Consider the following 57,671-nt stretch of genomic DNA (forward strand, 5'->3'; position numbering starts at 1 on the left):
CTCGGTGCGATCGACTTCGGCGGGCTCAACGAGTTCGGGATGATCGAGGATTTCCCCGTCATCGTCGCTCCCAGCGTTGCGCTCGGTTTCGATACCAGCTTCGGTGTCAACGGGGAACTCGGCGGTGAGATCACGGTGAGTCTTGCCCCGGGCAGCGTGACCGCCGTGGTGATCGCCGAGGCGGACCTGGACGAGGATTCGACCTTCCCCTTCACCTTCGCGCACAGCAATACCCCGCTGAATGTCAACGGATGTCTCTCCCCGGCCTCGGCCATGCCGTTCATCACCGCGCGCGTCGAGGCCACCAACGGCATCGCGCAAACGACGGGATACGGCCCCCACTTCGTGTTCTGAACGCGCTCGTGGCGTGGGCTTCCCGTCCTACTCCCACGGCCACGAGCGCGTGCGAATGACCCAGCGGCGTCGCGAATTACGTGAATGCGGCGTGTGTTTCACGAATCCAGGGCGACTCGCCGGTCAGCGGATCGGGACCAGGCTCGATTCGCGCCGCCGCAGGACATCGTCCGGGACGTCGATGCCCGGCGCCAGATCGCCGGAGCCGATCGGCGCATCCCACACCTGACGTAGCGGCAGCACACCGGCCCACACGCCGCCCGCCTCGATATCCGCCGCGTCGTCGACGGGGCCGCCGGTGCGGACCTTCACCGACGCTTCGGTGAGATCCAGGGCGAGCACTTTCGTCGCGGCGAGTTCCTTCTTGTTCGGTGGGCGCACGCGCGGCCAAGCGCCCGGCGCGGCGTGCTCGACGATGACGCGCAGTCCGTGCATCCGTTCGTCGTGGTCGGCCACCTCGACGGCGCGACCGAGCACGACGGCCGAGCGATAGTTCATCGAGAAGTGCATGGCCGATCGCGCGTAGACCACACCGTCGACCAGGGTCACCGCCACCGAGACGTCGTGGGTGATCGCCGCGCGCAGGCTGGCGGCGCCGGTCGAACCGTGCAGGTAGAGGCTGTCACCGTCGCGGCCGTAGATGGTCGGGAGCACGACCGGCGTACCGCCGAGCAGGACGCCCAGGTGGCAGACCAGCCCGGCGTCGAGCACCATGTCCAGGTCGGCGCGATCGGCGCGCGCGCGGTCCTTGTACCGGGTCGGCGTGCTGCGCGGTGTCGGCGAGAGTGGAGTCCGTGAGCTGGCTGATTCGGTCATGAACCCAGCATCGGGGCACAAATGGCATTATCAAAGTGCCAATTCAGCCGAATTCTAACAGTCCATTGCGAGGAGGAGCCATGCTGGACGACCTTCCTCTCGGGCTGGATCGTGACCGACCGGAGCCGCTCGCGGTACAGATCGCGGACCAGCTGCGGCACGCGGCGACCGTCGGACCGCTGCGCGGCGGCGACCGGCTACCGTCCACCCGCGTGCTGGCCGACCGACTCGGCGTCAGCCGCACGGTGGTGGCCGCCGCCTACGACCAGCTCCACGCGGAAGGCTGGATCAGCGGCAAACGAGGTTCCGGCACGTATCTGACCACCGCTCCCACCGTCGGACCCGCGCCCGCGGCCGCGGCCCGTCGCACGGACGTCGCACCGGACCTACTCGACCTCGCCCCCGGCGCTCCGTGTATCGAGGCCATTGATCCGGCCGCGTGGCGCCGCGCCTGGCGGGCCGCCGCCGACCACCCGCCGCTGGTACGCAAAGACCGCGCGGGTGAACCGGAATTCCGCACGGCGGTCACCGAGCACCTGCTGCGTCACCGTGGGCTCGGCGCTGGCAGCGCCACCACATTGCTGGCGACCGCCGGAACCAGTTCAGCGGTGGGCGAATTGGCGGCGGCACTGCTGCGACCCGGTGATGCCGTCGCCATGGAGGACCCCGGTTATCAGCGGGCCGCGGGCGCGTTCGCGGCGGCCGGTGTCGATGTGCTGCCGGTTCCGGTGGACGCGCACGGCCTGCGCGTCGATCTGCTGCCGCCAGGGATCAAGGCGGTGTATTGCACTCCGGCACATCAGTTTCCGCTCGGCGCCCGGATGCCCGCGGCCCGCAGGGTCGAGTTGATCGAGTACGCGCGGCGGTCCGGGATCATCGTCATCGAGGACGACTACGACGGTGAACTGCGCTACGACACCGCGCCGCTGCCATTGCTCGCCACCATGGCCCCCGATGTGGTCGTCCACTTGGGCACGACGAGCAAGATCCTGTCGCCCGGCCTCGGCGTTGGCTGGCTGCTGGCCGCACCGGAGATCGCCGAGGCGGTGCTCGCCCACCGGGACCGCACCGGCACCGGCCCAAGCCCGGCGGGTCAGCAGGTGCTGGTGGCATTGGCCGCGCACGGCGATCTGGCCAGGCATCTGCGCAGGTTGCGCCGTGCCGTGCCACCGCGGCGCGCGCTGGTGGTGACCGAGCTGCGCCGGCGCGGGCTCGACGTGATCGGAGACGACGCCGGTTCGCATGTCGTCGTTCCGGTGGCCTCGGCCGACGCCGAGCAGTGCGTCGTCGCGACCGGCCAACGTCGTGGCGTCGCGCTCGACGGGTTGGCCAGGCATCATCTCGGCCCGCGCCGCGACCATTTCGGCATCGCCCTCGGCTACACCGCGCTGCCCTGGCCGGATCTGGTCGCCGCCGTCCCGATCGCCGCCGACTGTCTGGCCCGACCCGTAGCATTGTCCGCATGAGCGAACAGGACATCTTGGCGCGTATCAAAAGTCTGGTCGACCAGGAGCATGAGCTGCGCTCGCAGGCCACCAGGGGCGAGTTGGACCCGAAGACCGAACGCCAGCGCTTGGCCGAACTCGAAGTGATGCTGGATCAGGCGTGGGACCTGCTGCGGCACCGCAGGGCGCGGCTCGGCCTCGGTGAGTCCGCGGACACGGTCGGGCCCAATTCCGTCGCGCAGGTCGAGGGTTACCTGCAGTAGCCGCGGCCATGTCGAGCACACCGACCGAATACGACGTCATCGTGATCGGCGGCGGTCCGGCGGGTGAGAACGCCGCCGCCTACGCCATCGCGGGCAGCGATCGCACGGCCGCCATCGTGGAACGCGAACTCGTCGGCGGCGAATGTTCCTACTGGGCCTGTATCCCGAGCAAGGCCCTGCTGCGGCCGGGCCATGTGCTGACGGCCGCGCGGGCGATGCCGGGTGTCGCGGCGAACGGCCTGGACGTCGCGGCGGTCCTGCGACGACGCGACGCGTTCGTGCACGACCACGACGACTCCTCGCAGGTCGACTGGGCGAAGGACAACCGCGTCGACGTGGTGCGCGGCACCGGGAGCCTGGCCGGGGAGCGCCTGGTCGACGTCGACGGACGACGGCTGCGCGCCAGGCACGCCGTGGTACTGGCCACCGGCACCGTCGCCCATGTCCCCGACGTGCCCGGCCTGCGCGCCGCGCTGCCCTGGACGTCTCGCGACGTCACCAATCTGCACGAGGTCCCGCGCCGGGTCGCCGTCGTCGGCGGTGGCGTGGTGGCCTGTGAAGCGGCGACTTGGCTGGCCGCGCTCGGCGCCGAGGTGACCGTGCTGGTCCGCGGCTCGGCGTTGCTGGCCGCGGCGGAACCGTTCGCGGGCGAGCGGGTGGCCGCGGCACTGACGGCGGCGGGCGCGCGCGTGCTGTTCGGCACGCAGCCGACCGCCGTGGAGCGCCCGGTGGCGAAGGACACCGGCGAAGGGTGGATACACGGCGATCCGGTGACGGTGCGGTTGCGCGGGCCGGAGGGCGAATCGAGCCTCGAGGTGGACGAACTCGTGGTGGCGGCCGGACGCGCGCCCGCCACCGATGGGCTGGGCTTGGCCGCGGTCGGACTGCCCGACGGCTATGTGGCGGTTGACGACCACCTCACCGCCCGCGGTGTCGACGGCGGGTGGTTGTACGCGATCGGCGACGTGAACCATCGCGCCGCGCTCACCCATATGGGCAAGTACCAGGGCAGGGTGTGCGGTGACGTGATCGCGGCGCGTGCAGAGGGCAAGCCGCTGGACGACGCGCGGTTCGTCGCGAGCTCCGACCACGGCAGGGTGCCGCAGGTGGTGTTCACCGCGCCGGAGGTCGCCTCCGTCGGCCTGACCGAAGCCGCGGCCCTGGAGGCGGGCCACGCGGTCGAGACCGTCGAGCTCGACATCGCGGTGGCCGGTTCCGCGCTCTCCCGCGACGACTACGCCGGACACGCGAAGCTGGTGATCGACAGCGCCACCGACACCCTGCTCGGCGCCACCTTCGTCGGCCCCGACGTGGGCGAGCAACTGCACGCGGCCACCATCGCGGTGGTCGGCGGGGTGCCGCTGTCCCGCCTCTGGCACGCGGTGCCCGCTTTCCCCGCGGTCAGCGAGTTCTGGCTGCGCCTGTTGGAGGCGCGGCGCGCGTAGCTACCATCGGTGGATGGTGGCATCAACGGATATCGCGACCGCCGATGGAGTCGTCCGCGGTCGCCGTGGCCGCCGCGTACTCCGCTGGCGGTCCATTCCCTACGCTGCTCCTCCGGTGGGTGACTTGCGATTTCGCGCTCCGCAGCCGGTGCGGCCGTGGTCCGGCGTCCGGGTGGCGACGGAGTTCACCTCCGCCGCGATGCAGCATCGCTCCGGGGCGCGGACCGGACCGCGCGCCTACCAGCCGACCAGCGAGGACGCGCTGACACTCAATGTCACCGCCCCCGCGACCCCGGCCACGCGTCCGCGGCCGGTGCTGGTCTTCATCCACGGTGGTGGCTACCTGATCGGCACCTCCGCGCTGGCGCTGTATTCCGGCGCGCGGCTCGCGGTGCGCGGCGATGTGGTCGTGGTGTCGATGAACTACCGGCTGGGCGCATTCGGCTATGTCGATTTCAGCGAGTTCGGCACGCCGGAGAAGCCGTTCGACTCGAATCTGGGCTTGCGCGACCAGGTCGCCGCACTGGAGTGGGTGCGCACCAATATCGCGGCCTTCGGTGGCGATCCCGGCAACGTGACGATCTTCGGCGAGTCGGCGGGCGCACACGCCGTGCTCGGCCTCATGGCCACACCGGCGGCGAAAGGCTTGTTCCACCGTGCCATCTCGCAGAGCCCGCCCGCCGACTGGGCGGTGACCGCCGAGGAGGCTCGCGCCTTCGCCCGCCGCTGCGTCGCGGCGCTGGGCGCCACGCCCGAGAACGCGGGCGACGCATTGCGCACCGCGGGCGCCAACGACATCCGCCGCGCGGTCGACCGCACCCTGGGCCAGGTGCTGCGCGAACAACCGGGCGTCTTCCCCGCCTGTCCGGTCGTGGACGGAGACTTCCTGCCGCAGTCCCCCATCGACGCGATCGTCGAAGGCTCCGCCCAGCGGGTGCCGCTGATCATCGGCACGAACCGGGACGAGGGAACGCTGTTCGCCAGGTTCGCCGACGAGCTGCCCACCACACCCGGGCGGCTGCGCGCCGCGCTCGCCCGCTCCGGCGAGGGCGTCGAATCCCGGATCGCCGCATCGTATCCCGGCTATCCGCAGCCGAGGGCCGCGATACGCGCCGGCGGCGATTTCACCTTCTGGCGTCCTTCGCTGACCGTCATGGAAGGCCACAGCAGACACGCGCCGACCTACGCCTATCGCTACGACTTCGCCCCGCGCGCATTGCATCTGGCCGGACTCGGCGCCACGCACGCCACCGACCTCATCCCGGTCTTCGGCGCCGCCGACTCCCCCTTCGGCCGAGCGCTGACCGCCGCGGGCGGTCGACGCGGGCTGCGGGCGGTCACCGAGCAGTTCCAGGACAACTGGCTCGCCTTCGCCAACACCGGCGCTCCGCTGCCCTCCTGGCCCGCCTATACCGAGGCGCGCAGGTCGACTCTGATCATCGATTACCCCACGCGCGTGGAACACGATCCGGACCAGGCGAAGAGACTCGCCTGGCAAGGCGTTCAGGTGCCGACACTGACCTGACTCTGCCCATTGGTGCATCAACCGGTGGACACCGCACGCGGCAGCTGCCGAAGCCCGGCAGTCGCCGACGCTCGCGACTACTTCAGGAGCCGGGACATCCGCCGGTCGGCGAGGACCTTGCCGCCGGTCTGACAGGTGGCGCAGTACTGGAAGGACCGCTCGGCGTAGGAGACCTCGCGGACGGTGTCGCCGCAGACCGGGCAGGGCAGCCCGGTGCGGGCGTGCACCCGCATGCCGGAACGCTTTTCGCCCTTGAGGCGGGCGGCGTCCTGGCCGACCGACCGCCGCACCGCGTCGGTGAGCACCTCGCGCGTCGCGGCGTACAACTCGGCCAGCTTGTCGGCGGGCAGGGTCTTCGTGTTCGCGAACGGTGAGATGCGCGCGGTGTGCAGGATCTCGTCGGAGTAGGCGTTGCCGACTCCGGCCAGCAACGCTTGGTCGACGAGCGCGGTCTTGATCCGCTGCGCGGTGCCGTGCAGGATCTCGGCGAACTGCGCCTCGGTCACCTCCAGCGCGTCGGGACCCAGACGCGCTATGCCGGGCACCGCCTTGGGATCTTCCACCACGTACACCGCGAGCCGCTTCTTCGTGCCCGCCTCGGTGAGGTCGAACGCGGGCGTCGCCCCCTCCGGCGTGAAGAAATGCACCCGCAGCGCGAGCGGGCTCTTGCCGCCCGGCTTCGGCGGCGTGGGGCTCGGTTCGTCGATCCAGCGCAGCCACCCGCCCCGCGACAGATGCGTGACCAGCCACAGCCCGTCGCATGCCAGGCCGAGGAACTTGCCCCAGCGCCCCGCCCCGGTCACATCACGTCCGGACAGTGCCGTCACCGGCGGCTCGAACGTCTTCACCGCGCTCAACGCCGCCACGTCGACACGCCCGACCACCGCGCCGACCGCATGCTCCCGCAGGAACTGCGCCAACGCCTCCACTTCTGGCAGCTCGGGCACGCGGTCCAGCGTACCCACCCGCACCGACAGCTCACGGGAGTCGAATGGCGGCTCGAGTCACTGCCGCAGCCACCATTCGACTCCGCTCGATGACGCTCACCCGCCGCGGCGCAGCAGATAGATGTCCATGATCCAGCCCTTGCGGTCGCGCAGCTCGGTCCGGCGGCGGACGATCTCGTCCCGCACCGCGGACAGCGGACCCTCGATCAACGTCTCGTCCGGCATGCCGAGATAGGCGCCCCACCAGATGTGCACGTCCTCGTCCGGAACAGCGGTGAACGAGCAATCGCCGTCCAACATGACCAGCGCGTTCTCGGCGCCGAGTCCTTCCTCGCGCAGGCGGCGTCCGGTGGTGATGCGCAGGGGTTCCCCGATTCCGTGCAGCACGATGCGATGGCGGGCGGCCAACGCCTGCGCGCTGGTGATGCCGGGAATCACCTCGTAATCGAAGCGCGCGACGCCGCGCGCGAGCACCCGCTCGATCATCCGCAGCGTGCTGTCGTACAGCGAGGGATCACCCCAGACCAGGATGCCGCCGACCCCGTCGACCTCGGCGAAGGCCGATTCCAGCAGCGCCGACCTGCGATCGTGCCAGTCCTCGACGACGTCCAGGTAGTCCGCGGGCGTGCGATCGCGCGGCGGGTCGGCGATCGGCACGGTCCGGTACGCCCGGTCCATGTGCTCGTCCAGGATCGCGGTCCGCACGTCGACCAGTTCCCGCTTGGCCTCGCCCTTGCCGATCACGAAGAACACGTCCACCTGCCGCATCGCGTCGACCGCCTGCAAGGTGACCTGGCGGGGATCTCCGGCGCCGATGCCGATCACATAGAGCTTGCGCATGCGGGCGAGCTTGCCAGGACGACTAGAGTTGCCAGGCGTGGCCCCTGACGCGCACGATCCGGCTTCCACCCCCGACACCCAGTACGAGGACCTGCTGCGGCTGGTGCTCACGTCCGGCACGAAAAAGGCCGATCGGACCGGGACCGGAACCCGCAGCGTCTTCGGCCATCAGTTGCGCTACGACCTCTCGGCCGGGTTCCCGCTGATCACCACCAAGAAGGTGCATCTGAAGTCGATCGTCTACGAGCTGCTGTGGTTCCTGCGCGGCGACTCCAACATCGGCTGGCTGCGCGAGCACGGCGTCTCCATCTGGGACGAATGGGCCGACGCCAACGGCGAGCTCGGCCCGGTCTACGGCGTGCAATGGCGGTCGTGGCCGACGCCGGACGGCACCCATATCGACCAGATCGCCCAGGTGCTGCAGACCCTGCGCACCGACCCGGATTCCCGGCGCATCATCGTGTCCGCGTGGAACGTGGCCGATCTGGACAAGATGGCGCTGGCTCCCTGCCACGCGTTCTTCCAGTTCTACGTGGCCGACGGCAAACTGTCCTGCCAGCTGTACCAGCGCAGCGCCGACCTGTTCCTCGGCGTCCCGTTCAATATCGCCAGCTACGCGCTGCTCACCCACATGATCGCGCAGCAGACCGAGCTCACGCCCGGTGATTTCATCTGGACCGGCGGCGACTGCCACATCTACGACAACCACTCCGAGCAGGTGGCAGAGCAGCTGACCCGCGAGCCCTACCCGTTCCCCACGCTGCGGCTGCGTCCCGCGCCGACGCTGTTCGACTACCGCTACGAGGACGTGGAAGTAGTCGGCTATCGGCATCATCCGGCCATCAAGGCCCCGGTGGCCGTGTGAACCGGAGACAGCCGCGGTGCAGGACGGAGCCGAGCGCCGCCGAGGCGGAGTCGTGACCCGCACGATCGGGCTGATCTGGGCGCAGACCCTCGACGGAGTGATCGGCTTCCGCAACACCATTCCCTGGCGCTTGCCCGAGGACATGGCGCACTTCAAGGAGGTCACCTGGGGCCATCCCGTGGTGATGGGCAGGCGGACCTGGGATTCGCTGCCGCCTCGGTTCCGTCCGCTCGACGGCCGCCGCAATATCGTGGTGACCAGGCAGCCCGACTGGGCGGCGGAAGGCGCCGAGCGCGTCGCGTCGGTGCCCGAGGCGCTGTCCCGCTGCGGGTCCCACACCGTGTGGGTCGCCGGAGGCGGCGAGATCTACCGCGCGGCGCTGGATTTCGCGACCGAACTGTGCGTCACCGAGATCGACACCGCGGTCCAGGGCGACGCCTACGCACCCGCGATCGGGCCGGAATGGCGGCCCGACGAGCCGGAGCCCTGGCGGACCTCGACCACGGGACTGCGCTTCCGCATCCGGCACTACACCCGCGCGGGCTCCGCTGCCGAATAACGTGTCCGCAGCAGCTCTGCCCAATCGAGCTATGTCCGCAGGACCATTGGCACCGCCGATCTAAGCCCCTGCACGCCTCCCGGCCGTCCCAACCAATGCCGACGCAGCCGCATCACGAGGCAGCGCCGGACAACGCCCGATCCCCGGCGCGCCGGGGCTGAGCGGGGAAATGGGCCAGCGGCACCGCGGAGGGCAGCCCGCGCAACACACCGTACGGCGTCGGTGCCCGTCAAACCGGACCCGCGCCGCGGCGGTGTCGGGCATACTCCTCGATATGCGGCGGCCGGACCTTCCTCCGTCCGCGCGCCTCGAGCCGTTGCCACCAGCCCGGCATCGGCTGTGGTGATCTGCGAAAGGCGGTCCATGGACAAGAAATCGCTGACTGCGGTCGCGCGCCAACAACTGAAGTTGGCTGCCACCGCCACGAGCGGACGCAGTTCACAAACCATCTACGGCGGTCATACGCACGCGCTGCGGCAAACGGTGGTCGGCTTGACGGCCGGGCAGAGCCTGGCCGAGCACGACAACTACGGCGAGGCCACCCTGCTGGTGCTCAGCGGCACGCTGACGCTGATCAGCGGCGCCAACGAATGGAAGGGGTCGGCGGGCGACCTGATCGTGGTGCCCAAGGCGCGGCACAGCGTCAAGGCGGTCGACGACGTCGCGTTCCTGTTGACGGTGGCCAAGTAGTAGCCACGCGTGTGGGTCAGCCCGGCGGCGGTGCCGGTCGAGCACTAGTGTGTCGATCATGGGAGAGCCGCAGCCGATCCTCGAACCGCTCACACCGGCCGCCATCTTCCTGGTCGCCACGATCGACGACGGTGGCGAGGCGACGGTGCGCGATCTGCTCGCCGACATCAACGGCCTGCGCCGCTCGGTGGGCTTCCGTCTGCCCGGCGCCGGTCTCAGCTGCGTCACGTCGATCGGCTCCGCCGCCTGGGACCGGCTCTTCGCCGGGCCCAAACCCGCTGAGCTGCATGAATTCCCCGGGTTCGCCGGCGAGCGCCACACCGCGCCCGCGACACCGGGCGACCTGCTGTTCCATCTCAGGGCCCAGGTGCACGACGCCTGTTTCGAGCTGGCCATGGCCATCGCCGACCGGCTCGCCGACGCGGCGACCATCGTGGACGAGACCGTCGGCTTCCGCTACTTCGAGCAGCGCGACCTGCTCGGCTTCGTGGACGGCACGGAAAACCCCGAAGGGCGCGCCGCGGTCGCCGCGGCGCTGGTCGGCGACGAGGACCCGCGGTTCGCCGGCGGCAGCTACGTGACCGTGCAGAAGTACACCCACCCGCTGGAGGAGTGGCGGGCCCTGTCGGTCGAGGAGCAGGAGCGCGTGATCGGCCGCACCAAGCTGGACGACTTCGAACTGTCCGATGAGGATCAGCCCGCCGACTCGCACGTCGCGGTCAACACGCTGATCGATCCGGACGGCACCGAGCGGCAGATCGTGCGCGCCAACATGCCGTTCGGCAGCGTGCGTGACGGCGAGTTCGGCACCTACTACATCGCCTACGCGGCCACGCCGAGCGTCATCGAGCGCATGCTCACCCGCATGTTCCTCGGCACCGACGAGGCCGCCTACGACCGGCTCCTGGATTTCTCCGTCGCCGTCACCGGGACCTCGTTCTTCGCCCCCACCGTCGATTTCCTCGAGGATCTGCCGCCGGCGCCGTGGGAGACGCCGGAAGCCGCGGTATCCCTCGATGGCGCCGGTCCGGCAGGTCCGTCCGGCGCCGCCGCGCTTGCGGGGGACGGCTCACTCGGCATCGGCACGTTGAAAAGGAGCACCCGGTCATGAACAACCTCCATCGCGAACTCGCGCCGATCACCTCCGAGGCATGGGCGGCCATCGAGGAGGAGGCGACGCGCACCTTCAAACGGCACATCGCCGGCCGCCGCGTCGTCGACCTGTCCGGTCCACACGGCATCGACTACTCCGGGGTCGGCACCGGGCACACCACCGCGATCGAGGCGCCCGGCGAAGGCGTGCTCGCCCGCAGGCGGGTGGTCGCGCCGCTGGTCGAACTGCGGGTGCCGTTCACGCTGTCCCGCGAGGAACTCGACAATGTCGAGCGCGGCGCCAAGGACACCGACCTCGACCCGGTGAAGGACGCCGCGAAGAAGATCGCCTTCGCCGAGGATCGCGCGATCTTCGAGGGGTACCCGGCCGCGCACATCACCGGCATCCGGGCCAGTTCCTCCAACCAGGCGATCACGGTGCCCAGCGACCCGCGGCAGGTGCCGGAGGCGATCGCCCAGGCGCTGAGCGCATTGCGGCTGGCCGGTGTCGACGGGCCGTACTCGGTGCTGCTCAGCGCCGAGCTGTACACCGCGGTCAGCGAGACCTCCGATCACGGCCATCCGATCCGCACCCACATCGAACGCCTGATCCCGGAGGGCGAGATCATCTGGGCGCCCGCCATCACCGGCGCGATCGTGCTCACCACCCGCGGCGGCGACTTCGATCTGCGCATCGGGCAGGACCTGTCCATCGGCTACCTGTCGCACGACGCCACGTCGGTCCAGCTGTACTTCCAGCAGAGCCTGACGTTCCTCGTGTACACAGCGGAAGCGGCTGTCGCGCTGACCGTGTGAGTCGGTGCCCGCGGGCGGCCACGGGTGGGAATCACCGGGTGTGCCCAGCGGCGGTAGCGTGTGCCGGAAATGCACCAGAGGTGGGTAGATGAGATGACAACGGTGCGGGCAGGTGTGGTCCCGACGCAGCGGGCGGCGCTCTACAGCGTGCTCGGCATCCTGGCGACCGTGACGATCTGCGGCTCGTTCGTCGTCGCGTTCGGTGTGCACCGGGTATTCACCGGACTGCTGGCCGGTGCGGTCGTCGGGGTGGCGGTGCTGGCCGCGCTGTTCACCAGGGACGTGGTCGTGCTCACCGACCATGCCATCTACCGGCGCACACCGTGGGCTGTCTCCAGCATCTCGTGGGATCGGGTGGTGGCCGGACGCTTCACCCTGGACGAACGCGCCCGCTGGTCGCTGGCCTTGGACCTGTCCGGTGGCGACGAACCGCACGGCGAGCTGGTCCTGCTGTCCATCCCACCGGTGGTCCGCCCGATCGCCGGTGCCTACGACATGCGCAAACGCGATCAGGTCACGGAGATCCGGGCGATCCTGCGCCGCAAGCGGATTCCGGTGACCGTGCTTCCGCAGATCGCGGGCGCGTTGCAGGAGCACTGGCAGCTCGCGCCGCCGACGCACTGAGGCCTGAACCGGGTGCGGGGCGAAGGCAAGTCGTGACCGTCACTCGGGCAGCGCCAGGCGGTCGAGCAGTTCGGTCGCCTCGGCACTGATCGTGTCCAGGTCGCCGAGCCAGCCGAGCGTGCGCAGCACCGCCCCCGGGATGGTCTGCTCCGCGTAGGCGGGCGCGGCGCCCTCGTCGGAGCGGATGCTGATCACGGTCTCCACCAAACGGAACGGCAACAGTTCCGCGCCCGGGGTGCTCGCGCCGCCGCCTTCGGCCAGCACCTGGGCGGCCAATGTCTCGTAGTGCCCGCGCAATTCGTCGCGGCGCAGGCGAAACGCGGCGAAGCGCTCGGTGCGCAGCTCCGGCAGCAGGTACAGCGCACCGAGATTCCAGCGCGACGCGCACAGCTGCCGCACGTCGAACCGGGCCAGCGCGTACAGCCGCACGTGCACCTGCTCTGGCTCCTCGCGCAGTCGTTCGGCCAACTCGATCGGCAGCGCGATGGTTTCGGCGAGCAACGCGTCGAGGATGTCGTCCTTGGCGGCGAAGTGGTGATACAGCGAGGCCTGCCGGATGCCGACGGCATCGGCGACCGCACGCGTGGAGGTGTTGGCGTAGCCGTTGGTGGTGAACAGCTCGCCTGCGGCATCGAGGATTTCGGCACGCGGCGTTTGTCCACGGCGTCGTCGCTGGGCGACGCGCGGACGGCCGGGACCGAGGTTAGTCACGCCGCCATTCTGGCAGGTAGCCGCAGGGCCGCCGCGGCGCGGTAGCCGTCCGGTCGGTTTGCGCACGGAACGCGGCGCGATTTCTGTCACTTGATAGAAATACCGGCAACACAGAAGTTACCGCGGGTCCCCGAAGCGATACACGGCGGTCACCGAAAGCGCGATCGCGACCATAAAACTATCGTCTGATAGTTATTGGCCGCACGCCGAAGGACCGCCCATGGCCACCACCCTCGCCCCGACCCCATCCTCCGACCTCAGCGGCGACAGCGCCGACCTCGCCACATTCGGGTATCAGCCCGTCCTGCATCGCAAGCTCGGCCGCTACGCCTCGTTCGCGGCGGGCTTCTCGTTCGTCTCCATCCTCACCACGATCTTCCAGTTCTTCGGCTTCGGCTATTCGTTCGGCGGAGCCGCCTTCTTCTGGACCTGGCCGATCGTGTTCGCCGGACAGTTCCTGGTGGCGCTGAACTTCGCCGAACTCGCCGCGCGCTATCCGATCTCGGGCTGCATTTATCAGTGGTCCCGGCGGCTCGGCGGCGAGCTCGTCGGCTGGTTCGCGGGCTGGATGATGATCATCGCGCAGATCGTCACGGCCGCCGCGGCGGCGATCGCGCTACAGGTGGTGCTGCCCTCGATCTGGAGCGGATTCCAGCTCGTCGGCACCGACACCGCGCTCACCTCGCCGTCCGGCGCGACCAACGCCGTGCTGCTCGGCAGCATTCTGCTGGTGCTCACCACGGTGATCAACGTGATCGGCATCGACCTGATGGCACGGATCAACTCGATCGGCGTCACCGTCGAGATCATCGGCGTCCTCGCGATCATCGCGCTGTTCTTCACCACCACCGAGCGCGGTCCCGGCGTGGTGCTGCACACCGACCAGGCCGCGCCCGGTCCCTACTGGGCCGCGTTCTTGGTCTCGGGGTTGATGGCCGCGTATGTGATGGTCGGATTCGATTCCGCCGGTGAGCTTTCCGAGGAGACGAAGAACCCGCGCCGCGTCGCACCGCGCACCATTCTCACCGCGCTGTCGGTCTCGGCGCTGGGCGGCGGCCTCATGTTGCTCGGTGCGCTGATGGCAGCGCCGAGCCTGTCCGATGGCGCACTGGCCGCCGACGGCCTGGCCTACGTGCTCACCGCCAAGCTGGACAGCCCGGCGGGCAAGGTGCTGCTGGGCTGCGTCGCGGTCGCGATCACCGTGTGCACGTTGGCGATTCAGACCGCGGGTTCGCGGTTGATGTTCTCCATGGCGCGGGACGGGAAACTGCCGTTCGCACGCAGGCTCGCCGCGGTGCACCCGCGCTACGGCACCCCCGTGCTGCCCGCCGTCGTGATCGGCGCGCTCGGCATCGGCCTGCTGCTGCTCAACGTCGGCAACGCCGCCGTTTTCGCGACCCTGGCCAGCGTCTGCATCGTCACGCTGTACCTGGCGTACCTGCTGGTGACGGTGCCGCTGCTGGTCCGGCGGTTCGCCGGGCTGCCCGACCCGGGCACCGACGCGCGGCTGTTCAGCCTGGGCCGCTTCGGCATTCCGGTCAACGCACTCGCCGTGGTCTGGGGCATCGCCATGGTGGTGAACCTCGCCTGGCCGCGCGCGGAGGTCTACACGCCGAATGGCGGCGGCTGGTGGATGCTCTGGGCCGGACCGCTTTTCGTGCTGCTTGTGCTCGGTGTCGGCGTGCTGGCGCATCGCCTCGTGGTCGGCGGACCGCGTCGCGCCGAAAGCCTGGAACCGGCACCGCAACCCGCCTGATCGCCCCGGTGCGGCGGTGGACCAAAGGACACCGCCGCACCTAGCCCTCAGTCATGCGGCTCCGGTGAGGCACCGCAGCACGAATTCGTCAGTGCCCGACCATCCCGCGACTCGTGGGACTCCGGTCGAACGCCCACGAATGCGATCCCTCGAGGACAGCAGCCGCAAGTGGTCGAGAGCACGGACGGAATATGCCTCTCGATGACCTGTCACCCCGCCGGGCGCGCGTCTGCCTCGACGCGAGATCGCATCCAGCACAAACAGCGCACGAAAGGAAACACCGTGACAAGCACCGCCGACACATCCGGCGCACGGGCGCACGCACGATCGCAAGCCGCGGCGGCGACCATCGCGGGCCCCGATCTGCCCGCCACGATCGCACCATCGAGAATCACCTTTGCCCACCGTATTCCGGCGGGTAGCTACGCGAACGTCGCGCTCGGCCGCGGCACCCGCATTCGCCTGTCCGACCCGGCGGGCGCGGCCTGCGCGCACCTGCTGCTGGTGCGCACCGACGCGCCGTGGGAGCGCCTGAACGTCGCCGACACGGTCAAGGTGCCGTGGCAGGCGTACCTGGGCGACGGCCACCCGCTGCTGTCGGATCAGGGACGCGTCCTGGCGACCGTGCTCGCCGACACGTCCGGCCACCACGACACGCTCTGCGGCCCCACCGCCCAGGCCCGCGCCCAACTGCGGCTGGCAGGCGCCAAACACGGACTCGAACCACGCGACATCGGGCCGACGGTCTCGTTCTTCCGTGGTGTCCGGGTGCGGCCGGACGGAACACTCACCGCCACCGGCAGCGCCGCACCCGGTGCTTCGGTGGATCTGCTGGTGCACCTCCCGGTCACCGTGCTCGTCGCCAACGCCGCGCACCCGCTGGACGAGCGGCCCGCGACGGATCTCGACGTCGTGGCGTGGGCCGCCCCGGAAGACCTCGCCGCGACCGTCAACGAGGACCCGGAATACCGACGGGCCGTGCACAACACCGAACAGGCATGGACGGCCGCACTGACTCTGGAGGCAACCGCATGACCACGGCTCGCACCGTCGTGCTCGACGAGACCGTCCCCGCCCGCTCCCCGTGGTCCACCGTGGTCCGCGCGGGCGACCATTGGGAGATCATCGATCTGCACGGCAACCAGGCGGTGGACTGCCTGCTGTACTCGGCGGCCGACCACACCGAGCGCTATAGCGCGCAGGCCACGGTCGCCGCGCAGCGCACCATCTTCCTCACCACCGGCAGCGTGCTGCGCACCGACGCGGGAACCGCGCTGATGACCGTCGTGGCCGACGAGGTCGGCAATCACGACACCATCGCGGGCGCCTGCTCACAGGAGTCCAACACGCTGCGCTACGGCCACCACACCCGCCACCAGCACGCCTGTGTGGAGAACTTCCTCGCCGAAGGGTTGCGCTGGGGACTCGGCAAAAGAGACCTGGTGTCGAACATCAACTGGTTCATGAACGTCCCGGTCGAGGCGGACGGCACATTGGGGATCGTGGACGGCCTGTCCGCGCCGGGCAAGCGGGTCACGCTGCGCGCCGAGATCGACACGCTGGTGCTGGTCTCCAATTGCCCGCAGATCAACAACCCGTGCAATGGCTTCGATCCGACCCCGGTGCGCATGGTGGTGTCGCGATGACCGTCGCCCACCTCGCGGTGGGGAGCGAATCGCTTCCCACCGAAACGGAGTCGACGGTGGAGGTCGTTCGTCCCGGGATGCTGACCACCGTGCAGGACTGGCCCGGACGGGTCGGTTACTGGCATGTCGGCGTCCCGCCGTCGGGACCGATGGACGACCTGTCGTTCCGGCTGGGCAATCGAGCGCTCGGCAACGACGAGGGCGCAGCCGGTCTGGAATGCACCCTGGACGGTCCGGCGCTCCGGTTCACCGCGGCGACCTGGGTGTGCGTCACCGGCGCTCCGACCGAGGTAACCGTGGACGGCATCCGTGCGCCGCAGTGGCGCACGGTACGGGTGCCCGCGGGCGGCATGCTGGACGTGGGGGCCGTGCGCGGGCCGGGCATGCGCTGCTACGTGCTGATCGCGGGCGGCATCGACCTGCCCGAATACCTCGGCAGCGCGGCGACGTTCACGCTCGGCCGGTTCGGCGGCAGTACCGGCGCGGCGCTACGCGCCGGTGAAGCGCTTCCGCTGGGCCCGCACCACGGCCGGGTCGCCGCGGCCGTCCCGATGGACGAACAGCCCGTGCTGACTCGGAGCTGGGAACTCGCGGTCACCGAAGGGCCGCACGGCGCACCGGAATTCTTCACCCGCGCCGACTTCGCCACCGTGGTCGGAACCGATTACGAGGTGCACTTCAATTCCGATCGCACCGGCGTCCGGCTGATCGGCCCGAAGCCGGAATGGGCTCGCACGGATGGCGGCGAAGCGGGGCTGCACCCGTCCAATATCCACGACACGCCGTATTCGGTGGGCGCGCTGGATTTCACCGGCGACACCCCCATCCTGCTCGGCCCCGACGGGCCGAGCCTGGGCGGTTTCGTCTGCCCGGTCACCGTCGTCGCGGCCGACCGCTGGAAGCTCGGCCAGCTGTCCCCCGGCGACACCGTGCGTTTCGTGCTCGTCCGCGGCGACCGCGCCGCCTCGATCCGGGAATTGGGGACCGCACGCCGGGCCGTGTGGCCGACCGTGCTGTCGGCGGGCGGCGACGCTGACGACGGCGTGCTGCGCCGCGCCGACGTGGATGACGAGACCGCCGTGACCTACCGCCGCGCGGGCGACGACGGGGTGCTCGTCGAATACGGCGCCATGACCTTGGATCTGGGCCTGCGAGCCCGCGTGCACGCCCTGCACCAGCATTTGCTGGCGGCTCGCGTGCGCGGGGTGACCGAACTGACGCCCGGCATCCGCTCGTTGCAGATCCGGGTCGATCCGCACGTCCTGCCGGTGCCCGCGCTGCTCGACCTGCTCGCCGAGGCCGAGGCGCTGCTTCCCGCTTCCGACCAGCTCGTGGTGCCGAGCCGCGTCGTCCACCTGCCGCTGTCCTGGGACGACCCGTCCACGCGCGAGGCGATCACCCGCTACATGCACGGCGTTCGCGCCGACGCGCCGTGGTGTCCGTGGAACATCGAGTTCATTCGTCGCATGAACGGTTTGGACACCGTCTCCGATGTCTACGACACCGTATTCGGGGCCGAGTACCTGGTGCTCGGACTCGGCGACGTCTACCTCGGCGCGCCGGTCGCCACCCCCACCGACCCCCGCCACCGGCTGGTCACCACGAAGTACAACCCGGCCCGCACCTGGACCCCGGAGAACGCGGTCGGCATCGGCGGCGCCTACCTGTGCGTGTACGGCATGGAAGGACCGGGCGGCTACCAGTTCGTCGGGCGCACCACCCAGGTGTGGAATCACCGCGCCGCGCCGCCCGCGCTGCCGCCAGGTGCCGATCGGGCCGCCTCCGGAACCGAAACACCCTGGTTGCTGCGATATTTCGACCGCATCCGCTGGTACCAGGTCGAGGCGGAAGAACTCCTCGACCTGCGCGCCGACTTCGCCGCGGGCAACGTCCGGGTCCGGGCCGAGGACGGGGAATTCCGCCTGGCGGACTACCGGAAGTTCCTCGCCGACAACGCTGAATCCATCGGACTCTTCCGCGCGCGGCAAGCGGAAGCCTTTACCGCCGAACGCAACTCCTGGCGATCGGCGGGCGAGCTCACCGTCTAGTTGACTGCTGGCCCTCGGACATGGCGCTCCCGTCCAAGGGAGCCATGCCCGAGACTGTGGTCCACCTTGCAGGAGTTGAACTTCCCGCTCGCACCGTCCGAGTACGCCTCCGCCGCACGCGAATTCCTGCCTCGTATCCCGGCTGCCCAGTATCCCCACATGAGCGCGCTGGCCCAGTTGGTGATCGATCGGAAGCACACCGGAATCGCCGATTTCTCGTTCCGTCTCGAGCTCGTTCTCGACGGCTTGGAACGGTTGCTCGCCGAATCCGCGGACTGACGATCAACTCACACCGAAGGTGGCCTCCGGATTGGACGCGTCACGAACGATCCGCAGCGCCTCGACCAACGCCTCCAGCTGCGCGGGCGACAGCAACCCGACGAACCAGCGGTCTATGGCGGCGAGATAGTCCGGTAGCACCTGCGCGAGCCGTGCCGCGCCCGCCTCGGTGAGCACCGCGTAGGCGCTGCGCCGATCCTCCGGATCGAGCTCGCGTTCGACCAGACCGGCGTTGGCCAGCCGATCGACCAATCGGGTGACACCGCTGGTGGACAGCGAGGTCTGCACCGCCAGCGCCGACATGCGCAGCCGTCGCCCCGGCGAACGACTCAACCGCGTAAGCGCGTTCAAGTCCAGACCGGACAACCCGTGTGCTTTCCAGACCGGTTCCAGCTTGGCCACCACACCGGCGTGCGCCTCGAACAGCAGGCCCATGGTGGTCAGGCGTGGATCCTCGAACAGGTCGGTGGCGTCCATACCGGGCAGAGTACCCGGGATGCTTGCCACGCGGATAGTTGACAAGAGGAATAAATCGCAGTAGAAATTTGCCTACGCAATATTCCTCACGTCAATTAATGGAGGTCACCATGTCGCAGAACGCCTGGATCGCCGGATTCCGCTCCGGCGTGATCAATCCGGACGAGCAGATCAAACTCGCGGAGTCGCGCGCGTTCACCGACCAGACCGTGCGGCAAGTGCTGCGCTTGGCGGGCGGCGGCACGCAGCTGCGGATCACGCTCACCAACCGCTATGGGAAGACTCCGCTGGTCGTCGACGCGGCCCGGGTGGCGATACACAAGACGGGCAGCGAGATCGTCGCCGAGACCGACACGGCGCTGCGCTTCGACGGCGCCGAGCGGGTGGTCGTCCCGACGGGTGGCGAGGCCGTCAGCGATCCGGTCGAGTTCACCGCGTCGGCGGGCACGGACCTGGCGTTGAGCCTGTACCTGCCCGGCCCCACCGGTCTCGCGACCTTCTCCCAGCAGCCCGGCGAAATCGCCTACGTCGCCGCCGGAAACGTCGTATCGGACGCCGCGCTCTCCGCCGAGGAGGAGGTCTCGACGCGGTTCTACGTCGCCGGTGTCGACGTGCTCGCGTCAGCGGCAACGCCGGTGGCCGTCGCGTTCGGCGACTCCTGGTTCGAAGGCTTCGGCACCACGATCGGCGCCAACCACCGCTCGGTGGACTACCTCAACGCGCGGCTGGACCACGGCTGGGCGGTCAACCAGGGCATCTCCGGAAATCGGCTGCTGACCCCGGAGATCGGCGAGCCCGGCCTGGAGCGCTTCGACCGCGACGCCCTCACCGTGCCCGGCGTGACGAGCGTCCTGGTGAACTTCGGCATCAACGACCTGATTCTCGGCGGCATGGCGGGCCAGCCGCCCGCGACCGCCGACGAACTGATCGCGGGCTTCTCCGCCCTCGCGCACCGCGCCCACGCGGCCGGACTCCCCATTCACGCCGCGACGATCGGACCTTATGCCGGGTGCATCTACGAGGGTGTGACCATCGCCGAGACGCTGCCCACTCGCCGCCGCGTGAACGAATGGCTGCGCGGTACCGACATTTTCGACTCGGTATTCGACGTGGCGCGGGCAGTCGAAGACCCGGAGCGACCCGATTTCATCCGGCCCGAATTCGACAGCGGTGACGGCATGCACCTCAATGACGCGGGCGCCCGCGCGATGGCCGAGACCATCGATATTGCAGCACTTTTCGGTTGATACCAGAGCTCGGTACGCGCCGCTGCGACCTATCGTCCACTAAGAACTCAGTTCAGAATGAGTAGGCGCGTCGGTTCGGTGTGCCGTGCAAGGTGTTTGAGGCTGTTGCTGTGGCTGATGAAGTGGTGACTGATGCGTTGTGGACGAGGCTGGAGCCATTGATTCCGGTGCGGCAGCGGCGGTTTCGCTATCCCGGCCGTCGGCGGAGCGGCGACCGAGCGGCGTTGGAAGGCATCCTGTTCGTTGCCCGCACCGGCATCGGCTGGAACCAGTTGCCGACCGGACTGTTGGGAGCCTCCGGCGCGACCTGCTGGCGGCGGCTGGCCGAATGGCACCAAGCGGGCGTGTGGCAGCGGCTGCATGAACAGCTGCTGAGCGAACTGCGTGCCACTGGGTAGCTGGAGCTGTCGAACGCGCTTGTCGACTCCTCGCACCTGCGGGCTCTCAAAGGGGGGATCACACCGACCCCAGCCCGGTCGACCGCGGCAAGCCCGGCTCGCCCGCCGCACTCCGCCCACGGTTCCGGACTCGGCACGGTCCGCTGGCCGGTGGAACGGACCTCCGCGTGGCTACACGCGTTCAAACGCCTCAGGACCCGCTACGAACGCCGCGCCGACATCCACCACGCCCCACTCAGCCTTGCCTGCTCGGTCATCTGCCTCCGCAAACTCATTCTGAACTGAGTTCTTAGACCGGTCCTAACAGGTTGACCTTGCGCCAGCGGGATGGGGCGGCCTCGATCAGCTTGTAGGCCATGGCGATTCCGGCCGCGCGGGAGCCTGGTCCCTTGGTGACTTTCGTGCGCAGCCGGAGGGTGGCGAAAAATGCATTGATCCACAGAACAACACGTTGATACTTTACGGCTTCTGTGCCACCAGCAGCGCTGTTCCCGCGTCTCGGGGAATACTTCCCGCACCGCCTTCCAGAACCCCAGCGCCCCATCACCGACCGCGAGCACCGGCGCGCGCATGCCGCGGCGGCGGCAATCGCGCAGCAGATCCGCCCACGACTCGTGCGATTCGCGGAACCCGTCGCTGATAGCGACAAGTTCCTTGCGGCCGTCGGTCCGCACGCCGATCATCACCAGCAGGCACAGTTTCTCCTGCTCCAGACGCACCGTGGTGTGGATGCCGTCGACCCACAAACACACGTAATCGGTGCCCGAGAGGTCCCGGCCGGCGAACGCGCGGGCCTCGTCGGTCCACTGGCCGGTCAACCGGGTGATCGACGCCGCCGAGAGCCCGGCACCGAAGCCAAGGAACTGCTCCAATGCCGGGCCGAAGTCCCCGGTGGATAGCCCGTGCAGATACAGCAGCGGCAGCACCTTGGTGACCTGCGGCGACTTCCGCGCCCAAGCGGGCAGGATCGCCGAGGAAAACCGCTACCGCTCACCGGTTACCGGATCCACACGCTTGTCGTTCACCCGGGGCGCTTTCACCCGCACCGCGCCCGCCGCGGTGAGGACTTCCCGCTCGGCGTGGTAGCCGTTGCGGACCACCAGACGGTGGCCGTTCTCGTCGAGCTGGTCGGCGAACTGGGCGACATAGGCGGCGACCTCGCCCTTCTACGCGGCGGCCAGCATCTGCCGGGCACCGTCGCGGACGATCTCATCAAGCAACGACCGGGTCGACCCGGCCTCCTCGTCGGCGACGGAGATGCTCTGAACTGCCGTGAACACGGACGTACCTTCCCGACCGGCGTTGGCGCGCCGGCATGATCAAGAATTCGGACTGATAGATCATCCGGGAAGGTGCGTCCTTCCCGTCATCCACAGGTCCTGATCATTGCTCGCGATCACCGCGTCGAGGTCGTTGTCCGGGTCAGCGGCGTTGTTGTACACGGCGGCGCCGTTGAGCAGCACCACACCATCACCCCGCTGCGCTGGCACTCGCCCCCCAGCTGAACCCAACCGGCGAAGCCGGCAGACCATGGCCGCTTGACAGAGAAGCGAAGGACACTCCCCCGGCATAGGCCATCCTGAGCTCTGAGCAAACGTAAGAATGGTGAAACTCTGGCATGAAGGTCAGAAAGTGTTTGAATTTTCAACTAGATTCCTCTAGGATAAGAATCATCCTGCTCTACTAAGGACAACAACTCCGAGTTCGTACATCGCCCGCCCGAGACGGCATGAGAGGAACAGTTGGTATGCGCGGATGCCCCGTGCCAGAAAAGTACAACTAGTCGCGACAACCGTCGATACGGATCGCGATCCATGGCTCGAGTCCACAACACACGTTTGCGATAGATACTCGACAGACAGAGCGATGTGCACCTGGCTGGTGGCGCAGCCGTGCAGCGTCGGCCGCTCGCAAGCTGACCTCGATGGCCTCCTTGGCCAGGGCCAGCTCGGGGCCGGGGTGCCCGCGGCCGTTCACCGACCCTCCGGATCTCATCGGGCCCCTTCCGGCTTTCTCCTGGTGATCGGCTTGGGCACCATCCGTGTCAGGCAGTTAACGAAATGGCGCGCTACGGTGTTTCATCACCTTGCCGGACATAGAGCAATAAGACAAGGAGAAAGCCGCTGTGTCGTGCCAGACCGACTCCGCAACCGAATATCGGCTGCTGGTTGTCGACGACGACCGCAATGTGCGTGATTCGCTGCAACGCGCCCTGGAGCTGTCCGGATTTGCAGTGGTCACCGCTTCCGACGGAGTGCAGGCGATCCGGTCGTGTGCCGAATACGAGCCCGACGCGGTCGTACTCGATATCGAGATTCCGCGCGTCAACGGCATGGGCGTGATCGCGGCACTGCGCGCCGCGGACAATGATGTCCCTATCTGCGTACTCAGCGCCCACAACACCCCCAACGACCGCATCGTGGGGCTAGAGGCCGGGGCCGATGACTATCTGATCAAGCCGTTCGTCTTCGGCGAACTCACCGCCCGGCTCCGCGCCCTGCTCCGCCGCCGCGCCGACCGGCCCAATGCGGACCGCGTCAAGTCGATCACCATCGGCTCTCTCCATATCGACCTTGTCGGCTGGCGCGTATATCTCGCGGGCCGCGAAATAAGGCTGACTCGCCGTGAACACGAATTGCTGACCGCGCTGGCCACCCACCACGGCGTCGTGCAGTCTCGTGAGCAACTGCTCGACGCCGTGTGGGGCTACAGCTTCGTCACCGACACGAACGTGGTCGACGTTTTCGTCAGCTACCTGCGCCGCAAACTCGAGACCGAGGGTGGACCACGCATCATCCACACTGTCCGCGGCATCGGATACGTGCTACGCGCCGATTGAGCCACTCACCATGCGCATGCTGTCCCTCCGCACTCGCGTCGCGCTGGCCACCGCTCTCGGCGCGGTTATCACCGTCACCGCGCTGGCCGGTTTTCTCTCGGTAGCGGTCGCGCGCTCCAATGTGCGCCAACTCGACGGGCAACTCGATACTGCTGCCCGGCTTCTCGAACTCAACGCCGACACGGCCCGGCAATTCCTCGGCCACGTCGACGACGCCGGGGCGGCCGCCGTCACCATCCGCGAGAACGGCATCGTCACCTCTTCCACCACACGACTGCCCGAGCTGCCCGACGGCTACGCATTGATAGATATCGACGGCGCAAGGTACCGCGTCAAAACCGTCACCGTCCCCAGGGAAGGACACTCGGTTTCGATCTCTGTGGCCCTGCCTATCAAACGCGCCCAAGCCGTCACCCGCAGGCAGCAACGCCGCGTACTCGTCACCGGCGCGGTGGCGGTTCTCATCGCCAGCAGCCTCGGCTGGTACCTGGGTGGGCGTGCCGTGCTCCCCCTCGTCGATCTCACCCACCGGATCAGTCAAGGGGCACCGACACCTGACCTCACGGGCACGGACAACACGGTCCGCGAAGCGAGCGAACTGTCCGCTGCCATTGCCCACCTGCTCACATGCATCACCGATGCACAGGGCCGAACACACGATGCCCTGGAGACTGCCCGGACCTTCGCCGCCACCGCCGGCCACGAACTGCGTGGCCCGCTCACCGCGATGCGCACCGATCTCGAAGTCATGCGCGGCCTCGACCTGCCACGCGAACAGCGCACGCACATCATCGACGATATCCTCCGCAAGCAATCCGGCATCGAATCCACCCTCACCGCACTCGAACAACTGGCCTCCGGTGAACTCGATCGCCACAATGGCAACCGCATCACGGTCGATCTTGTCGACATCGCCGACGAGGCCGCCCGCGACGCCCGCCGCCACCACCCCGACCTCGTGATCGACGTCTGCAGCGAACCACCACTGCCTTTCACCTGCCTGCCCTCCGGTATCCGGCTCGCCCTCGACAACGCCATCACCAATGCCGTCAGACACGGTCGCGCCACCACCGTCCACCTCACCGCCCGCCGCAACTCGGACCGAGTGACCATCATCATCGACGACAACGGAGTCGGAATCCCCGACGACGAACGCGACGCGGTATTCGCACGCTTCTACCGCGGCAGCAACGCCGAACACGACGGCTCCGGACTGGGGCTGGCCCTCATCGCCCAGCAAGCCGAACTCCACCATGGTCACACCCATTTCACCGATAGCCCACTCGGCGGCGCCAGACTGGTCATGGACATCACCGACCGACACATCGGACCGACCGGCAAATTCGTTGAAGATCCGGCGCAATGACGGTCCCGGTCGGTGGGTCGGCTGCCGAGTTTTCCCACGGGGCCGGTTCGCCGACAAGACCATCCCCCGACTCGTAGCGGTGGGTGCGATGCGGCCCTGAGCTACTACTTCGTAGCCAGCTGGCGTCGCCGCTGCGATAGGCGACGAATCAAGCCGGACTCATTGCCCCACCACCGAACTCGGATCCGATGAGGTCGCACGATCGACGGACCGCGTTCGCGGAGTCATCCGAATCAGGTGATACTTCGAGCAAACGAATGCCGCGCCGGGTCGACTGCGGCGATCGGTCGATACCGAACGGCAACGTCGATGAAGGCACGGACGGTGTCGGTCTCGAACTCGCTATGCCAGATGGGAACTAGGACACACGGCGGCAGATCCGACACCGGAACCAAGGTCAAGCCAGCGTATGGATGGCAGCTCAGCAGAGTCGCAACCGTAAAATATGGGACGCAGGAGCGCTGGACCACGGTCATTACGTCCAGGACACTCGTCGGACCATGCCCGAACACCGCCATTGGATCGGACTCGATGCGGCGCAATTGTCGTCCCGACGGGGCATACGATGGTGTCCACACCATAGCGAAATCATCGGGCGCGTCCGCATGCACGTCCAGAATCTCATAATCGGCGAGCTGCTCGACACTCACCTCGGTGCGAGCGGCCAGCGGATGATCGCCGGACACCAGCACTGCTCGGGGGACAGTCGCCAGCACCGGACCGGCAACCCGGCCCTCTCCGGTCACAGCCTGTTCGTCGCCGCCGGGAGACCAGACCAGCAGGACATCGATAGCGCGTTGACGCAATGGCTCGAATCCTGTGCTGGTGAACTGCGCGACTGTGACTACGTGAACACCAGGGTGTCGGGATTGACATCCGGTCGCCAATGCCGTGGCCAGTGGTCCCTCGACGGCGGCGGCGTAGCCGACCCGCAACACGCCATTGTGCCGGTCCGCCGAGGCCCGGGCCCGTGCGACGGCACTGCGCAACTGATGCAGCCCACGAGCCGCATCGACACGAAACTGCTCGCCCAGCGAGGTCAGCTGAACGTGGCGGGAGCTTCGGGTGAACAGCAATCCACCGAGCTCCTTTTCCAGCGCATGCACCGTCTGACTTACCCGACCGGTGCTCAAGTACAGTCGCCGGGCCGCCCGGCGGAAGTGCAGTTCCTCTGCCACGGCCAGGAATACCTCGATATCCCGCATTTCCATGTGCTTTTCGTACCGTTCCATCGTCGTATCGGCGGCGTGGACCACGACCGGCCGACACCGGTCGGAGACGCGGAAGCGGCGGCCGATCACCGCCTTGATCGGACGAGGTCCATCGCTGGTCCGCCCGCCGTGTGCGGGCGAGTTCGTCTGGCAGACAATGGCGTTCACCCGTATCACCGATTGCCAGCGATGGATTGCCGCCGCCAGCTCGTTACCGGAGTTCGTGAAACGCAAATGCCTGCCCGACATTCGCCCAGTGCAAGCAAAACCTGCTACTTACGCTCTCATTACCGGTCCAGCCACACCAGCACCGCCCACGTCCAGGCCGCAGCGCCCGCGAACGTCGACACCGCAGCCGTTGTGTGTGAGCGACATTCGAACGGCGAATGTTCATCGATAACTCCCGCATTACGTTGCCAGCAGCCGGAACACCCATGAGAGTGCGCCACTGCGTCAACGTTAATTCGACTCGGACACATCCGAAGTTGTACGAGAAGGATTTCTCACCGGTTCCTCATCTTTCTCAGATGGTCCCGGGTTCGAGTTCGATCTCGTGCGCCGTGAAATCGTCACGGGTTCACTGCGGTTCGGCCGGCGGCCGGTCTGCTCGTCGCTTTCGCGACAAACCTGCGTGCCAACGGTCGGTTCGCTATCGTGGTCCGGTGAGCATCGGCGCCGCTCGACACGGCAGATTTTGCGAAAGCCGCGCCGGGATCATCGCCGCCAAAACTGAATCCGTTCGAAAGAGGTACCGCCAATGCGCTTCGGCATCGTTCTGTTCAGCGACGACCGGGGTATCACGCCCGCCGCGGCGACCGAAGCCGTTGAAGAGCGGAATTTCGACTCGTTCTTCGTTCCGGAGCATACTGGTCCGTCCCCCGTGAATGAGGCCGCTTGGCATTAGACTCCTGTTGGCCCTGATCAAGGGCTGGAAGGGACTGTGGGAGACGGCTGGACGGAAGCGGCACTCCGCGGAGGAGATCATGCGGAAGCTGCGCCGGGCAGACGAGCTGGCCGCGGAGGGCCGCTCGGGTGGCTCTGGCGCAGAATCCGTGAAATGTGTTGATGCTCGGGTGATGTGGGTGTCGGCGATTTCGGTGGCCGGGGTGTCGGTGAGTTTCGCCCAGGTGGTGATGGTGCCGGTGAGCGCGAGCGCGACGCCGTAGAGCACGTGCAGGCCGCCCTGGCTGGCGATGACGGCGTCTTGTTTGGCGAAGGCACGGTGTTTTCGGGCCAGGGCGAGCAAGTCGGTGGCGGCGCGTTCGCCGATCCAATGCCCGCGGGGCAGGCGCACGGCGGCGGCCAGTCCTTTCGGTGCGTGGAGGTTGCGGCCGGAGAGCCAGTCGTCGAGCAGGCCGGTGCCGACGCCGATGCTGCCGGAGACGGTGGCGGCGTCCCGGCTGGTGGCGGTGGGTGGTATCGCGTCGAGTAACTCGGTCGCTGCCGGATCGTCGCCGTTGATCAGGGCGAAGATGACCCCGCGCAGGGTGGTGAGGGTGTTGTCACGGGCGGCGCCGACCGGGGTGGATTGGATCATGTTGTGCCGTTCGACCGCGCGGGCGAACGCTGCGTTCAACGTCTCCAGGTCCGGGATGTCGATGTTGTCGACGTCGATGCCTTCCTCGGCCAGGAACGGCGCGAGCTCGCGCATCATCTCATTCGCCATGCCTGGGGTGTGCTGTATCCGCATCGGGCCGGGTTCGGGCTCGGGTGTGCGTCGTCGCATGTTCGCCACCCGGCCCGTCCTGCCAGCCCCGCCCGGCCGGTGGAATCAGCCGGGGTGCAGGGTCCGGACGCGCAGCAGGTCGAATTTGGCACGGTCGGCCAGGCGGGCACCGGCCCGCCCCGCCAACGCCAACGCGATCCTGGTCAGCGTCGATGCCAGCTGATTCGTCCGACGCGCCCACTTCACCGTCAAACCAGCAACCTGCTCAGCGAAAGTCCTTGCCGCACCACCGGTATTCGGACAGAAGAACCGACGAACCGCAACCGAAGTACCACCGCGCTGCCCGCGATCGACACATCCGCCAGCTGCCGCCAATACCAGGAATGCACCCGTACCGAGTCGCTTCCACATCGCGGGCAGCTCCCTGATCCCGCCGCAACGGCGGCTTCGATCGTCACGACATTCCGGTCCCGCCGAACGTCTACGATGACCAGATCAACCAAGTGCCGCAACGACATTCGAGCCGCATCACCAAAACACGCACTGCAGCTTCACTCCCCCGAGCCCCGATCAGGTGGCAACACGCCGAACTGCGCCATCACAGAATTCGCGCCGGAGCCATTTCAGCGAGCGCCGTCACCTGAACATCGTGTTCGCCGCCCTCGCCGTCAGCCACTGGATCGAACATCAAACCGACTGGGGCATAAGAAAATTCGTCCAGACCGCACGCCGCTACCGCACCGTGACGATCCGCGCCGGGAACCAAACCTCAACGCCGCGGACCCTCTACCCACCGATCTCGCCGAGGCCCTCGCCAAGATCCACACGCCCTACGGGCGTGCGCACTAAATTGACCGAAGTCAGGACCGCATCGCCAGTGTGCCCCGCGCCGCCACGACCGTCAGCGACGGATCTACGGCTGGCCCAGGCCGCCCAGTCACCCGGCGACGGTGACGAGCCTGTTCGGTGGCTCCAGCGCGGATCGGGGCCGGTCAGCTACCAGCTGTGCGCACAAGACCCCAGGCGTCGTTGGTGATCAGGTCGGTCATGCGACCATGACCGGTGTTTCCCTTTCGTCTTCGCGGTCGAGGGTGAGTGCCGCGATCGAGGTAGAGAAAACCAGGACGAGGGCGGCGACTTTACCCAGGTCCTTAAGGAGATATTCCACCTGTGCATCGCGCGGCGCCTCGGGGTCGAGGAAGTAGTTGTGGTACTGATCCGGCCGAACACCATAGCTACGCAACAACTCCCACAGGTTGTCCTGTTGTGGGCGCAGGTGCGAACCCAGCGTCACCACCATCACCGGGTCGCCCTTTGCCTTGGTGTCATTTTTGAGTTGCTCGAGTAACGTAACCACCTTGGCGAAATCGAGCGCCTCGCATGTAAACGTTCCATCCGCCTTTTTCAGGCTGAATGTGAAGTGCCGTGCGTTTTCCGGACGGTAGTTGACGTAGAAGACCTCTTTGCCCTCGCGTCGGATCAGCCTACGACCCTCCTCCATCCTGATCGCCTCTTCTATCTTTTTCTCCCGCTGGCGGATCTTCGAATTCGGATCATCCCTGTACTTGGCATCGACACCCTCCAACTCCTCCCGCACGTCGCTCAGATCCTTCCGGAATGCCTCCAATTTACGTTTGTCCGGCCCACCCTTGTCCGGCCCACGGTTCTCCAATTCTGCGATCAGTTCCTCGGCTTTAGCAACCAGCTTACTCTCCTGGAATAGGGAGTATTTGTCGCCGAGGAGCCCCATGTCACTCAGTATCTTCTTGAAATCCTTTTCAAATTGCGCCACGTCATTATCATCGAAGGGCTGCTCCCGAGTGTTCCCGGTGCCCGGATTTTGCAAGTTATAATCGTCCCATAGTGCAACGATGCGGATGTCGGCATCACGATAATTCCCGCGCAAATATTTCACCATGGCAGCGGTAGACTCCAGCACAGCCCTGTCCGCCTTGATAAGATTTTCAATTTTGATACCGTCCGAATAATCCACCATATTACCGTCCGAATAATAATCCACCATGTATGGGCCGACAACTTCAATCGCCGCGGGCCTACCGGATTCAATCGCGGCGATTATCACGTCCCGCTGGGCCCGGACAGGGTTTACACCGTCTTCCCAATATTCCGCAGAATCATATTCTGCATCGTAACTGCCAATGGGATTTCTGGTTCCATTTCTCCACCTTGTATCGAGGGCCTCTCCAGGTTCTCCAAGCCAGTCTGTCATTGGTTTGAGGTGCTCTCCGTGGGTACCAGGGAGACGTTCATTCGGATTGAGGTGATCGGTCCGATCGGCCGGCATCTGGTGCCGATTCGGATTGGGTGGCCCTTCATGCTCTGGCGTCCCCTCCCCAGTTCTCGCCTTGACACCGGCCAGCGCGACCTCCACTTCATCGAACAGTTTCTCGTAACCCAATTGGCGTAATTCGGGTCCCACTTCTTTGATCCCTTTCTTTAAATCTTCCAATTTATCGGAGGGGTATTTGTTCGTCTTGAGATGGTTCAGCGCGCCCTCGGCCGTCATCCCCGAAACATCCTTTACTTTTCTGACCTGCGAGGTCATCATGTATACCGCGTCCTTACTGATATACACGTCGAAATATTTTGCGTTGGGCATGCCCACCGCCTTGGCGAGCCTTGACGCCGCCGCCATCGCGAAGGCATTCTTCAGGTCCTGCGGACTGGTCAGGTCCCAGCGGTACATCCTTATTTTTTCGACAGCAACCTCCGTGACCGCCAACTCCAACTCCCCCCACTTCAGGGTGGCCGGCTTCCCGCCATCGTCATTGCCCTGGCTCCGCTGCTGCTCGTAATCTCGGGCAGTCTGCGCCAGACGGGTCTGGCTCCTGTCCTGATACGCCTGGGCCACGGGCCCGCCATCAGCTACCAGCGACTTCCCGGCGGCTATATCAGCGGAGGGTGGGGTTCCGTCGGCCGCAGGTGCGGCAACGCCGACAAAAGGCGTGATTGGCCGTGATTCCTGCAATCCTGTGTCGGCAGACGGCTCTGGAACGCTCGGGGGTCGCCCAAGCTGTTCCGGTGGATCGCCGGCATCTCGCGGCGGTCGTTCGCCATGTTCCCCAGCCCGCGGCCGTGTGCCGTTCCCATCGTGATCGGTATCGGGCTTCAGGCGAGCTGCATCTGACGTGTCATCGGTACGGGTGTTATCCGGCTCCTTCTGGTGTCGCGGGTCCCTCCCGGCACTGGACTCGGTCTCCCCATCACCGGCAGCGCCGTCCTCGTCCGGCTGGGCTCGCTTCGGATGGTCGGGCGACCTGGCGTCCGTCCGATCCGTCTGGGCCGAGGAGTGCTCGGTGGTCCGGGAGTCCGGAGACGGGTGCTGCCTGCCAACCTCTCCTTCCGCGTCTGCCGGGATCTCGTCATCGGGGCCGCGCTCCGGCGGGTGTGCGTTCCCATCGCCGGCAGGCTCGACGTCGATAGGAGGCCCTGCGTTGGCAGGCGCTCCGTCAGCGGACTGGCCGTCAGCAGGCCCTCGGTCGGCGGGCTCTCTCCTTATGTGGAGCGGAGGCGCGCCGGTAGGCGCTTGCGGCGCAACCATGATCGGAGCCGCGGGACCGCGCTGGACCGCCGGAACAATGGCACCAAGGGCGCCACCAACCAGCCCGGGCACCACCGCGTCCCAGCCGAAGTCGAACTCGCCAGTGAAGGGGATCAGGATACCCGCGCCTGCGACGCCGCCTGCGACGCCACCGACCGCTGCGCCACCGAGCCGAATGGCGCCCCGGCCCCATGTCGACGAAGCCAAGTCTCGACCGGCTTTTTTGCCGAGGCGATCGATCCCTGTCATGGCCTTGGCGCCGATGATTTCACCCACGCCACCACCCACGCCACCGGCTAGGGCGTTCATCGCGATGTAGTGCCAGTCGTAATCCCCCACTGGCGATGCCTCTCGCCCATTTGCCAGGACGCGGCGACGACCGGAATGAGAGCGCCCTCCAACGCACCCGCCATCGCGCCCAGCACCACACTGTGGCGGCCCAGTTTGGTGATCAGCGCACGCACCGCCGCCCATACCGCCGCGCGCGTTTCCGCTGTCGCCGCGGCGGCGCGCAGCTGACCCACTCCTGGGAGGAACGCAGCGAAGGCCAGCTCCGCCGCCAACACCACCAACGAACAGATAATGACGTACTTGCAGAACTCGGCATCCAAAGCGCTGCGGTAGCACTGCTCGCCGATGCTGTAGCAATTCTTTGCCGCCATCTGCAGATCGCCATCGAGATCCACACCGTGCTCGGCCAATGCCTTCGCGGTCTCCCCGGAAATCGCCGCCAACGCCGCGCCGCGCGCCGCACCGGTCAGCTGGGACACCGCGATGAGCGCGTCGCCCGTCTCGATCCATGCTGCGCCCAATCGGCGCATTGCGTCCTCATCGGATTCGGGCCAGGGACCGCCCACCACCTCGACCAACGGCCGGACTTCGTGCGGAATCTCCAATGTCATCGGACGCCAAGACAGTATCGGCCGTCGACGCCATCAATCAGTGCTCGACACCCTCCGGTCTCGACTATCCACTCGTGCTCACTATTCGGTGAAAGCCCCCATGCCGTTGTCGACACCCCGATATACCCCATTCAGATTTCTCGCTCGAGTCCACTGTTCGTATGGACGGCCGACGTGTCGGTCCGGACAGCCGCGCCGATGACGTCGCGGATCTCACGCAGGCTCGATGCGCCGGGGAACAGATCGGGCAAATCCGGCAGGTCATAGGCTTCGGAGAGGGGAGCAACAATCTCCGCCAGCTGTTCCCGGGCCGATGCGGCCGCCGCTCGGGCCGCCTCCGTCATGGATCGGGCCAATCGTTCCGGGGTGCTGGTCCCGCACGCGTTGGCCGCCAATTGTACGGCGACGACAACTCCGTAGACATCGACGGTCACCTCGACCAGGTGATCGGATGACCACGCGGACGAGCGTGATGCGGTCAGACGCTCGCAGACACCTGGCAAATCCGCTCGCAGACGGTCCAGCCCGTCCAGCAACGAATTGACCCGGCTCTTCATTTCGTTGGTCGCGGAATACAACTCTTCCAGGTTGGGCCGGTTCATCTGGCGTCCTTTCCTCGAGCGGTACCTGCTGTGCGGGCGGAATCAGCGGCCCCGCGCTTCGACCACGGAGTAGGTCCCGGCTTCCGGTCGACCGGCGGAGCCGTTGAGACTGACTGGCCGGGCATCGCGCTGTGTATGACAGGCGGCCGATCGGTGACGTCGGGGCCGACGACCGCCGCCCGGCGTCTCCGGTCCTTTTCGCGCTCGCCGCGTCGTGGCCCGACCTGGCCCGGCCTGGCCCAAGGGTGCCGCATAATCTCCTCGTCACCAGCGGCGCCCCGCTCAGGTCGCGCTGTCACGACCGCTGGCCGGTGCCCGGATGCATCCGCGCCGCCGACCCGATACCGGCCACTCGTTTGTCCGCTCATTCGCGCCAGGCCGAGCGGGTTCGTGATCGGGTTCGTCTGGGGTTTGACGCTGACGCTGGGCTGCGCACCGCCCGCCTGCCTGTGGGGGGCCGCCGGAGCGCCCGAGGTGATCGCGCCTGGCTCGGCCGGAATCCCGGAATCTAGTGCGGCCGCACCGGTTCGGCTGTTCAGCGGGGCGTCAGTAGATTCTCCTGGTGCCTGCGAACCGGCCGCTGAGCCCGAAATGGCCGGCCGATCGGCGGGATGTGCCGACAGCGGCTGCCCTGACCCCGTGCCGGTTGGCAGTTGCTGTAACGCATCATGGTAGAGGTCCGGCGGGCGATGCCCCAGCAACGCACTATCCCCGACCGCTGCCCCCGGCCTGGCCCCCGCCACATGGCGAGCATTGTCGAAGTCCCGGTGATCGAATTCGTTCGCGGATTGATTTATGGCCGCTCCGGTATAATGCAGGATCGCTGCCAGATTTTGCAGGCTCCGCGCCATTCTCTCCGCATTGGGTTGGTACGCTTTCTCGAATTCCCGACCGGGTTCATCGGCACCCCAGCACCGGCCTTCACACTCCATCACCATCCGCAGACGGTGAACTGCCGCCGCCAGATCATCACCTGCATTCGTGAAGGCAGACGCCTGCCCGGCGAACTCGCCGGTCTCGAGCGAAAAGACGGTACTCACGCTGACGCTCTCACCGCTCGTCCAACCACATCCCGACCGCCACATCGTGTGCGTACACCACAGCCATAGTCGTCGCGGAAGACCGTTATGACGTTCGGCCACTCTCTGTCATTGCCGAACTGCGGATTGATCGAGATGCCAGTCATCACTACATCCTTTCGGAGAGATATATCAGGGCATACGAACTGCCCCTCGCGCACTGATCTCCAGCGAGCAACATTGGGACGACAGATTCTCCCGACCTGGATTACGACCGCCAGCCTAGAGGAGTGGCGATGAAAGCTTCAATCACCTCTCATGCTTTCTCATCAAAGTTTCACAATTTTCACGATTGATTCATCTTCGGGATCGAGCATCCGTGGTCGGTGATTCGATACAGACCGTGTCGACTGAGACCATATACCCACTGTTGAGAATATCCGAAACTGTCCCTATGAACTCTTCGTTTACCGTCCGTCAGGTGACGGCGAGGATTGTGGAACTCGGCCTCGTCGCCGAATCGACTGTTGAGCAGGGAATCCAGGCGGATCTCCTCGACGAGAAACTGGACTACTTCGGTGATTCCGAGTCTGAAGCCGTGCTATACCTGCTCGATGAACTTGGAATTCGGTACACCACCGACTACAAGACCTTCCGTGACGCATGCGGCGGAAGCGAGGTCTACCGAGAAGAGCTCGAGTGTGTCGCGGCTTGCACGCGTGGGCTGCTGAGCATCACCGATATCGAGTTGGTCGACGATACCGTCGGTAACCACGTGCTGCGGTTCCTATGCAATGGCCAGCCGCATGAATGGAACATTGCGCATAACGATGAGGAAGACATAGAAACTCAAATGGTATTCTCTTACGGCCTGGAGGATCTCTTGCCGCGAGATTCATCCGCACGATGGTGTGGTGTTGATTCCGACGACATCAACTTCGGCATGCAGGCGGTATTCGGAGACCCGCAGGCGCTGAGCGTGCTCGCGGCAGAGTTCGGAATCAAATTCTACCTGCCTGAGTAATTCCCGAGACCAGCATAAGCGATTCGCGAGTAGGTGAGCTTGATCGACCCGATCGAAAACCTACAAGTCGATGATGGCGAGATTCGACATGGGACTGGGCTTCACAGCGGGATCACCTGACCGCTGTGAAGGCTTGTCGGCGATGGCTTCATCGAAGACTGTACTGATCGACGAAGTCACCGCCCACGTCGATCGCACTGATCAGGACATCTGGTCGGCACGAGACGCTCCGTAGCCCACAATCCGGGCTGATCGAATCGGTGCCGACTGTGGTGTGCCCACAGGCGCCTTCCTCTTGCTGTTCCTCGCGGATCGCCCCGGATAACGACGTATGCCCGATATGAACAGGTTTTCGCGATTCCAGGTTCTGGGCCACGACATCGCCGCGCTGATCCCGTCGTATCCGATGACGGCGCCCGCACTGGCGGATCCGCTCCGACGAGGCTCATATCCCAACCCCGACATCGGATCACTCGTACCGACCGCCGCGATGACGATATCCTTCTTCGGGGAGCCACCGCTCCTGGCCGTTCAGATCTGCGGTGGTGAGATGGGTGGCGGGCCGCCGGGCTGTGCCGTCCTCACGGTCGCCGGAGGCGGCGCCGTCGGGGAGGCATTGCCGACATCCAAGCCAGTCGGGTGGAAGTAGCCCCTGAAATTGCCGTACTTCTCCCCCAGCGGAGGGTTATTGGGATCAAAGGGAACCAGACGACCGTTATCCAGGATATTCAGCTGGCCATTCTGGTCCTTGACGATCAGCGCGCTGAATCTCTCCCACTCCACGTAATCGCCCGTCTGCAGCTCGGTGAGATCATCGACGATCGATGGCGGATGATCTGCGGTCAACTCACCCGCAGTTCCCGCGTATGCGGCTTTCGCGTCGAAGGCGACATTCTGCACCTGCTTCTGCAAAGCCTCCGCCACCGGACCCTGCGGCGCCTTCACCGTTGAGTCGCCGATTTGGACATCCACCGCCGCGCCCGGTGTCGTTATCGACGGCGGAGTACCCGCATAGGTCGGGGCCGTCACAACGGGAGAAGTTGTGTGAACAGCGGGATCGGCAGTGGCCGCAGGCGCCTGGCGGTTCCAGTCGCGTTGCCGGTCGTCGCGCGAATCCCGGTCGCCATAGCCTCTGTCGTCGCCGAACTGAGGACGGTTTCCTTGGTTACCCATATTCCCCAAAGCGTTCAACATCGCGATTTTCTCGGCAGCACCATCGGCAATCCCGGTCGCCATACCGGCACCCAGCCCGGTTCCGGGGCCCTGCCCCGCCGCCTCGATCAGAGAACTGAGGTCCATGCCCGACGACATGCCACCACTACTGCCATCCTGAATGGGCTGAGTACTGTCTGCAGAATCCGCGGTGTCCGAAGTACCCAGGCCCAAATCGTCGAACGTGGGGCCGAAATCCTCCTGAAGTCCAGCTTGTTGCGTAAAAGTATCCGGAGCACCATTGTATCCACCGCTGTACCCGGTGCTATTGTTGCCCCCGTTACTCCCGCCTTCATCCCCTTCATCCCTCTTGCCCCCTTCATCCCTCTTGCCCCCTTCATCCCCCTTGCCCCCTTCATCCCCCTTGCCGTCATCATCCCCCTTGCCCTCATCCCCCTCCTTCTCTTCGGGCTCTATCCCATGCGTTTTCGCAAAGTCAGTGGTTCTATTCACGTATTTGATGACTTGATCCCTGCATTCGACGACCGCATCACGCATTATCCGATAGATAGCGTGTTCTTCGACCAGGTCTTGAATACCAGCTTTTCCCCAGTAATCCTTGAATTGATAATCTTCCTTTTTCTGCACCTCCTCCTCCGACCCCTCCCTCTTCCAGTCGTCCCAACGTTGCTTTTCTATTGCGGTCGGCTCCCCAGTCAAGCTTGCCGCAATCGCATCGTTGGCATCAGCAACGGCGGTGTGCATCCGCTGGATGCAATCCAGGTTCATAACCGAAACCGCGCCAGCCGCTTCGAAGAGTTTATTCATATCTTCGTTTTGCCAATAGGAATTCATATACCCGATTTCCAAGACGGTCTCATTGAAGGCATCCGCCGTAGCACCTTCGAGGTTCTCGAGACGACTGTCATCGAGGTGCCAACTCAAACCTTTGTTGTTCTTCGTGTCCATCAATAACTTCGGCAACATCGAATCCTTCGGCATCCTAGGATTTATCTTACCCATTTGAGCCCTGAGATATGCCAGGTTACCGTTCATTAAGTCCCGCCATGCCATCAGAGCCGCCGAAGGTTTAATTCCATCTTCCGGAATCACGAACTCGAGCGTGACGCCCTTGAGTTCCTGACCCGTCTCCGGCCGGCCCCTATTCGGACTCGCATCGGGGTTTCCCCAATGCGTGACGTAACCAGGAGTCCCCGGGCCGACATTGCCATTCGAATCCGCGGGCGGATTGCCCCGTAGGGCCACCACCGTACCATCATTGGAGACGACAATCCTATCCGGCATCTCGTCGTCGTCATCATCCCAATCTTTTTCGCCGTCTTTCGGACCAAACGTCTCGGCGGCATGAGGTCCGTCAAAAAATCCCAGGTCATATTTCAGCTTGAGGTTACGTTGTCCATCATGAGCCCAATTCTCATCGTCGAACTCGAGAGTGGTATTCTCCGCTGGTGCGTTCTCAGGTACTTTCCCGATCGTGTTGACGACTACGTTCTTTGATTCGTCGCCGCTGGGATCGACCCACTCGACGACGAGCGCATTATCCTTGATCCCCATGCGATATCTGAGGTCCTCGGAGTACACCCAATCGCCGACGCCGAGTTCCTCACCCGGCTTGAACTCCTTTTTCTCATCGCTCACCGGTACAACCCCGATCACACGTGTAGTAATGCAACGCCCGCCGCTAAGGAACAGTGACGGAAATACTCCCGCCAGACAAGTTCCCACGGGCCACAACCGATAATGTTCGATGCGGCTGCACATTGCCGGGCATTTCCGCATATCCCTCAGCAATATCGGCGATCGCGGCTGATCTGCTGCCTTGCAGGAGATATGGGACGAGATTACTCCAGCCATTCAGATAAAGACAGGCCGGTCCGTTCACTATGTCGTAGGATTATTTAATACAGCGAAACGGTTGAGCAGGCCGGTCGGCGCGCACCGAACACCCTCAGGGTTTACGGTATTCGTGCAATCGGCGATCGGAGCGATCGCATCGACAACGGTCGGGTGATCAGAACGAACAGCAGTCTCGCAATGATCTTTCGAGCCAGCGGATATGCCGGGCGCCACGATCTTCACCGCGTTGTCTGCGCCGACGCGGATCGGGACATCCATCGCGCCCGGTGTCGTCACCGGCGGCGGAACACCAGCATAGGTCGGCGCCACCGCGCCGAGGAGCTGTCTGGGTAGTGGGATTCGCTGTGGCCTTCTGAGCTGTGCGGTTCGGCTTCCGTTCTCGTTGTCGGTCCTCACGCGAATTGTTAGCCTTCGCAGCCCTGTCATTGCCGGTAAGCCGGTTCTGATTGCTCAGCTAGCTCAGAGCGTTCTTGGCCATCATCGGTTGCGGCCTCCGGTCCAGGCACTCCGACCTCCGCTGCGACCTTGGGAGTATTTCAGCTCAAGGTCGCGCGATCCAGCATGAAAAATCACGACTCGTCGTCGAACCGGAGTTCGACGTTCGACGCGCCCTCAGGCGCTTTCCTGAGCGTGTTGACGACTTCATTCTTCCCGTGATGCAACGCCCGCGCAGGTGAGGAACAGTCATCGAATACAGTACTCTCACCAGAACACCAGTGAGCCTTACACGTCAAGCATGCGTTTTGCACGGCGCACGCTCCCGGCGCCCTCGACATCCGCATTATCGAGTTCCATCGCACTCGAATACGCCTGGTTCTCCACAGCGACTCGCTTGTCGCCGACCTCGGTGTAAGCGGCGCTACTGTCTTTCAGATACCGCTTGATACCCAGGTTGAAGTAGTGGGCGGCCTTGCCGAACATTTCCTCGATGTCGGCTTCCCAAGGCGGGTCACCTTCTGCCCGCCGGTACGACTCCGTGCTTGCGGCGCCCTGGTCGGCGCCCTTCCTGCACATCTCGCCCGAATCGTGCACCAGCTTGTCGGTCATATCGGCAAACACTCCTTCCAACCGTTCTTCCGATTCTCCCGCATCCCCATTTCTGGGTGGGCAGTTCCAACGCATCGGCGACGACTGGCGAAGCACCGCGGCTCAGCAGTTCCGCGCGCCAACCAGCCCGAGCGTTCAGGTGAGCCGATCTAACGACTCTCCGAATTTCGCAAGCAAGCCAACTGTCGGTGTTCTCCCGCACTTGGTCGCCGAGGTGCAGGCCGACGATCCTGCCGTTCTGGTCACACCCCAGCCCTACCGAGTAGTCGGGATTGAACACCTTGCAGATCCGGCCGGACCCACCCGAAGGAACTTCACTGCCATCCCCCGGTGCTCCCCAAGTCTCCAGTGCCGTCACCGCGGTTGCGAGTAGCGTGTCCCGGTAACCGACAACGAGGCCACAGGCGAGTACAAGCCATGAACCATACAGCGGTGCTTGCCAATACGGCCAGAAGTGCGTGCCGATCGGTAGTATTTCACCGTAACCGGGCACAATCTCGATCACATGCGTGACACCGAACTGTTCGGGAAAATAACGTCGCGATACCGCTGTTCATTCTGATCACCCGACCGTTGTCAATGCGATCGCTCCGATCGCCGATTACGCGAAAATCATACCCCCACAGCGGCATGCAGCGCGAGCTGAAACGACCCGCTCGGCTGTTTCGTTGAATTAAACAGTCTTACGAAATTGTAGACGGACCATCGTATCGTTGTCCGAATAGATGAAGTAGTCTCATCCCACATTTCCTGCAGCGCAGCTCGGTGTCCCGGCCGTCGGTGCGCTGCGGGCGCCGATGGCCGAGTCTCGCCACCGCAAAGCCGAGAACCTGTGCCGTTGCATCAGATCTTATCGGTGGCCATGCACGCATCATCAGCCTGTTCGGCCCCGACCTAGTGCCGCATCAGTAAACCTTTGCCTTGTTCGGGACACTCCGGGTGAGTTTCACCAGTACCGACCGGGTGCGGGATGTGCTGCACAACTTCAACACCGACGGGTTCGCGTCGCTGTATCCGAAATATGCAGGGGGACGACCGAAAAGGTTCACATTGCCCGAGCGGCGCGAGATCAAGAAGATCGCCAAGTCCACCCCGACCGAGCACGGTCTGCCGTTCTCGACCTGGAGTCTGGCCACCCCATCTGAGCACCCGAACCGACCGCCGCGCCGGCGATTGGGCCGAGGCCAACAACGTCGAAATCGCCTAAACCCCAACGAATTCCTCGTGGCGGAACCGCATCGAAGCCCAATTCACCCTGCGGTACTTCGCCCTCGACGGCACCGACCACCCTAGGGCTAGCCCTGTCGGTAGCTGCCGCATCAGGGAAGATCGTCGGCCAGCGGGTGACCCCGCACATTCGATATCGCCGATCGCGCGGAACCGCGTTTGATGGAGGTGATCGGTGAGGTCCTCGATGCCGAGACCGGGCAGTCGACGGGGACCAGGTCGCGGCTGACTCGCCGGGTCACCAAGTGGTGGAAGAGATCCACGGTCCCGGGGTGGTGCCACTGCCGGGAACGACAGCGTTCTACGCGTTGATCGACCGGTTGTCCATCGGAAGGCACATCTTCGGGTCGGCGGTTTCGCACCGCCAGCTCGCCAACCGGCCGGAGGGGATGTTCACACCGACGTTCGCGATGCGCCCGGGTGAGCAGGTCCAGGTCAATTCCACACCGATCGATGTGATGGTGCCGGCCGAGGACGGGGTTCCGGTCCGCGCCGACCTCACGATCGCCGTCGATGTCGCGACCCGCCGTATCTGCGCGCCCTGGGCCGACCAGCCGCAGGTAGACCGTTTCCGTGTCGACCGGTCTCGGCGCATCCTGAGTCCACCGTCCGCCGAGGCCCTGCCGGAACACCTCGCCCACGTGCCAGACCGCGTCGGCGAACAGCTCCCGGTCGTCCGGGCCTGTCACGCGGAAGGCCTCCTCGACGAGGTCCAGCGACTCCGGCGTGGCCTCCCCGAAGCGCGCGGCCCGCGCGCCGATCCAGGCCGCGAGGTGGGCGGCGTCCTCCACCGGGGTGAAGTCATCGGTTCAGGCCCTGTGCTCGCGCAGCAGTTGGGTCGCCAGGACCGCGGCCTGGTCCACCGTTCCACCGCATCATCAGCGGCACCGCATCGCGGATATAGCCACACCCAGCCGCTCAGGTCGCGTCCGCCACCCGCACCAGCGATCAGAATCCGCTCGCAGTCCCGCGGTACCGGTGTGTCGAACAAGGTCGGTGCAGACATCTGTCGGAGTATTCTGCACCCCTCGTCATCGTTTGAGCGCTCGATTTCCCTGGTCTGGTGAAGTTTCCGCAGGACGAATCATCGGATTGCCTCGAGCACACCGGTGGTGAGTTCTCGGAAACCAAAGGGCGCCTCCTTAGGCGGCTTCGGCCCCAGTCGGACGGCCACTACGCCCGCCTCTGGCAGCACGGCCAGCGTCTGGTTGTTGAAACCCAGGGCCCAAAACGTATTTCGCGCAGCAGCCGGGACGAACGGCCCCATCAAAGTCTCCTGATCGCCTCGCCCGGTGGTGGCGAGTGTGGGTGCCGCAACGGCACCCTCCGCGTTTACCCACCATAAGCGCCCGTAGCCGCGGTTGAGGTCGGTGCTCGGGGTAACCGAGGCCCGCGCGTAGTCGACGTCCACGATCTGGCTGCCCTTCCACTTGCCATCGTGGAGCATCAGGACCCCGAGGCGAGCGAGGTCCAGGCAGGTCGTGTTCAAGCCTATGAAGGTGAGCGCGCCACCGGAGCGGTCCCGGCCGAGGTGGGAGGCGTTCATGCCGAGCGGGCCGAAGATGTGCTCCTTGGCGTAGTCGGATGGATGCACTCCCGTTGCCGTCTCGAGGACCTTCGAAAGCACCTGCACCGCCGAGTTGTTGTAAACCCACGTCGTGCCTGGCTCAGCCTCCTGGCCGAGCCCGATGGCGAACGCCGACTTGTCCGCCGCTCTCATCGCCATCGCCCCGTAATCGGTGGCAGGGTCCCACTCCCGCCCCGACGTGTTGGTGAGAAGGTGCTCTACCGTCACCCACTCCGAGGGTGTCCCACGCCACTGCGGTATGTAGTCCGCGACCTTGTCGGACAAAGTCAGCTCGCCACGCCTCACCGCCACGCCCACCAAAAGCCCAGTGAACGACTTGGTCACCGAGAAAACTTCCCGAGGGGTCATGTCCGGGCCCGGTCCGTGGTCATCAACCACGACCTTGCCGTCACGCACGACAGCCAGGCAGGACGACTCAGCCGCGGCAGCCTCGGAAACAAGGGCATTCAGCGCCACGGCATCGAAGGCGGCGTCCGCTGGGGCCACCCGCTCCCACGCCGAACTGGGGAAGATCAACTCGGCACCGGGCGCCGCTCGAGGCGAATCGGGTAGTACAGCAGGTGCTTCGCTGGAGCAAGCTGCCACAACGACGGTCGCGGCAGCCGCGATCGCACGCCGCCACCGCCCAGACGACGACATGTAGGTGGACTCGGCGGATGGGCTACTACTCCGGAAAGTCTTGTGTCCCATGAAATCCATAGCTCAGCTCTCGGTCTTTTGTTTCGTATCTATCTGTCGCACGCAACATCTCCAACCAGCGGCCGAGTCGGAGGCGCGCAGCGTCCCCGGGTTACGCAGGAAGCCGTGGAGGGCATGCCCTGCGCAGGTTCGATAGCTGTCGTCGAGACATCGCGTCGTGAGCCGTCGGTTCTCGTTCGTGCTCGGGATGCCGACCCGACGACGCTCATCGAAGGCATCCTCGGACCGCCAGAAGGCCGATGATTACCTGCATGCTGTGGACCGATCGTATCCGCCCGCCGAGCCGATTTCTGTAAGCTACGCAAGGTTCTTGTCTATAATTCCACCACAATGTTGGTGCAACAACCACATTCTGAAGGAGATTGAATCGTTGATGTTCAAGACGCTTGTCGATTGGCAAGGCCGGCGCAGCGGCGGGTCGGCATCGCGGTCGCGCGCGATCGGCGACGTTCGGGGTGATCCTGGGATGCGCCCTGCCCGCTCCGGTCGTGCGCGATCAGTGGCATTCGCGGTGGTCCTCGGATGCGCGACGGCCGCACCGGCCACGATAGGATCGGCCGATGTAGGAGCCGTCCCCGCCGACAGCATGACGGCCGATCTTGCTTGCGGGTGGAGTCCACGAATCGGTGCTGGTACGCTCAACGTCGCCTATCCGGACACATTCGCCAACTACTGGGAGACATTCCTGCCGGCGATCCCCGGCGCGAGCCTGACCATCCACGGAAACTTCCCGCATGCGCGATACATGTCATTCACCACCTATACCGGACACGGGGAAGTATCGAGCTCGCTCAACGATCAGGTCATCGCCGCAGACGCCGGTAGTGTCAATCCGTTCGGCAACGGCGCCGACCGGGAAGGCTCAGCGCGCGACTATACCGTTCGTATCGTGGTGGGCGTACCGCCGACACAGCCCGAGGCCAATACCCTCTACACTGGTGATGCCATCGGGCTCGTCCCGATTATCTACCGCGTCTATCGTCCCGACGCCGGACTCGACGCCACCGGCGGCACGGGACTTCCCCAACTTACCTTGGCCCTGCCTGACGGCACGAACCATAAGCTGTCCCACTGTGCAGCAGCGAACACCGTCCACGACCCGCATGCGGCGTATCCGCCGAGCCAAGTGCGGCTGCCCGCCCGCGTGACACCACAGCAGTGGACTGGCTGGAAGCCGACCGCAGGCGGCGCCTACTACCCCAACCCGGACAATAAATATCTCGCCACCATGCTCGAACCGGGCCGGGTAGCGGTGATCCGGGGAAAGCTACCGGCCACCCCGGCCACATACCGAAGGCAGCCGACGATGGGCTCTGGGCAGATGCGGTACTGGTCGCTGTGCAGCAATAATCCGGTTTCGACCGCCGTAACAGCGTGTGTCGTGGACGACGAGACATCCGTGGATGCCGATGGCTTTTATACTATCGTTGTGTCGGCATCGGAAGGCCGTCCGGCGAACGCCATCGGTGGCTGCGGAATCGGTTGGCTGCCCAGCGATTCCGGTTCGGACCTGCTGATCATGCGGAACATGCTGCCGGCCAGTGATTTCGGTCAGTCGATCCAGAACGCCGACCCTGCCGACCCGAAGCAGAGCATGGGACCCTACTATCCCGAGATTCGTTACGTGTCAACAGCTGAAGTCGAGGCCGTCGGCTGCCGGTCCCGGTAGGCGGCATAGCCTCGGCGCAGGATCCGCAGGTTGATATACATCATGATAACGAACAACGGGACACCCATGAGCAGGTGTGCGATTCCCAAGGCGACAACGTTGTTCGCGAAGTAGAGCAGTATGTGCACCGCTGTCCGGAAGCCGACTACGGCTGCCCAGACAGCGGTGCACTGCCGGTAGGCCCGCAGCAGGATCCGATCCCGCCGCCAGGCCGTCCCCCCTATCACCGGCCCGACGAGCACACCAACGAGCGGGCGCCGCCCCAGTAGAGAAAGCAGCAGGAGCACCCCCCAGACCATGCCCCGCACCATGTGCGGCAGATAGAAATCAACCCCGCGGCCGGTAGCGATGGCCAGCACACCCGACAGCACGACCAAGACCAGCCCGCCGACCGCTTGCCGCCAGGGCTGTCCCATCGCTACCCGGGCCAACACCAGCCCACCACCCCAGACCAGCGCCGACCACACCGCGTTCGGCACGTCTCGCGTCAGGACATAAACCACGACATACAGCAGATGCGGCGACGCCATATCCACCAGGCCGCGTCCACCCCCGAGAACGTCCGACAGCGGCACATCCGGCGACGTGATCACCGCGGCGAACCGGTTGCGCAGCCCAGCCGAACGAACCGCCCATGAGCATTTCTTGAAACACATCGTCGGTCTTCCCTCTGCTAGGGGTCTTATCGAAGGTCGGAGTACGTGCCGCCATAGTTGGGTCGATCCGCCAATCATCAGCCACGTTTATACAAGGAACTTGCCAAATGGCAAGGTGGCAGAATTCAGAGAATGACTGAGCACTCTGCTATCCCCTCCTCGCCTGCGCCGCCGGCCTTGGTCTACTACCTTGCCCGATTGAACAGCGTCAGGCTGACCGAAGCCTTCACCAAGAAGGGCATGGCCGACCTACTCCCACGTCATGCGCTGCAGCTGTTTCCGCTTCTACTGGGCGGCGGGTTGCGGGCATCGGATCTGGCATCCCGGCTCGGAGTGACGCGTCAAGCTGCCGCGCAGGTCATCGGAACACTCGAACGCGCAGGCTACCTCACCCGCATCGACGACCCCGGAGACGGCCGCGCCAAGCTGGTCTGTCTCACCCCGCGCGGTCGCACCGCGACCCGCGTGCTGCGTGACAGCATGGAAGCTCTGGAACGCGACTGGGAAAGAATTCTCGGACCAGAGCGCATGACCCAATTGCGCGATACCTTGACCACTCTCCTGAACAAATGGGACTGAACCAGTCGATCGACACACCCCACGAATGCTCCGCGCGGTCATCGGCGGCTGGGTTGATCTTCCGCGATCACGGTCTGGCGCCGGTGTCCGAAATGGGATTGTGGACGGCTCGCCCAGCTCGATCACCTGAACTCAACGAGCAGAGCTGCCAAAGGGTTTCGGTTCACTCTATCGATGGTCAACCCGCGTGCACTTGGCTGTACCAGTCGATATCACGTATTACGTCACGTAGCCGGTCGGCTGCTGCGCGAACCTCATCCGCCACAGTTCCAACCGTCTTGAATATGGCGTCGATGAGTTCGGCCTCGGTGTGGAGAGCAATCCTGTTTCCACTGCCCGTGGTCGCGGATTCAAGCCCCTCGTTGAGAGATCGAACGGCATCTTCGATGCGTCCGAGCGCCTGAGTGAGGAAGGTTGCCACCTCTCCTTCCTTGCCGTTCACCGCTCTGGAAGAATTTATAATAGAGGTCCTCAAATTTACAATATTTTCAACTCTTTGTGCATATTTCTCGTATATTTTTGAGTCTCCAGCAATTTCGCTCAGCCTGTCCAGTCTCAGCTCGCGTCTCAGCTCGGGTATGGTCTGGGAAGGATTCTCAGGGGTTCCAGTGCGTAACAAGTCCGCCAGCCTGTCGATTGCCAACTCGCCCATATCGATGGTGTGTTCGAGTACTTCCGACCCGCCTGGACGATATAGGGGGAATTCGATTTCGTAAGTAATGTACCTGGGAAAAGATTGAGTATCGTCGGACATGGTCGTTGATCTCACTTGCCTCGGGACGGCTGAATGTGGCGATTGCCGGGGGGAACCGCCCCCAGGAGGGCGTGTATAGGTCAGGGTGGGCGACGTTGAGCGTGCCCAGAATGATCCGGTAACTCCAGTCACACGCAAGGCTGGATGTAATGCAACCGTTCGGGGCGGTGGCTGACTCTACCGCGACCGGGGCGCAACCCTGCATTGCTGCGAAGGTTATCGATCGCGCCCCACTGGGGTGTCGGCCCATCGCACCCTACCTTTCTTCCTGGGTCGTTCGGGGCTGTAGCGTCCCGGCGGCCCATGCTGCTGTCGGGCTACCAGACCCCCACCGCGCTGCGCCGCGTCGGCGCTGCCCGGCTCGAATCCTGGTTGCGGGCAAGGAAAGTCAGAATCCCCGGCAAGTTCGCCGCCGCAGCGGTCGAAGCCGCCCACCGCCAGCACACCCGCCTGCCGGGCGAGCAGTTGACCGCGTCGATGATCGCGACGCTGGCCGAGGAGGTGATGGCCCTCAACGAGCGGATCAAAGACACCGACACGCTCATCGAGGGCCGACTTCTCCGCCACGAACTGGCCGAGGTGATCACCAGCCTGCCCGGCATCGGCACCCTGCTCGGCGCGGAATTCCTCGCCGCCACCGGCGGCGACACGGCCTTCTTCACCACCCCGGACCGGCTGGCCGGGTTCGCCGGACTCGCCCCAGCACCGTGGGATTCCGGACGAATACGCGCAAACCCGCACCGCCCCAAGCGCTACCACCGCGGCCTCAACCGCGTCTTCTACTACTCGGCCATGGTCTCCATCAGACGCTGCCCCGAATCGCGGCGGTTCTACGACCGCAAAGCCTCCAACTGTATGTTCGACAAGCCTCTTGCGCATCATCGGCATTGAACCTCCTTTACCTACAGATTATGACAGTGTGCCTCAGAAGTATAGACAAGATCCTTGCTTACATTCTCGAGGGTCGATGGCCGGAACACCCGCCCACCACTGGAGCGACAAAACGCGGCCAGCCCTGATCGCGGCATGTCAGCGTGTAGGGGCCAAGAAGGTGATGACTGAGGGCTGGTCATCCATGCTGCGCAGGTGTTTTGATGGGCTATGCTCGATGAAGAAGCCTTGATCGCTGCCGCGCGTCGATTCGCCGATGGGGACCTGTCCGCGGTCGCCGATGTGGGTGGCTGGCGTGCCTTGGACGTCGATGTGCAGGCGAAGCTCCGACACCTGTTGCGGGGCATGAGCGCCTATGAGACTCCGCGGCCGCTCGGCGAGGAAAACGGTGATGTCCTCTTCGATTGGTTGGCCGTGCCTACTGGAGATCACGACGCGTTGCTCGATGAACTTCGTCTCACCTGCGCGATCCCCGCGCCTCAGCAACTCGGCCTGAGTGTGTGGGCTCGCGGCGGTGTGTACGTGACGCCGCGATGGGATGACTGGACGGTGGTCTGCGGCTACGACCTTCCGTACGATTCCGGCGACGCCATGCGCTCGTTTCTGGAGCGGCTGAGTCGACGATTCGGCGCGGCCCATTGGTACGGCGCGGACTACGGCTACGCGGGGTGGGCGTTGGCCGAGAATGGTGAGCTGGTGCGGCTATATATGTACGGCGACTCCCCGGATCAGGATGAGGTCTTCGGTGAGCCACATCGGGCTGAAGTGGACGCGACATTGATGTGGTATGCGGATATCGATGACGACAAAGAGGACGGCCGCCCGCGCTGTGGCCCCGCGGCTGTCGCAGCGTACGGATCGGTGGATCCGACGGCAGTCGGACCGCACACCCGCGTCGAAGGGCATGCCCTGATCGCCGTCCAAGACCCCGCGTCGGTACCACCCGGCGTGTTCCCTCTCGGCACTGGCCTCGGCGGGTAAGAGTCTGTCTCTGTCGCACTTTCGGCCCCGGGAGACGGTCACGCCGTCGGGACCTCAACCGCAAGCTGATGAGCCTGGCCCGTGTGCGACGCCAGGGCCCGGTCGACAGCGGCGTGATAGCCGAGGACGTGACGCCGAGCGTGCGCATCGACTATGCACATACTCGGTGTGACGCATTACCGCAAGGAGGGTAAAGCCTTACAGCCCGAACGGAGGGCTTGGGGCCCTGCGCGATGAACCTTGGTACCGATCAGCGTGGTTTCTGAATTACGGCCAGAATTCTTTCGGGATGGGCAAGAGTGGATGAAGTACGGTGTCCGGCTGCGGGAGTGAGGTATTGCCCGTTATATTACGGCCATTTTGCCATTGGTCTGTCTGGGCGGCCTTGTCGACCTCCGAACGAAGCCTCCGGATCCGTTCGAATTCGGTTGGATTTTCGGCTACCCAATTGGCGGCCGCTTGGACGCGGCGCGGGTGTTCGTACGCCATCCAGTCCCTCAACCGGTCTGCGGCGGTCTGGCTCAAGCTCCAACCGTCGACCAATACATCCGGAACGCCGTCCGCAGCTTTCTGCAGATTGTCGATAAATTCCTTGGTAGGTCTGTCCAGGTAGCTTTTGCCGAGACTTTCCAGACGCTTCGAAATCGTGACAGGGTTGGAATATTCGTATCGATACCGATTGACGTTGGCCATCAATGCGGACAACCTGGCGTCCGCCAATTCCGGAACCAGATAATCCCTCTCGAAATACTTGGTAGCAGCGAGAACGCGTCCGATGTGCTTCGAGGCCAGCGCCTCTTTATCCACATGCCGTTCTATGTCCACTTGTGCCATCTTGGCCGGCGCCCTGCGCTTCACGGGCACTCCAGCCATCTTGAGAGCATAATCCACGCCAGCCGTCCCGCCAGCATCGTGCGTTACATACTCCGCGGCGAAGGCTGCGGCTAATTGGCTACCGCGGCGAGCCCCAGATTCTGCTATGCCCTTCCTGGCGACCTCGGCCAGGGAAACGCGGTCATACAGCACACCGTGCACAGCCTCTCTCAGGTCTCGAGTCGCCAGGCCCTTCGCTTTGTTCTTCTTATCGAGGTGGTCCAGCCAGGACAAACGACTGAGCGGGTTGTTGCGGCCGGCGAGCCAGCCGGTGATCGGCGAGTTGTTGATGGTGCTGGCGGCGGCGAGTACTCCTAGTGGGGACATCGAGTTGCCCGCACCTGCGTTACCCATTCCCAGTGCCATTCCGCCACCCGAACCCTGATTCATACCGCCGCTCTGTATCGCCAGTGCGAATCGGTTGGCGATCCATTCATTGCCGCGGACCAGGCCAGCGCTGAGCCGACGTAGTTGCAGGAGGGCGATGATCTCCACGAAGGCACCGAGGACGAGCACGACCCCGACTTGGTCTTGGGCTTGGTGGAAAAGGTTGCCCAGGAACAGCACGTAGACGCCGAGGAAGATGGTGTAGACGGCCATGCGCGCGGCCGCGATGAAGCTGTCGACAAGGTTGCGGACGAGGAATGTCTGGGTGGGGCCGTAGACGAATCCGCCCGCGGCGAAGCCGAAGATGGTCATGAATCCGTGGTAGACGGCATCCAATGCGGCCCACATGATCTTGATTGCGAGGTATATCCCGAACAGCAGCAGGATCGTCCCGCACAGCAGCAGTACCAGCCCGGATCCGATCTGGGCCATGCTCGGGTTGTCGGCCTCGTCGTAGGCCGCGGTGTCACCGCAGGCGCGCATGCTGTTGATGACCCGGTCGTCGTCGCCGGTCCGGACGGCTGCCGACCATGCTGCGGCGCAGCGTGGCGACTGGTCGATCACGTGCCCGAAGTTCCATACCTGCACCGGGCGGCGGGCGAAGTTGTCGGCCAGATCCTCTTGCATGGTCGCGACCAGCTGCGCCGGATTCGGGTTGTTGTTGCCGTTCAACCCGGCCGCGACCGAGATACCCAGATCACGACCTTGGGCCAGCAGTCCGTGTGCGGACAGGACGTCGCCGAGTGGCTCGGCGAGAAAGATCGGACCGAATAGCGCGACCCCGATCATGGTCACCACTTGCGTGGTCGCCTTGGCGGATTGGCCGCGCACGATGAACCAGGCGACGAAGAACGCCCCGATCGCCACCGCGGTCATCAGGATGAGAGGGGTGGCGATCTGCCCGGTCAGCGCGTCGGCTACACCGGTCAACGCACGCCCGAACGGATCCAGCCAGCCGAAGCTGAGCGCGTAGCCGATTACCCAGACCGCGCTGGTCACCAAGACCAGATAGCCAACGAACTCCAGGCCGAGCACCATCGACACCACCGTAACCAGCGGATCGGACAACCCGCCGTGCCTGGTTGCGAAAATGTAGTCGGTCAACCGGACCCCGGACGAGTCCCGCACATCCATAAAGCCCAAAACCGCGACCCCCGACCGGCCCGCCGTGCTCGTTCCGGATTGCGCCACCCCCACCGCACCTAGCAAACCCGGAAATACCACCAGCACGAACCCGGCGGCCAGAAACCACACTGCCCTGGCCCGCCTGCGCGAAGCAGTTACCCAGCTGATGAGCCGCCGCGGGAGTGCGCTCGGCCGCCACCGCCTGGAATCTGCCGCCAACACCAAATCCCCCCAAGGCCGCCGAACCCCAGTCCGGGAACGCCCGGATATCACCGGGACTCCATCGCGTTACCTACCGCGGCTCCTGCATTCAGTACCATCGTAGCATTTCTTCTCGTTCCTTCCGCGCGGAATCGGGCGGGTTGGTTGCTCTTATGACAGAGGCAAGTGGCAAACACAAATGTCCATGGCTATAGTCGGCTGAAACTCATCGATACTCCTATATGTGCCGTAGACATCTGCCGTTGACGAATTCACGAGACGTAGCGTGAACACTAGTTCAACCGATCACTCGGCTACGACACATGAATCGGACTTCTCACCATTTCCTCATATCTCACATTTATTTCAACCTCGGTCCGGCGATACAGAACGCCTCGCCGCTGTAAGGGGCGAGGTCCCCCTGGGGGCGTGTCATCGGTTCTGCCGAATCGTTGTGGCACAGTGGTGTTGGTGCCGCAACCTACTTCGTACGGCACTGCATGTTGCGTGCAACACCGCCGGTTTTCTGGCATTCCTGCGCATTCCTTCGGGGATTGACAGAGTGCGCCCATTGCGATTCTGAGAAAAATGAAGGTCTGATGAAAGTGCGCGGGCTGCGATTGATGCTGCCTGTTCGGGTCGCGATACCGTCGCGGGCGTTACGGACGAGGAAGGTTTGGGTGGGGCCGTAGACGAATCCGCCCGCGGCGACCTTCCATCACTTTCGTGAGTCGAGCGGTGTGCGTGAACGGAACGGTTCGAATGAGAAGAGACCGCTGGCAGTGGCGGAGCAGGTCCCGACGGACAGCCACGCCGTTGATGAAGCATCCGCGACTCCAGTGGCGCGCTTCCGCGCATGCGGCCGGAGTCCGCGGTCGCCGGCACTTTACTGTTAAGGCCGCAAGCCCCGCAGCACGATCTCGAGACCACCTCGGAATTCGTCATCGGCAGTCATGTCCTTGGCCTGGCTCGCGGTCTGCGCCAGATGCGGGTAGTCCTCAGGGGAGAGTTCGGCGATCGCGAGCGTCCCTCGGCCCGGCAGCGGCGCGTAGAGCTTGTTCTGTAGGTAGCCGATCAGGAAGGCGATCAGCGTGCGCTGGGCGATCACGCGTGCGCGTCCGGTGAAACCGCCCTCGGTGAGCACGGCGAGCATCGCTTCCATCACGCGCAGCGATTCCACCGACGACTGCCGATGCCGCAGCACCAGCGGCACAGCAGCCGGATGGGCGGCGAACCCGGCCCGGATGTGTTCGAGCAGCAGCGCCGCGCGTGCTTTCCAGTCGATCCCGGCGGGCAGCGTCGTGTCGATCGAGGCGAACACGTGATCGGCGACCAATACCTCGAGTTCGTCGCGGTCGCGGACGTAGCGGTACAGCGCCATGGTGGCCACGCCGAGCTCCTTGGCCACCGCACGCATGGTGAGCGCGGCCAAGCCGTCGCGGTCGAGCACGGCCAGGGCCGCCGAGGCGAGATCGGCGGTGGTCAGCGAGCGAGGACGGGGCATGGGTTGACAGCGTACAAGCTACGCGCATACTGGTCGTAGGCGTACAAAGTACACCTACGAGAGGAGCTTCCATGCCGCTACCGACCGCTGTCCCCGAGCGCACGCTGGTCACCGTCTCCGGTGCGCAAGTCCAGGTGCCGGACCCGGATTGCCTGATCCACCTGCAGTTCCGTCGATTCGCCGGATGCCCGGTGTGCAACTTGCACCTGCGCTCGATCGTGGCCCGCAGGCAGGAAATCGCCGCGGCGGACATTCGCGAGGTGGTCGTCTTCCATTCCAGCGCCGAGGAATTGCGCAAGTACACCGCCGAGCTGCCGCTGGACTTGATCGCCGATCCGAGCCGGAAGCTCTACCGCGAGTTCGGTGTCGAGACCTCGCCTCGCGCACTGCTCGACCCGCGCGGCTGGCCCGCGATCCTGCGCGGCGTGGCCCACGACGCCTGGGCGACGCTCCGGGGCAAGCAGGCCGCCCCGCCCACCAAGCCCGAAGGCGGCAGCCTCGGCTTGCCCGCGGACTTCCTGATCGCGCCCGACGGACGTGTGCTCGCCGCGAAGCTCGGCGCGCACGTCTACGACCAATGGTCGGTAGACGAATTGCTCGCGCTGGTACCGGCGGTGGAGCGCCGAGCGTGAGAATCATCGAAAGACCGCACTTGGCAAGGGCATTCGCGTTGGTCTTCGGTGGATTGCTTGCCGGTGCGTTCGGATATGGAGCGGTCAACGTCCTGTACGCCTTTCGCCGAGTGCCGCTGGAAGTGCGCTTCACCTTCCACACGGCATTGATGAGCGTGAACGGCCTGGTCATGCAGTCGCTGATGGGTCTGACCATCCTCAGCACACTGGTGCTCGCCGTCCGCTCCACCGGCCGGTCCCGCCTGCTCCCGGGCGGCGCGGCCGCGCTCGCCGTAGCGGCGTTTCTGATCACCCGCCTGGGCAACGTCCCGATCAACCAGGACATCAAGGTGTGGGCCGTCAGCGGCCCGCCCGCCGACTACGCCGAAATCCTCAGCCGCTGGGAGGCATTCCACTTCGCGCGCACAGCCTGTGCGCTCGTGGCCTTCGTGCTCGTCGTTCTGACCACCCTGCGCTACGCGAAAGAGGCACGCCCATGATGACCGTCGAACTGTTCGTCTCCGATGACACGTTGACTGCGGACCGCAAACGTGAGCTGGCCGAACGGATCTTGCGCGACCTGACCACCGAGCCAGGCGCACCGGAATCGGTGCTGGCGAAAGCCCGTGAGCTGACCCACGTTCTGGTGCGCAGCCCCGAAGTCTGGGCGACCGGCGGGACCGACCCGAAGACCGCACCTCGCTATCTGGCGCGACTCACAGTCCCCGGAGCATGGGCGGGCAACAGCGAATTCGGTAATCATGTGATCCCCCTGATCACCGACGCCATCGCCGAGTTCGAATCTGATCCGCACCGACTGACCCGCGACCCGCACTGCGTTGTCCAGATCGTCGGCCTCCGCGAACACAACGTCGGCACTTTCGGCCGACCGCTCACTATCACCGAGATCACCAAACTGATGACCGACGAATACCGCGCCTCCGGCGAGCACGCGCAAGCTCCGGAGGGCTACGCCATCGACCCGGTCTGCGGCATGACCGTCGAACTGTCCACCGCCCGCTTCACCCTCACCCACGACGGCACCGACTACGCCTTCTGCGCACCAGTCTGCCGGAAGGTCTTCGCCGAGGAACACGCCGTCCCGCTCTGAGGTGTGTCAGCGAAAGCTGTCCACAGCGCTCAGGGCAGCAATGATCCGGGATCGATCGTGAATTCGAACGGACTGCGCAGGGTGACCGCATCACCAGCGGCCACCCTGTGCGTCAGCTCGTACGTGTGGTCGGCCCCGAGTTCGTATGCGAACAGAACCGGCAGGGACTCGCCTGGTAGCTGGCCTTTGAACGGGTTGGGCTCGAACCGCCAGTAGTTCGGGATACCCGCCTCTGCATAGACCACGGGTTTGACCATGCGGTCTTGCAACGTCGTAGATGTGGACACCACCTCTACCACGACTTCTACCTGATGAGCAGGAACTCCTCTGGTATCCAATTCGATGGGGTCGGACACCACGATGAGATCGGGAATCGGCTCGTCGTCATCGATGAGCACGCCAACGCCTGCCAGCATGAGGCGATTCGATGGCAACACCGCCTCTAGCACACGCCCTAGCGATCCGATCAGCCACTGATGCCGAGGCGTCGGCACGGCATTCACGACGAGCTGGCCGTTCAGCACCTCGTAACGCAGTCCATTTTCGGGCATGTGGTCGAGGTCGGCGGCCGTCCAGGTCTCGGCACGAGGAACCGGCATCGCCAGGAATCACCTCCAACCTCGTCGAACGATGGCGAATGATCGCCGCCGAGTCCGGCCTGACTGTAACCGACTCACCGAAACCAACTCGATGGCCGAAACCCGGCCACGCTGGCCGCGTGCTCTCGCAGTGCTGCGCGATCGGCAAGAGTGCGCGGCCACCATGAGCGGATATCGCCGACCTGCGGTGGACGGACGGAGCGTGATCGTACGGGCGCCGTCCGTCGGCACATCCGGGAGCGGACTCCGCATCACCCAATAGGCCCGAGAGCTGCGGATATGGGTGCGCGAGTGGGTGACATCACGCATGTCGGCGCAGTGCGGGGTCTGTGATGCTCAGGCAGTCAGGTAACGAGAGGAGGTCGACGTGACGGTGTGGAACAGAGTCCGGGCGGAACGCGGCCCGATCGCGCCCGATCGTCAGCCGACCTGGGCGCGTCACCGCTCGCCCCGGGCCGCCGATGGCCGCACTGAGCTGGGCGTAAGGCGCAGGTGATCGGCGATGACGGAGGTGCGTCGTATCGAAGTCGACGGGCTGCGCGTCTCGTGGCGTTTGTCTCAGGGGCATTTGATTTCCATCGTCGCGGTGCACAACGCGGCCGATGCCGCGCCGGTCGTGTCCTTCGGCCCCCACATTTATCCGGATCTCGCGCAAGCACGTGAACTCCTTCCGGGATTCACGAAGCTGTGGGACGCGGTGCGCCGCGAATTCTGGAACGAACTCATTCCGACACGCCAGCAGTCGGTGGACCGAGGGGACCGAAGTGACCGCGGAATTCGCCTGGGACGCTGGTGTCTCTGGCGAGGCCGCACAGATAAAGACTTTCCCCGGACCTGAGGACATGAAAATGCTCGGTCTGTCCCGAGGTGCGGGGGTTCGACCCCGCGCTGCCCGGCAACGGCGCCGACCGCGGTTCACAACGGCGTGAACCTCCAGACAGATGATGAATTCTCCTCGACGTGGGCGGGCGCAGCTGGCCGTGAATAATCCCACCGGCACTTTCGGCGCGGCTAGATTTGTCTCATGGCGCGACGCAAGCCCGCTCGCGTGGTCGGTAACCTGCCGTTCCCGCTCACCAGCTTCGTCGGACGGCAGCGGGACATCCGCAAAGTCCGGGAGCTGCTCGGGACCGCGCGACTGGTCACGCTCACCGGTGTGGGCGGGGTCGGGAAAACACGGCTGGCCACCGAGGTCGCGGCCGCGTTCGGCCAGTCGTTCCCGGACGGGGTCTGGCTGGTGGACTTGGCCGCGGTAGGAGACGCGGATCTGGTGGCGCGTGCGGTGATGACCAGCCTAGGCATCGTCGACATGTCCAACCGCGGCGCCGACGAGCAGCTCGTCGACCACCTGGCCGACCTGCACGCGTTGCTCGTGCTGGACAACTGCGAGCATCTGGTGCAAGCGTGCGGTGCGCTGTGTGACCGGCTGCTGAGGTCCTGTGCCGAGCTGCGGATTCTGACCACCAGCCGGGAAGCGCTCGGGATCGTGGGCGAGCACGTGTACCCGGTGGCGCCGCTATCGATGCCCGCCTCGGACACGCCGATCACGCCGACGGCGCTGGCTGCCTTCGAAGCGCCGACACTGCTGCTGGAACGCGCGCGAGCGGTGCGTCCGGAACTCACCCCGGCCGAATGCGACACGGACGCGGTCGTCCGGGTGTGCGACCGGCTCGACGGAATCCCGCTCGCCATCGAGCTCGCCGCGTCGCGGCTCCGGTCACTGTCGTTGCAGGCGCTCCTGGACCGGCTCGAAGATCGGTTCACTCTGCTGGCCACCGACACGCGGGCCGCGGCGCCGCGGCAGCGGACACTGCGAGCGCTGATCGACTGGAGCTACGGGCTGTGCCGACCGGCGGAGCAGCTGCTGTGGGCGCGCCTGTCGGTGTTCGCCGGAGGATTCAGCCTGGCCGCGGCCGAGGGCGTGTGCAGTGGTCCAGACCTGCCGCGCGAGCGGATTCTGGACCTGATCGACCACTTGGTCGCGCAGTCGATCCTGGCGCTCACCCCGACCGACGGCCTGCCGCGGTACCGGATGCTGGAGACGATCCGTGACTACGGATCGCACCGGCTGACCGAGCTGGGTGAGACCGACGCCTTGCGCAAGCGGCATTGCGACTACTACCTCGCACTCGCCGAGCGGGTTGCCGGGGAGTGGAACGGGCCTCATCAGGCGGCCGGTCTGGCCGAGCTGCGCGCCGAGCACGGCAACCTCCAGGTGGCACTCGACTGGGCCACTCATGAGCCGTCCGCTGCCCGCGAGGCCCTGTCTCTGGTCACCGCGCTGCGCTATCACTGGTGCGCCGATGGATTCCTCGGCGACGGACGGAGTTGGACAGATCGAGCGCTGCGCCGCGCCGACCGATACAGCCCCGAACGGATCCCGGCGCTGTGGGTCGCGGCATGGGTGATGCTGCTGCAAGGCGACCACGACAAGGCCGACGGGGCGCTCGACGAGTGCGTCACGCTCGCCGCCGCGGTGGCGGACCACCGCGCCATAGCCTGGGCGAACAGCCTTCGTGGCACGTCAGAGCTGTTCCGTGGCCGCCTCGCGGAGTCCATCGCGACCTTCGAACGCGTCGTCGCGGAGTTCCCCGACGATGACGATCTCGTCCGGCTGACCCTGTTCCAGCTGGCTATGTCCCAGGCGCACGCCGGTGACGACAGAGCGCACGCGACGGCCCGGCAGGCGATTCGTTCGGCCGACGAATGCGGCGAACAGTGGAGCAAGTCGTACGCTCTGTGGGCTCTCGCCTTCGACCGGTATGTCCACGGCGAGCTCGACGAGGCGGCCGTCTCGACCTGCGCAGCGCTCGAGATCCAGAGCGGTTTCAACGACCGTGTCGGCACGGCGCTGATGATCGAACTGCTGGCCTGGATCGCCTCCGCTCGCGGCGAACACCGGCGTGCGGCGCGGCTGCTGGGCGCGGTCGGATCGGAATGGCGGCGGATCAGCACTTCGATCACTGCGTTCGGACCACACGTGGGAGACCGACACGCGGATTGCGAGCGCACCGTCGCCGCGTCCCTGCCCCAGGCGGTGTTGCGTGCCGAACGCGCACGGGGCGAAGGTCTCGACCACGACCAGGCGATCGCCTACGCGCTTGG

52 protein-coding genes and 4 pseudogenes (1 of these 56 running past the window's edge) are annotated in these 57,671 nt (G+C 65.4%); 33 read left to right on the forward strand and 23 right to left on the reverse strand.

What is annotated here, in order from left to right; translation table 11 throughout:
• Nucleotides 1-354 (forward strand): MspA family porin (locus tag ON34_RS23165; protein WP_040782941.1); only part of this gene is annotated, 354 nt, incomplete at its 5' end.
• Nucleotides 355-477: 123 nt separating this feature from the next.
• On the opposite strand, the gene ON34_RS23175 is transcribed toward ON34_RS23165, so the two are convergent.
• Complete coding sequence (locus ON34_RS23175) at nt 478-1,170, reverse strand: pyridoxamine 5'-phosphate oxidase family protein (protein ID WP_040782946.1); 693 nt, start codon at nt 1,168-1,170, stop codon at nt 478-480.
• 80 nt (nt 1,171-1,250) lie between these two features.
• Between ON34_RS23175 and pdxR the strand changes: the two genes are divergently transcribed.
• Genes pdxR through ON34_RS23195 form a run of 4 tightly spaced genes read left to right on the forward strand, consistent with a single transcriptional unit; the run spans nt 1,251 to nt 5,848 of the window.
• On the forward strand, nt 1,251-2,636 hold the full coding sequence (gene pdxR / locus ON34_RS23180; protein ID WP_040782948.1) for a MocR-like pyridoxine biosynthesis transcription factor PdxR: 1,386 nt from the start codon (nt 1,251-1,253) through the stop codon (nt 2,634-2,636).
• Nucleotides 2,633-2,878, forward strand: coding sequence for a DUF2630 family protein (locus tag ON34_RS23185; protein ID WP_040782950.1), 246 nt, complete (start codon nt 2,633-2,635; stop codon nt 2,876-2,878). Before pdxR ends, ON34_RS23185 begins: the two co-directional genes overlap by 4 nt.
• Nucleotides 2,879-2,886: 8 nt before the next feature.
• On the forward strand, nt 2,887-4,323 hold the full coding sequence (locus ON34_RS23190) for a dihydrolipoyl dehydrogenase family protein (protein WP_040782951.1): 1,437 nt from the start codon (nt 2,887-2,889) through the stop codon (nt 4,321-4,323).
• 13 nt (nt 4,324-4,336) lie between these two features.
• Nucleotides 4,337-5,848, forward strand: a complete 1,512-nt coding sequence (locus ON34_RS23195; RefSeq protein ID WP_040782954.1) for a carboxylesterase/lipase family protein — start codon at nt 4,337-4,339, stop codon at nt 5,846-5,848.
• 77 nt (nt 5,849-5,925) lie between these two features.
• Here the strand turns inward: ON34_RS23195 and ON34_RS23200 are convergent, their stop codons facing one another.
• Together ON34_RS23200 and cobF are read right to left on the reverse strand one after the other, a co-directional pair.
• Nucleotides 5,926-6,795: an Fpg/Nei family DNA glycosylase gene (locus tag ON34_RS23200; protein ID WP_040783037.1), complete on the reverse strand. Its 870-nt coding sequence runs from the start codon at nt 6,793-6,795 to the stop codon at nt 5,926-5,928.
• Nucleotides 6,796-6,891: 96 nt separating this feature from the next.
• Nucleotides 6,892-7,635: a precorrin-6A synthase (deacetylating) gene (gene cobF / locus ON34_RS23205; protein ID WP_040782957.1), complete on the reverse strand. Its 744-nt coding sequence runs from the start codon at nt 7,633-7,635 to the stop codon at nt 6,892-6,894.
• A 37-nt stretch (nt 7,636-7,672) separates the two neighbouring features.
• On the opposite strand from cobF, the gene ON34_RS23210 reads away from it, so the two are divergent.
• From ON34_RS23210 to ON34_RS23235, 6 genes are all read left to right on the forward strand, one after another.
• A complete protein-coding gene (locus ON34_RS23210) occupies nt 7,673-8,500 on the forward strand; it encodes a thymidylate synthase (RefSeq protein WP_051023008.1) in 828 nt (275 codons plus the stop codon).
• 52 nt (nt 8,501-8,552) lie between these two features.
• Entirely contained in the window at nt 8,553-9,059 is a 507-nt protein-coding gene (locus ON34_RS23215) for a dihydrofolate reductase (RefSeq protein WP_040783042.1), read from the forward strand.
• A gap of 363 nt (nt 9,060-9,422) precedes the next feature.
• Complete coding sequence (locus ON34_RS23220) at nt 9,423-9,749, forward strand: cupin domain-containing protein (protein WP_040782960.1); 327 nt, start codon at nt 9,423-9,425, stop codon at nt 9,747-9,749.
• A gap of 58 nt (nt 9,750-9,807) precedes the next feature.
• Nucleotides 9,808-10,860, forward strand: a complete 1,053-nt coding sequence (locus ON34_RS23225; protein ID WP_040782963.1) for a Dyp-type peroxidase — start codon at nt 9,808-9,810, stop codon at nt 10,858-10,860.
• A complete protein-coding gene (locus tag ON34_RS23230) occupies nt 10,857-11,657 on the forward strand; it encodes a family 1 encapsulin nanocompartment shell protein (RefSeq protein ID WP_040782966.1) in 801 nt (266 codons plus the stop codon). Before ON34_RS23225 ends, ON34_RS23230 begins: the two co-directional genes overlap by 4 nt.
• A gap of 93 nt (nt 11,658-11,750) precedes the next feature.
• Nucleotides 11,751-12,281 (forward strand): hypothetical protein, encoded by a 531-nt coding sequence (locus ON34_RS23235; RefSeq protein WP_040782968.1) that lies wholly within the window; start codon nt 11,751-11,753, stop codon nt 12,279-12,281.
• 39 nt (nt 12,282-12,320) lie between these two features.
• Here the strand turns inward: ON34_RS23235 and ON34_RS23240 are convergent, their stop codons facing one another.
• Complete coding sequence (locus tag ON34_RS23240) at nt 12,321-12,992, reverse strand: TetR/AcrR family transcriptional regulator (protein WP_040782971.1); 672 nt, start codon at nt 12,990-12,992, stop codon at nt 12,321-12,323.
• Nucleotides 12,993-13,212: 220 nt separating this feature from the next.
• On the opposite strand from ON34_RS23240, the gene ON34_RS23245 reads away from it, so the two are divergent.
• From ON34_RS23245 to ON34_RS23265, 5 genes are all read left to right on the forward strand, one after another.
• A complete protein-coding gene (locus ON34_RS23245) occupies nt 13,213-14,748 on the forward strand; it encodes an amino acid permease (protein WP_040782972.1) in 1,536 nt (511 codons plus the stop codon).
• Nucleotides 14,749-15,030: 282 nt separating this feature from the next.
• Complete coding sequence (locus ON34_RS23250; RefSeq protein WP_040782975.1) at nt 15,031-15,783, forward strand: DUF1989 domain-containing protein; 753 nt, start codon at nt 15,031-15,033, stop codon at nt 15,781-15,783.
• Nucleotides 15,780-16,394, forward strand: coding sequence for an urea amidolyase associated protein UAAP2 (locus ON34_RS23255; protein ID WP_040782978.1), 615 nt, complete (start codon nt 15,780-15,782; stop codon nt 16,392-16,394). Before ON34_RS23250 ends, ON34_RS23255 begins: the two co-directional genes overlap by 4 nt.
• A 77-nt stretch (nt 16,395-16,471) precedes the next feature.
• A complete protein-coding gene (locus tag ON34_RS23260; protein ID WP_040783043.1) occupies nt 16,472-18,442 on the forward strand; it encodes a 5-oxoprolinase/urea amidolyase family protein in 1,971 nt (656 codons plus the stop codon).
• A 66-nt stretch (nt 18,443-18,508) separates the two neighbouring features.
• On the forward strand, nt 18,509-18,721 hold the full coding sequence (locus ON34_RS23265; protein ID WP_051023009.1) for a hypothetical protein: 213 nt from the start codon (nt 18,509-18,511) through the stop codon (nt 18,719-18,721).
• Between the two features lie 3 nt (nt 18,722-18,724).
• Here ON34_RS23265 and ON34_RS23270 read toward each other — a convergent pair whose 3' ends face one another.
• A complete protein-coding gene (locus tag ON34_RS23270; protein WP_040782981.1) occupies nt 18,725-19,198 on the reverse strand; it encodes a MarR family winged helix-turn-helix transcriptional regulator in 474 nt (157 codons plus the stop codon).
• A 110-nt stretch (nt 19,199-19,308) separates the two neighbouring features.
• Here ON34_RS23270 and ON34_RS23275 point away from each other — a divergent pair, with 110 nt between their 5' ends.
• The 3 genes and pseudogenes from ON34_RS23275 to ON34_RS38800 form a co-directional block, all read left to right on the forward strand.
• Nucleotides 19,309-20,445 (forward strand): GDSL-type esterase/lipase family protein, encoded by a 1,137-nt coding sequence (locus ON34_RS23275; protein WP_040783048.1) that lies wholly within the window; start codon nt 19,309-19,311, stop codon nt 20,443-20,445.
• Between the two features lie 110 nt (nt 20,446-20,555).
• Nucleotides 20,556-20,840: pseudogene (locus ON34_RS38795) on the forward strand (IS5/IS1182 family transposase); the annotation flags it as partial.
• 114 nt (nt 20,841-20,954) lie between these two features.
• Nucleotides 20,955-21,128 (forward strand): annotated as a pseudogene (locus ON34_RS38800) (IS5/IS1182 family transposase); the annotation flags it as partial.
• 22 nt (nt 21,129-21,150) lie between these two features.
• On the opposite strand, the pseudogene ON34_RS34890 reads toward ON34_RS38800, so the two are convergent.
• A pseudogene (locus ON34_RS34890) lies at nt 21,151-22,123 on the reverse strand (IS256 family transposase); the annotation flags it as partial.
• 60 nt (nt 22,124-22,183) lie between these two features.
• Complete coding sequence (locus tag ON34_RS36240) at nt 22,184-22,333, reverse strand: hypothetical protein (RefSeq protein WP_157172381.1); 150 nt, start codon at nt 22,331-22,333, stop codon at nt 22,184-22,186.
• A gap of 635 nt (nt 22,334-22,968) precedes the next feature.
• Here ON34_RS36240 and ON34_RS23290 point away from each other — a divergent pair.
• Nucleotides 22,969-23,682: a response regulator transcription factor gene (locus tag ON34_RS23290; protein ID WP_040782983.1), complete on the forward strand. Its 714-nt coding sequence runs from the start codon at nt 22,969-22,971 to the stop codon at nt 23,680-23,682.
• Between the two features lie 10 nt (nt 23,683-23,692).
• Nucleotides 23,693-25,048, forward strand: a complete 1,356-nt coding sequence (locus tag ON34_RS23295; protein WP_040782986.1) for a sensor histidine kinase — start codon at nt 23,693-23,695, stop codon at nt 25,046-25,048.
• A 233-nt stretch (nt 25,049-25,281) separates the two neighbouring features.
• On the opposite strand, the gene ON34_RS33765 is transcribed toward ON34_RS23295, so the two are convergent.
• The 4 genes from ON34_RS33765 to ON34_RS38605 form a co-directional block, all read right to left on the reverse strand.
• Nucleotides 25,282-26,304: a LysR family transcriptional regulator gene (locus ON34_RS33765; protein WP_169333892.1), complete on the reverse strand. Its 1,023-nt coding sequence runs from the start codon at nt 26,302-26,304 to the stop codon at nt 25,282-25,284.
• Nucleotides 26,305-26,908: 604 nt separating this feature from the next.
• Nucleotides 26,909-27,925: a hypothetical protein gene (locus tag ON34_RS38600; RefSeq protein ID WP_040782989.1), complete on the reverse strand. Its 1,017-nt coding sequence runs from the start codon at nt 27,923-27,925 to the stop codon at nt 26,909-26,911.
• Nucleotides 27,926-28,030: 105 nt separating this feature from the next.
• Nucleotides 28,031-28,177, reverse strand: coding sequence for a hypothetical protein (locus tag ON34_RS36250; protein WP_157172382.1), 147 nt, complete (start codon nt 28,175-28,177; stop codon nt 28,031-28,033).
• Nucleotides 28,174-28,443, reverse strand: a complete 270-nt coding sequence (locus ON34_RS38605) for a transposase family protein (RefSeq protein ID WP_083889673.1) — start codon at nt 28,441-28,443, stop codon at nt 28,174-28,176. The genes ON34_RS36250 and ON34_RS38605 overlap by 4 nt, the downstream gene beginning before the upstream one ends.
• 119 nt (nt 28,444-28,562) lie before the next feature.
• On the opposite strand from ON34_RS38605, the pseudogene ON34_RS36865 reads away from it, so the two are divergent.
• Nucleotides 28,563-28,774: pseudogene (locus ON34_RS36865) on the forward strand (IS1634 family transposase); the annotation flags it as partial.
• Between the two features lie 196 nt (nt 28,775-28,970).
• Here the strand turns inward: ON34_RS36865 and ON34_RS36260 are convergent.
• The 3 genes from ON34_RS36260 to ON34_RS23335 form a co-directional block, all read right to left on the reverse strand.
• Nucleotides 28,971-31,826 (reverse strand): hypothetical protein, encoded by a 2,856-nt coding sequence (locus ON34_RS36260; RefSeq protein WP_157172384.1) that lies wholly within the window; start codon nt 31,824-31,826, stop codon nt 28,971-28,973.
• Complete coding sequence (locus tag ON34_RS23330; RefSeq protein WP_040783002.1) at nt 31,793-32,389, reverse strand: WXG100-like domain-containing protein; 597 nt, start codon at nt 32,387-32,389, stop codon at nt 31,793-31,795. Before ON34_RS23330 ends, ON34_RS36260 begins: the two co-directional genes overlap by 34 nt.
• Before the next feature lie 131 nt (nt 32,390-32,520).
• Nucleotides 32,521-32,967: a YbaB/EbfC family nucleoid-associated protein gene (locus tag ON34_RS23335; RefSeq protein ID WP_157172385.1), complete on the reverse strand. Its 447-nt coding sequence runs from the start codon at nt 32,965-32,967 to the stop codon at nt 32,521-32,523.
• A 1,497-nt stretch (nt 32,968-34,464) separates the two neighbouring features.
• Here ON34_RS23335 and ON34_RS23340 point away from each other — a divergent pair.
• Nucleotides 34,465-35,034, forward strand: coding sequence for a hypothetical protein (locus tag ON34_RS23340; RefSeq protein ID WP_157172386.1), 570 nt, complete (start codon nt 34,465-34,467; stop codon nt 35,032-35,034).
• A gap of 531 nt (nt 35,035-35,565) precedes the next feature.
• Here ON34_RS23340 and ON34_RS23345 read toward each other — a convergent pair.
• From ON34_RS23345 to ON34_RS23350, 3 genes are all read right to left on the reverse strand, one after another.
• A complete protein-coding gene (locus ON34_RS23345; protein WP_157172387.1) occupies nt 35,566-37,845 on the reverse strand; it encodes a hypothetical protein in 2,280 nt (759 codons plus the stop codon).
• Between the two features lie 243 nt (nt 37,846-38,088).
• Complete coding sequence (locus ON34_RS36265) at nt 38,089-38,460, reverse strand: hypothetical protein (protein WP_218003925.1); 372 nt, start codon at nt 38,458-38,460, stop codon at nt 38,089-38,091.
• Between the two features lie 327 nt (nt 38,461-38,787).
• Entirely contained in the window at nt 38,788-39,111 is a 324-nt protein-coding gene (locus ON34_RS23350) for a hypothetical protein (RefSeq protein ID WP_040783012.1), read from the reverse strand.
• A gap of 1,535 nt (nt 39,112-40,646) precedes the next feature.
• Between ON34_RS23350 and ON34_RS37220 the strand changes: the two genes are divergently transcribed.
• Entirely contained in the window at nt 40,647-41,405 is a 759-nt protein-coding gene (locus tag ON34_RS37220) for a hypothetical protein (protein ID WP_218003926.1), read from the forward strand.
• Between the two features lie 17 nt (nt 41,406-41,422).
• Here the strand turns inward: ON34_RS37220 and ON34_RS23365 are convergent, their stop codons facing one another.
• On the reverse strand, nt 41,423-42,442 hold the full coding sequence (locus ON34_RS23365; RefSeq protein WP_051023015.1) for a serine hydrolase domain-containing protein: 1,020 nt from the start codon (nt 42,440-42,442) through the stop codon (nt 41,423-41,425).
• Nucleotides 42,443-42,782: 340 nt separating this feature from the next.
• Here ON34_RS23365 and ON34_RS23370 point away from each other — a divergent pair, with 340 nt between their 5' ends.
• Complete coding sequence (locus ON34_RS23370; protein ID WP_157172389.1) at nt 42,783-44,294, forward strand: hypothetical protein; 1,512 nt, start codon at nt 42,783-42,785, stop codon at nt 44,292-44,294.
• On the opposite strand, the gene ON34_RS23375 is transcribed toward ON34_RS23370, so the two are convergent.
• Nucleotides 44,246-44,950 carry a DUF3159 domain-containing protein gene (locus ON34_RS23375; RefSeq protein WP_040783021.1) on the reverse strand — a complete coding sequence of 235 codons (705 nt, stop codon included), beginning with the start codon at nt 44,948-44,950 and terminating at the stop codon, nt 44,246-44,248. The genes ON34_RS23370 and ON34_RS23375 overlap by 49 nt on opposite strands.
• A gap of 132 nt (nt 44,951-45,082) precedes the next feature.
• On the opposite strand from ON34_RS23375, the gene ON34_RS23380 reads away from it, so the two are divergent.
• On the forward strand, nt 45,083-45,529 hold the full coding sequence (locus ON34_RS23380) for a MarR family winged helix-turn-helix transcriptional regulator (RefSeq protein ID WP_051023016.1): 447 nt from the start codon (nt 45,083-45,085) through the stop codon (nt 45,527-45,529).
• Nucleotides 45,530-45,707: 178 nt separating this feature from the next.
• Here the strand turns inward: ON34_RS23380 and ON34_RS36270 are convergent, their stop codons facing one another.
• Nucleotides 45,708-46,283 (reverse strand): hypothetical protein, encoded by a 576-nt coding sequence (locus ON34_RS36270; RefSeq protein WP_157172390.1) that lies wholly within the window; start codon nt 46,281-46,283, stop codon nt 45,708-45,710.
• Nucleotides 46,284-46,586: 303 nt separating this feature from the next.
• On the opposite strand from ON34_RS36270, the gene ON34_RS23385 reads away from it, so the two are divergent.
• Both ON34_RS23385 and ON34_RS33770 read left to right on the forward strand, forming a co-directional pair.
• Complete coding sequence (locus ON34_RS23385; protein WP_051023017.1) at nt 46,587-47,174, forward strand: IS110 family transposase; 588 nt, start codon at nt 46,587-46,589, stop codon at nt 47,172-47,174.
• Between the two features lie 210 nt (nt 47,175-47,384).
• Nucleotides 47,385-48,155 (forward strand): hypothetical protein, encoded by a 771-nt coding sequence (locus tag ON34_RS33770; protein WP_051023018.1) that lies wholly within the window; start codon nt 47,385-47,387, stop codon nt 48,153-48,155.
• Between the two features lie 267 nt (nt 48,156-48,422).
• Here ON34_RS33770 and ON34_RS23395 read toward each other — a convergent pair whose 3' ends face one another.
• Entirely contained in the window at nt 48,423-50,669 is a 2,247-nt protein-coding gene (locus tag ON34_RS23395) for a hypothetical protein (RefSeq protein WP_157172391.1), read from the reverse strand.
• A 964-nt stretch (nt 50,670-51,633) separates the two neighbouring features.
• On the reverse strand, nt 51,634-52,245 hold the full coding sequence (locus ON34_RS23400) for a TetR/AcrR family transcriptional regulator (RefSeq protein WP_040783026.1): 612 nt from the start codon (nt 52,243-52,245) through the stop codon (nt 51,634-51,636).
• 71 nt (nt 52,246-52,316) lie between these two features.
• On the opposite strand from ON34_RS23400, the gene ON34_RS23405 reads away from it, so the two are divergent.
• Genes ON34_RS23405 through ON34_RS23415 form a run of 3 tightly spaced genes read left to right on the forward strand, consistent with a single transcriptional unit; the run spans nt 52,317 to nt 53,967 of the window.
• Nucleotides 52,317-52,877, forward strand: coding sequence for a peroxiredoxin-like family protein (locus ON34_RS23405; RefSeq protein WP_040783029.1), 561 nt, complete (start codon nt 52,317-52,319; stop codon nt 52,875-52,877).
• Nucleotides 52,874-53,356 (forward strand): anthrone oxygenase family protein, encoded by a 483-nt coding sequence (locus ON34_RS23410; RefSeq protein WP_245548162.1) that lies wholly within the window; start codon nt 52,874-52,876, stop codon nt 53,354-53,356. Before ON34_RS23405 ends, ON34_RS23410 begins: the two co-directional genes overlap by 4 nt.
• The gene (locus ON34_RS23415) at nt 53,353-53,967 is read left to right on the forward strand and encodes a YHS domain-containing protein (RefSeq protein WP_040783033.1); all 615 of its coding nucleotides are present in this window, start codon (nt 53,353-53,355) and stop codon (nt 53,965-53,967) included. Before ON34_RS23410 ends, ON34_RS23415 begins: the two co-directional genes overlap by 4 nt.
• Before the next feature lie 29 nt (nt 53,968-53,996).
• On the opposite strand, the gene ON34_RS23420 is transcribed toward ON34_RS23415, so the two are convergent.
• Nucleotides 53,997-54,566 carry a Uma2 family endonuclease gene (locus ON34_RS23420; protein WP_040783034.1) on the reverse strand — a complete coding sequence of 190 codons (570 nt, stop codon included), beginning with the start codon at nt 54,564-54,566 and terminating at the stop codon, nt 53,997-53,999.
• A 502-nt stretch (nt 54,567-55,068) separates the two neighbouring features.
• Between ON34_RS23420 and ON34_RS23425 the strand changes: the two genes are divergently transcribed.
• Nucleotides 55,069-55,404 carry a hypothetical protein gene (locus tag ON34_RS23425; RefSeq protein WP_040783035.1) on the forward strand — a complete coding sequence of 112 codons (336 nt, stop codon included), beginning with the start codon at nt 55,069-55,071 and terminating at the stop codon, nt 55,402-55,404.
• A gap of 186 nt (nt 55,405-55,590) precedes the next feature.
• Nucleotides 55,591-57,671: the 5' portion of an ATP-binding protein gene (locus ON34_RS23430; RefSeq protein ID WP_051023019.1), read on the forward strand. The gene runs 235 nt beyond the window's last position; only the first 2,081 of its 2,316 coding nucleotides appear in the window; it begins with the start codon at nt 55,591-55,593; its stop codon lies off the right edge, out of view.

Origin of the sequence: Nocardia pneumoniae NBRC 100136 (assembly GCF_000308755.1) — a bacterium.
Classification (GTDB): Bacteria; Actinomycetota; Actinomycetes; order Mycobacteriales; family Mycobacteriaceae; genus Nocardia; species Nocardia pneumoniae.

Bases quoted from the DNA above. Each gene is read 5' to 3' on its own strand.
- ON34_RS23175 (WP_040782946.1), bottom strand. From the start codon at position 1,170: ATGACCGAATCAGCCAGCTCACGGACTCCACTCTCGCCGACACCGCGC.
- pdxR (WP_040782948.1), top strand. From the start codon at position 1,251: ATGCTGGACGACCTTCCTCTCGGGCTGGATCGTGACCGACCGGAGCCG.
- ON34_RS23185 (WP_040782950.1), top strand. From the start codon at position 2,633: ATGAGCGAACAGGACATCTTGGCGCGTATCAAAAGTCTGGTCGACCAG.
- ON34_RS23190 (WP_040782951.1), top strand. From the start codon at position 2,887: ATGTCGAGCACACCGACCGAATACGACGTCATCGTGATCGGCGGCGGT.
- ON34_RS23195 (WP_040782954.1), top strand. From the start codon at position 4,337: ATGGTGGCATCAACGGATATCGCGACCGCCGATGGAGTCGTCCGCGGT.
- cobF (WP_040782957.1), bottom strand. From the start codon at position 7,635: ATGCGCAAGCTCTATGTGATCGGCATCGGCGCCGGAGATCCCCGCCAG.
- ON34_RS23220 (WP_040782960.1), top strand. From the start codon at position 9,423: ATGGACAAGAAATCGCTGACTGCGGTCGCGCGCCAACAACTGAAGTTG.
- ON34_RS23225 (WP_040782963.1), top strand. From the start codon at position 9,808: ATGGGAGAGCCGCAGCCGATCCTCGAACCGCTCACACCGGCCGCCATC.
- ON34_RS23230 (WP_040782966.1), top strand. From the start codon at position 10,857: ATGAACAACCTCCATCGCGAACTCGCGCCGATCACCTCCGAGGCATGG.
- ON34_RS23235 (WP_040782968.1), top strand. From the start codon at position 11,751: ATGACAACGGTGCGGGCAGGTGTGGTCCCGACGCAGCGGGCGGCGCTC.
- ON34_RS23245 (WP_040782972.1), top strand. From the start codon at position 13,213: ATGGCCACCACCCTCGCCCCGACCCCATCCTCCGACCTCAGCGGCGAC.
- ON34_RS23255 (WP_040782978.1), top strand. From the start codon at position 15,780: ATGACCACGGCTCGCACCGTCGTGCTCGACGAGACCGTCCCCGCCCGC.
- ON34_RS23260 (WP_040783043.1), top strand. From the start codon at position 16,472: ATGCTGACCACCGTGCAGGACTGGCCCGGACGGGTCGGTTACTGGCAT.
- ON34_RS23270 (WP_040782981.1), bottom strand. From the start codon at position 19,198: ATGGACGCCACCGACCTGTTCGAGGATCCACGCCTGACCACCATGGGC.
- ON34_RS23275 (WP_040783048.1), top strand. From the start codon at position 19,309: ATGTCGCAGAACGCCTGGATCGCCGGATTCCGCTCCGGCGTGATCAAT.
- ON34_RS23295 (WP_040782986.1), top strand. From the start codon at position 23,693: ATGCGCATGCTGTCCCTCCGCACTCGCGTCGCGCTGGCCACCGCTCTC.
- ON34_RS38600 (WP_040782989.1), bottom strand. From the start codon at position 27,925: ATGGCGAATGAGATGATGCGCGAGCTCGCGCCGTTCCTGGCCGAGGAA.
- ON34_RS38605 (WP_083889673.1), bottom strand. From the start codon at position 28,443: ATGTCGTTGCGGCACTTGGTTGATCTGGTCATCGTAGACGTTCGGCGG.
- ON34_RS23330 (WP_040783002.1), bottom strand. From the start codon at position 32,389: ATGACATTGGAGATTCCGCACGAAGTCCGGCCGTTGGTCGAGGTGGTG.
- ON34_RS23340 (WP_157172386.1), top strand. From the start codon at position 34,465: ATGAACTCTTCGTTTACCGTCCGTCAGGTGACGGCGAGGATTGTGGAA.
- ON34_RS23350 (WP_040783012.1), bottom strand. From the start codon at position 39,111: ATGACCGACAAGCTGGTGCACGATTCGGGCGAGATGTGCAGGAAGGGC.
- ON34_RS23375 (WP_040783021.1), bottom strand. From the start codon at position 44,950: ATGTGTTTCAAGAAATGCTCATGGGCGGTTCGTTCGGCTGGGCTGCGC.
- ON34_RS23380 (WP_051023016.1), top strand. From the start codon at position 45,083: ATGACTGAGCACTCTGCTATCCCCTCCTCGCCTGCGCCGCCGGCCTTG.
- ON34_RS36270 (WP_157172390.1), bottom strand. From the start codon at position 46,283: ATGTCCGACGATACTCAATCTTTTCCCAGGTACATTACTTACGAAATC.
- ON34_RS23385 (WP_051023017.1), top strand. From the start codon at position 46,587: ATGCTGCTGTCGGGCTACCAGACCCCCACCGCGCTGCGCCGCGTCGGC.
- ON34_RS33770 (WP_051023018.1), top strand. From the start codon at position 47,385: ATGCTCGATGAAGAAGCCTTGATCGCTGCCGCGCGTCGATTCGCCGAT.
- ON34_RS23400 (WP_040783026.1), bottom strand. From the start codon at position 52,245: ATGCCCCGTCCTCGCTCGCTGACCACCGCCGATCTCGCCTCGGCGGCC.
- ON34_RS23405 (WP_040783029.1), top strand. From the start codon at position 52,317: ATGCCGCTACCGACCGCTGTCCCCGAGCGCACGCTGGTCACCGTCTCC.
- ON34_RS23415 (WP_040783033.1), top strand. From the start codon at position 53,353: ATGATGACCGTCGAACTGTTCGTCTCCGATGACACGTTGACTGCGGAC.
- ON34_RS23420 (WP_040783034.1), bottom strand. From the start codon at position 54,566: ATGCCGGTTCCTCGTGCCGAGACCTGGACGGCCGCCGACCTCGACCAC.
- ON34_RS23425 (WP_040783035.1), top strand. From the start codon at position 55,069: ATGACGGAGGTGCGTCGTATCGAAGTCGACGGGCTGCGCGTCTCGTGG.